The organism is Breznakia pachnodae (assembly GCF_030814225.1).
GTDB classification, from domain to species: Bacteria; Bacillota_I; Bacilli_A; order Erysipelotrichales; family Erysipelotrichaceae; genus Breznakia; species Breznakia pachnodae.
In genome coordinates this window covers 57,672-115,342 of record NZ_JAUSUR010000008.1, presented here as the reverse complement: position 1 = coordinate 115,342, position 57,671 = coordinate 57,672, and the positions used below count along the sequence as shown (strand labels likewise).

53 protein-coding genes and 1 other annotated feature (2 of these 54 cut by a window edge) are annotated in these 57,671 nt (G+C 33.4%); of the genes, 26 read left to right on the top strand and 27 right to left on the bottom strand.

Annotated features, from left to right (window positions below; all coding sequences use genetic code 11):
* The 5 genes from J2S15_RS17900 to aspS form a co-directional block, all read left to right on the top strand.
* On the top strand, positions 1 to 717 hold the 3' portion of the coding sequence (locus J2S15_RS17900) for a single-stranded-DNA-specific exonuclease RecJ (RefSeq protein ID WP_307410992.1). 876 nt of this gene lie to the left of the window's left edge; the window shows 717 of its 1,593 coding nt (coding positions 877-1,593); its start codon lies beyond the left edge, outside the window; its stop codon occupies positions 715 to 717.
* A 15-nt stretch (positions 718 to 732) separates the two neighbouring features.
* Positions 733 to 1,248: an adenine phosphoribosyltransferase gene (locus J2S15_RS17895; protein ID WP_307410990.1), complete on the top strand. Its 516-nt coding sequence runs from the start codon at positions 733 to 735 to the stop codon at positions 1,246 to 1,248.
* Between the two features lie 69 nt (positions 1,249 to 1,317).
* Positions 1,318 to 3,519, top strand: coding sequence for a RelA/SpoT family protein (locus J2S15_RS17890; RefSeq protein WP_307410988.1), 2,202 nt, complete (start codon positions 1,318 to 1,320; stop codon positions 3,517 to 3,519).
* Positions 3,520 to 3,626: 107 nt separating this feature from the next.
* Positions 3,627 to 3,826, top strand: a binding site (T-box leader).
* Between the two features lie 38 nt (positions 3,827 to 3,864).
* Complete coding sequence (gene hisS / locus J2S15_RS17885) at positions 3,865 to 5,184, top strand: histidine--tRNA ligase (RefSeq protein WP_307410986.1); 1,320 nt, start codon at positions 3,865 to 3,867, stop codon at positions 5,182 to 5,184.
* An 8-nt stretch (positions 5,185 to 5,192) separates the two neighbouring features.
* The gene (gene aspS, locus J2S15_RS17880) at positions 5,193 to 6,938 is read left to right on the top strand and encodes an aspartate--tRNA ligase (RefSeq protein ID WP_307410983.1); all 1,746 of its coding nucleotides are present in this window, start codon (positions 5,193 to 5,195) and stop codon (positions 6,936 to 6,938) included.
* A gap of 292 nt (positions 6,939 to 7,230) precedes the next feature.
* On the opposite strand, the gene J2S15_RS17875 is transcribed toward aspS, so the two are convergent.
* Together J2S15_RS17875 and J2S15_RS17870 are read right to left on the bottom strand one after the other, a co-directional pair.
* Entirely contained in the window at positions 7,231 to 7,800 is a 570-nt protein-coding gene (locus J2S15_RS17875) for a xanthine phosphoribosyltransferase (RefSeq protein WP_307410980.1), read from the bottom strand.
* 21 nt (positions 7,801 to 7,821) lie between these two features.
* The gene (locus J2S15_RS17870) at positions 7,822 to 8,544 is read right to left on the bottom strand and encodes a tRNA 2-thiocytidine biosynthesis TtcA family protein (protein ID WP_307410978.1); all 723 of its coding nucleotides are present in this window, start codon (positions 8,542 to 8,544) and stop codon (positions 7,822 to 7,824) included.
* Positions 8,545 to 8,609: 65 nt separating this feature from the next.
* On the opposite strand from J2S15_RS17870, the gene truB reads away from it, so the two are divergent.
* The 14 genes from truB (at position 8,610) to J2S15_RS17800 (ending at position 22,275) form a co-directional block, all read left to right on the top strand.
* The gene (gene truB / locus J2S15_RS17865; RefSeq protein ID WP_307410975.1) at positions 8,610 to 9,440 is read left to right on the top strand and encodes a tRNA pseudouridine(55) synthase TruB; all 831 of its coding nucleotides are present in this window, start codon (positions 8,610 to 8,612) and stop codon (positions 9,438 to 9,440) included.
* Complete coding sequence (locus J2S15_RS17860) at positions 9,440 to 10,342, top strand: bifunctional riboflavin kinase/FAD synthetase (RefSeq protein WP_307410974.1); 903 nt, start codon at positions 9,440 to 9,442, stop codon at positions 10,340 to 10,342. Before truB ends, J2S15_RS17860 begins: the two co-directional genes overlap by 1 nt.
* A gap of 1 nt (position 10,343) precedes the next feature.
* Entirely contained in the window at positions 10,344 to 11,708 is a 1,365-nt protein-coding gene (locus J2S15_RS17855; RefSeq protein ID WP_307410971.1) for a GTP pyrophosphokinase, read from the top strand.
* Positions 11,709 to 11,743: 35 nt separating this feature from the next.
* Positions 11,744 to 12,073 (top strand): Asp23/Gls24 family envelope stress response protein, encoded by a 330-nt coding sequence (locus J2S15_RS17850; protein ID WP_307410970.1) that lies wholly within the window; start codon positions 11,744 to 11,746, stop codon positions 12,071 to 12,073.
* A 97-nt stretch (positions 12,074 to 12,170) separates the two neighbouring features.
* Positions 12,171 to 12,548 carry a transcription antitermination factor NusB gene (gene nusB / locus J2S15_RS17845; RefSeq protein ID WP_307410967.1) on the top strand — a complete coding sequence of 126 codons (378 nt, stop codon included), beginning with the start codon at positions 12,171 to 12,173 and terminating at the stop codon, positions 12,546 to 12,548.
* On the top strand, positions 12,545 to 13,795 hold the full coding sequence (gene xseA / locus J2S15_RS17840; protein WP_307410964.1) for an exodeoxyribonuclease VII large subunit: 1,251 nt from the start codon (positions 12,545 to 12,547) through the stop codon (positions 13,793 to 13,795). Before nusB ends, xseA begins: the two co-directional genes overlap by 4 nt.
* A 4-nt stretch (positions 13,796 to 13,799) precedes the next feature.
* Positions 13,800 to 14,018, top strand: coding sequence for an exodeoxyribonuclease VII small subunit (gene xseB / locus J2S15_RS17835; RefSeq protein WP_307410961.1), 219 nt, complete (start codon positions 13,800 to 13,802; stop codon positions 14,016 to 14,018).
* Complete coding sequence (locus tag J2S15_RS17830) at positions 14,005 to 14,850, top strand: polyprenyl synthetase family protein (RefSeq protein ID WP_307410958.1); 846 nt, start codon at positions 14,005 to 14,007, stop codon at positions 14,848 to 14,850. Before xseB ends, J2S15_RS17830 begins: the two co-directional genes overlap by 14 nt.
* 10 nt (positions 14,851 to 14,860) lie before the next feature.
* Complete coding sequence (gene dxs / locus J2S15_RS17825; RefSeq protein ID WP_307410954.1) at positions 14,861 to 16,720, top strand: 1-deoxy-D-xylulose-5-phosphate synthase; 1,860 nt, start codon at positions 14,861 to 14,863, stop codon at positions 16,718 to 16,720.
* Positions 16,717 to 17,481 (top strand): TlyA family RNA methyltransferase, encoded by a 765-nt coding sequence (locus J2S15_RS17820; RefSeq protein ID WP_307410951.1) that lies wholly within the window; start codon positions 16,717 to 16,719, stop codon positions 17,479 to 17,481. The genes dxs and J2S15_RS17820 overlap by 4 nt, the downstream gene beginning before the upstream one ends.
* 14 nt (positions 17,482 to 17,495) lie before the next feature.
* Positions 17,496 to 19,145: a DNA repair protein RecN gene (gene recN / locus J2S15_RS17815; RefSeq protein ID WP_307410948.1), complete on the top strand. Its 1,650-nt coding sequence runs from the start codon at positions 17,496 to 17,498 to the stop codon at positions 19,143 to 19,145.
* Positions 19,146 to 19,174: 29 nt separating this feature from the next.
* Positions 19,175 to 20,344 (top strand): DNA polymerase IV, encoded by a 1,170-nt coding sequence (gene dinB / locus J2S15_RS17810; protein WP_307410945.1) that lies wholly within the window; start codon positions 19,175 to 19,177, stop codon positions 20,342 to 20,344.
* 61 nt (positions 20,345 to 20,405) lie between these two features.
* A complete protein-coding gene (locus tag J2S15_RS17805) occupies positions 20,406 to 21,302 on the top strand; it encodes a tyrosine recombinase (RefSeq protein ID WP_307410942.1) in 897 nt (298 codons plus the stop codon).
* 235 nt (positions 21,303 to 21,537) lie between these two features.
* Positions 21,538 to 22,275: a DUF2087 domain-containing protein gene (locus tag J2S15_RS17800; RefSeq protein WP_307410939.1), complete on the top strand. Its 738-nt coding sequence runs from the start codon at positions 21,538 to 21,540 to the stop codon at positions 22,273 to 22,275.
* A 168-nt stretch (positions 22,276 to 22,443) separates the two neighbouring features.
* Here J2S15_RS17800 and J2S15_RS17795 read toward each other — a convergent pair whose 3' ends face one another.
* The 12 genes from J2S15_RS17795 to J2S15_RS17740 form a co-directional block, all read right to left on the bottom strand.
* A complete protein-coding gene (locus J2S15_RS17795; RefSeq protein ID WP_307410936.1) occupies positions 22,444 to 22,725 on the bottom strand; it encodes an HU family DNA-binding protein in 282 nt (93 codons plus the stop codon).
* Between the two features lie 78 nt (positions 22,726 to 22,803).
* Positions 22,804 to 23,520, bottom strand: coding sequence for a tRNA threonylcarbamoyladenosine dehydratase (locus J2S15_RS17790; RefSeq protein ID WP_307410934.1), 717 nt, complete (start codon positions 23,518 to 23,520; stop codon positions 22,804 to 22,806).
* 7 nt (positions 23,521 to 23,527) lie between these two features.
* Positions 23,528 to 24,520 (bottom strand): NAD(P)H-dependent glycerol-3-phosphate dehydrogenase, encoded by a 993-nt coding sequence (locus tag J2S15_RS17785; protein WP_307410931.1) that lies wholly within the window; start codon positions 24,518 to 24,520, stop codon positions 23,528 to 23,530.
* A gap of 9 nt (positions 24,521 to 24,529) precedes the next feature.
* Positions 24,530 to 25,840, bottom strand: coding sequence for a ribosome biogenesis GTPase Der (der, locus tag J2S15_RS17780; RefSeq protein WP_307410928.1), 1,311 nt, complete (start codon positions 25,838 to 25,840; stop codon positions 24,530 to 24,532).
* A gap of 7 nt (positions 25,841 to 25,847) precedes the next feature.
* Complete coding sequence (cmk, locus tag J2S15_RS17775; RefSeq protein ID WP_307410925.1) at positions 25,848 to 26,507, bottom strand: (d)CMP kinase; 660 nt, start codon at positions 26,505 to 26,507, stop codon at positions 25,848 to 25,850.
* Complete coding sequence (locus J2S15_RS17770; protein ID WP_307410922.1) at positions 26,507 to 27,400, bottom strand: hypothetical protein; 894 nt, start codon at positions 27,398 to 27,400, stop codon at positions 26,507 to 26,509. The genes cmk and J2S15_RS17770 overlap by 1 nt, the downstream gene beginning before the upstream one ends.
* A gap of 107 nt (positions 27,401 to 27,507) precedes the next feature.
* Positions 27,508 to 28,065, bottom strand: coding sequence for an elongation factor P (gene efp / locus J2S15_RS17765; RefSeq protein WP_307410919.1), 558 nt, complete (start codon positions 28,063 to 28,065; stop codon positions 27,508 to 27,510).
* A gap of 56 nt (positions 28,066 to 28,121) precedes the next feature.
* Entirely contained in the window at positions 28,122 to 29,549 is a 1,428-nt protein-coding gene (gene ffh / locus J2S15_RS17760) for a signal recognition particle protein (protein WP_307410916.1), read from the bottom strand.
* A gap of 77 nt (positions 29,550 to 29,626) precedes the next feature.
* Positions 29,627 to 30,412: a putative RNA methyltransferase gene (locus J2S15_RS17755; RefSeq protein ID WP_307410913.1), complete on the bottom strand. Its 786-nt coding sequence runs from the start codon at positions 30,410 to 30,412 to the stop codon at positions 29,627 to 29,629.
* Positions 30,412 to 31,620 (bottom strand): tRNA uracil 4-sulfurtransferase ThiI, encoded by a 1,209-nt coding sequence (gene thiI, locus J2S15_RS17750; RefSeq protein ID WP_307410909.1) that lies wholly within the window; start codon positions 31,618 to 31,620, stop codon positions 30,412 to 30,414. Before thiI ends, J2S15_RS17755 begins: the two co-directional genes overlap by 1 nt.
* Positions 31,604 to 32,749, bottom strand: a complete 1,146-nt coding sequence (locus tag J2S15_RS17745) for a cysteine desulfurase family protein (RefSeq protein WP_307410906.1) — start codon at positions 32,747 to 32,749, stop codon at positions 31,604 to 31,606. Before J2S15_RS17745 ends, thiI begins: the two co-directional genes overlap by 17 nt.
* Positions 32,730 to 34,484 carry a septation ring formation regulator EzrA gene (locus J2S15_RS17740; protein WP_307410903.1) on the bottom strand — a complete coding sequence of 585 codons (1,755 nt, stop codon included), beginning with the start codon at positions 34,482 to 34,484 and terminating at the stop codon, positions 32,730 to 32,732. The genes J2S15_RS17745 and J2S15_RS17740 overlap by 20 nt, the downstream gene beginning before the upstream one ends.
* A gap of 289 nt (positions 34,485 to 34,773) precedes the next feature.
* On the opposite strand from J2S15_RS17740, the gene rpsD reads away from it, so the two are divergent.
* On the top strand, positions 34,774 to 35,385 hold the full coding sequence (gene rpsD / locus J2S15_RS17735) for a 30S ribosomal protein S4 (protein WP_307410899.1): 612 nt from the start codon (positions 34,774 to 34,776) through the stop codon (positions 35,383 to 35,385).
* Positions 35,386 to 35,420: 35 nt separating this feature from the next.
* Here rpsD and J2S15_RS17730 read toward each other — a convergent pair whose 3' ends face one another.
* The 6 genes from J2S15_RS17730 to J2S15_RS17705 form a co-directional block, all read right to left on the bottom strand.
* Positions 35,421 to 35,741 (bottom strand): single-stranded DNA-binding protein, encoded by a 321-nt coding sequence (locus tag J2S15_RS17730; RefSeq protein WP_307410896.1) that lies wholly within the window; start codon positions 35,739 to 35,741, stop codon positions 35,421 to 35,423.
* A gap of 73 nt (positions 35,742 to 35,814) precedes the next feature.
* Positions 35,815 to 37,092: an EF-P 5-aminopentanol modification-associated protein YfmH gene (gene yfmH, locus J2S15_RS17725; RefSeq protein ID WP_307410891.1), complete on the bottom strand. Its 1,278-nt coding sequence runs from the start codon at positions 37,090 to 37,092 to the stop codon at positions 35,815 to 35,817.
* Between the two features lie 4 nt (positions 37,093 to 37,096).
* Positions 37,097 to 38,329 (bottom strand): EF-P 5-aminopentanol modification-associated protein YfmF, encoded by a 1,233-nt coding sequence (gene yfmF / locus J2S15_RS17720; protein WP_307410889.1) that lies wholly within the window; start codon positions 38,327 to 38,329, stop codon positions 37,097 to 37,099.
* Positions 38,330 to 38,340: 11 nt separating this feature from the next.
* Complete coding sequence (locus tag J2S15_RS17715) at positions 38,341 to 40,644, bottom strand: FtsK/SpoIIIE family DNA translocase (protein ID WP_307410886.1); 2,304 nt, start codon at positions 40,642 to 40,644, stop codon at positions 38,341 to 38,343.
* A gap of 9 nt (positions 40,645 to 40,653) precedes the next feature.
* A complete protein-coding gene (locus J2S15_RS17710; protein WP_307410883.1) occupies positions 40,654 to 42,318 on the bottom strand; it encodes a ribonuclease J in 1,665 nt (554 codons plus the stop codon).
* An 85-nt stretch (positions 42,319 to 42,403) separates the two neighbouring features.
* The gene (locus tag J2S15_RS17705) at positions 42,404 to 43,339 is read right to left on the bottom strand and encodes a D-2-hydroxyacid dehydrogenase (protein ID WP_307410881.1); all 936 of its coding nucleotides are present in this window, start codon (positions 43,337 to 43,339) and stop codon (positions 42,404 to 42,406) included.
* Positions 43,340 to 43,454: 115 nt separating this feature from the next.
* Here J2S15_RS17705 and J2S15_RS17700 point away from each other — a divergent pair, with 115 nt between their 5' ends.
* The 4 genes from J2S15_RS17700 to J2S15_RS17685 are packed head-to-tail and all read left to right on the top strand — an operon-like array spanning position 43,455 to position 49,053.
* Positions 43,455 to 46,391: an acyl-CoA dehydratase activase gene (locus tag J2S15_RS17700; RefSeq protein WP_307410878.1), complete on the top strand. Its 2,937-nt coding sequence runs from the start codon at positions 43,455 to 43,457 to the stop codon at positions 46,389 to 46,391.
* A complete protein-coding gene (locus tag J2S15_RS17695; protein ID WP_307410875.1) occupies positions 46,384 to 47,631 on the top strand; it encodes a 2-hydroxyacyl-CoA dehydratase in 1,248 nt (415 codons plus the stop codon). Before J2S15_RS17700 ends, J2S15_RS17695 begins: the two co-directional genes overlap by 8 nt.
* A gap of 3 nt (positions 47,632 to 47,634) precedes the next feature.
* Positions 47,635 to 48,363, top strand: coding sequence for a putative ABC transporter permease (locus J2S15_RS17690; protein ID WP_307410873.1), 729 nt, complete (start codon positions 47,635 to 47,637; stop codon positions 48,361 to 48,363).
* Positions 48,364 to 48,420: 57 nt separating this feature from the next.
* Positions 48,421 to 49,053, top strand: a complete 633-nt coding sequence (locus J2S15_RS17685) for an alpha/beta fold hydrolase (protein WP_307410871.1) — start codon at positions 48,421 to 48,423, stop codon at positions 49,051 to 49,053.
* A gap of 18 nt (positions 49,054 to 49,071) precedes the next feature.
* On the opposite strand, the gene J2S15_RS17680 is transcribed toward J2S15_RS17685, so the two are convergent.
* The 3 genes from J2S15_RS17680 to cysK all read right to left on the bottom strand — a co-directional run bounded on the left by J2S15_RS17680 (position 49,072) and on the right by cysK (position 51,447).
* Positions 49,072 to 49,785 carry an HAD family hydrolase gene (locus J2S15_RS17680; RefSeq protein ID WP_307410869.1) on the bottom strand — a complete coding sequence of 238 codons (714 nt, stop codon included), beginning with the start codon at positions 49,783 to 49,785 and terminating at the stop codon, positions 49,072 to 49,074.
* Entirely contained in the window at positions 49,785 to 50,432 is a 648-nt protein-coding gene (locus tag J2S15_RS17675) for an HAD family hydrolase (RefSeq protein WP_307410867.1), read from the bottom strand. The genes J2S15_RS17680 and J2S15_RS17675 overlap by 1 nt, the downstream gene beginning before the upstream one ends.
* 88 nt (positions 50,433 to 50,520) lie before the next feature.
* Positions 50,521 to 51,447 (bottom strand): cysteine synthase A, encoded by a 927-nt coding sequence (cysK, locus tag J2S15_RS17670; protein ID WP_307410864.1) that lies wholly within the window; start codon positions 51,445 to 51,447, stop codon positions 50,521 to 50,523.
* Between the two features lie 146 nt (positions 51,448 to 51,593).
* On the opposite strand from cysK, the gene J2S15_RS17665 reads away from it, so the two are divergent.
* Together J2S15_RS17665 and J2S15_RS17660 are read left to right on the top strand one after the other, a co-directional pair.
* Positions 51,594 to 52,022: an RrF2 family transcriptional regulator gene (locus tag J2S15_RS17665; RefSeq protein ID WP_307410861.1), complete on the top strand. Its 429-nt coding sequence runs from the start codon at positions 51,594 to 51,596 to the stop codon at positions 52,020 to 52,022.
* On the top strand, positions 52,000 to 52,452 hold the full coding sequence (locus J2S15_RS17660; protein WP_307410858.1) for an RrF2 family transcriptional regulator: 453 nt from the start codon (positions 52,000 to 52,002) through the stop codon (positions 52,450 to 52,452). Before J2S15_RS17665 ends, J2S15_RS17660 begins: the two co-directional genes overlap by 23 nt.
* Before the next feature lie 41 nt (positions 52,453 to 52,493).
* On the opposite strand, the gene nox is transcribed toward J2S15_RS17660, so the two are convergent.
* The 4 genes from nox to J2S15_RS17640 all read right to left on the bottom strand — a co-directional run.
* On the bottom strand, positions 52,494 to 53,831 hold the full coding sequence (gene nox, locus J2S15_RS17655; RefSeq protein ID WP_307410856.1) for a H2O-forming NADH oxidase: 1,338 nt from the start codon (positions 53,829 to 53,831) through the stop codon (positions 52,494 to 52,496).
* Positions 53,832 to 53,937: 106 nt separating this feature from the next.
* Positions 53,938 to 54,555 carry a DarT ssDNA thymidine ADP-ribosyltransferase family protein gene (locus J2S15_RS17650; RefSeq protein ID WP_307410853.1) on the bottom strand — a complete coding sequence of 206 codons (618 nt, stop codon included), beginning with the start codon at positions 54,553 to 54,555 and terminating at the stop codon, positions 53,938 to 53,940.
* Positions 54,556 to 54,704: 149 nt separating this feature from the next.
* A complete protein-coding gene (locus J2S15_RS17645; protein WP_307410852.1) occupies positions 54,705 to 56,099 on the bottom strand; it encodes a cadherin-like beta sandwich domain-containing protein in 1,395 nt (464 codons plus the stop codon).
* Between the two features lie 12 nt (positions 56,100 to 56,111).
* On the bottom strand, positions 56,112 to 57,671 hold the 3' portion of the coding sequence (locus J2S15_RS17640; RefSeq protein WP_307410850.1) for an N-acetylmuramoyl-L-alanine amidase. 219 nt of this gene lie beyond the right edge of the window; only the last 1,560 of its 1,779 coding nucleotides appear in the window; the start codon falls outside the window, past its right edge; its stop codon occupies positions 56,112 to 56,114.

Here is a 57,671-nt window from a genome sequence, read left to right as displayed (position 1 = left end):
TTAAAGAAAGTTGCTACACAAATTAATCGTTTGAATGAAACAAGAAAAAAAATTAGTAGCACAAACGAAAAGATTGCACTACAACAGGTAGATGACAGTCAATCATTTATTATTGTTCATAGTCCTGAATTTCACGAAGGTTTGAATGGTGTGGTAGCTGCAAAAATCAGTAAAAAATACCAACGACCAGTTATGGTGTTGAGTCAGAGTGAAGATATTCTGAAAGGTAGTATTCGCAGTATTGGAATAGATGTTTCTACGTTCTTCGATGAGTTCAAAGATCAGTTATTGAGCTTTGGTGGGCACAGACAAGCTGCAGGAATATCGCTTCATGAATCTGTATTAGAAGATTTAATTGACTATAGTCAGATGAAATGTGATGAAGAGTTTGAAGAAGAACATCAGTCTTATATTCGATTAGAACCACAAGATATATCATTTAGAGAAATTGAATCATTAAGCAAATTAGAACCATTTGGTGTTGACTTTGAAAAACCAAAATTTTTGATTAATGATAGTGAGTTGCAAGTTTCTACCATGAGTAATGGTTTGCATTTAAAGTTTGTATCACCAACAATGGAGTATTTATATTTCCAACATGGCCATTTATTAAATAAGTTGGCAAATCGTCCTTTATCATTTATTGGTGATTTAGGAATTAATATGTTCAGAAATAAAAAATCTATTAACATGATGGTTGATGATGTGTTAGAATAGCACTAGAGGTGACTTATGGATTATAAAGATTATATAGCAGAAATACAGGATTTTCCTATTGATGGCGTGTTGTTTCGCGACATTACACCAATCATGCAAAATGGAAAAGCATTTCGTGCAGCATGCAATGAAATGGTAGAATTCGCGAAAAAAGTAAATGCAGATGTAATTGTAGGACCAGAATCTAGAGGATTTATCTTTGGTTGTCCAGTTGCATATGAATTAGAGATTGGATTTGTTCCAATTCGTAAACCAGGTAAATTACCTAGAGCAACAGAATCAATCGAATATGATTTAGAATATGGAACAAATGAACTACATATTCATGCGGATGCAATCAAAAAAGGTCAAAGGGTATTGATCATTGATGACTTACTTGCTACTGGTGGTACAGTCAAAGGAACAATTGATTTAGTTGAAAAACTAGGGGGTGAAGTTGTTGGATGTAACTTCCTAATTGAACTGGCGGATTTAAAAGGTAGAGATTTACTTGATAACTATGAAGTAAATTCACTAATTATATATCAATAAAAGTGTGTTAACACTTTTTATTTTACCTGTATGTGATATAATTGTAACAATAAAAAAGGGGGTGAGAGCATGGATGAAAAGTTAATTGAATTTGAAGAAGTTTTAGCTGAAGCCAAACTCTATATCAAAAAAGAAGAGAATATCAAATTAATTACTGATGCCTATGAATTCGCTGAGAAAATGCATAAGCCACAATTTCGCAAAAGTGGTGAGCCATATGTCATTCATGTTCTTCACGTAGCAAAGATATTAGCAGATTTAAGAACTGGTCCTAAAACCATTGCTGCTGGTCTTTTGCATGATGTGATAGAAGACTGTGATGTAACTGAAGAAGACTTCATTGAACGTTTTGGTACAGAAGTATTCACTTTGGTTGAAGCAGTAACAAAAATTGGTCATTTGAAATTTAACGATGAAGAAGAATATCTTGCTAGTAATCATCGTAAGATTTTTATTGCGATGGCAAACGATGTGCGTGTTATATTAATTAAACTTGCTGACCGTTTGCACAATATGAGAACGCTTCAGTTTATGAAGCCGGAAAAGCAAAAGAAAATTGCTGCTGAAACTCTAGATGTATATGCTCCAATTGCACACCGTTTAGGGATTAGTGAAATTAAGAATGAACTGGAAGATTTAAGTTTTCATTATTTAAATCCTGAAAAATATTATGAAATTGCAAAACTTGTGGAAGATCGTAAAAGCGAAAGAGATTCACAGGTAGAAATGATGATTTCTGATTTTTCTAAAATTTTAGATGAACATAAGATTCCATATCGTTTATTTGGTAGAAGCAAGCATTTGTACAGTATCTATAAAAAGATGGTAAATAAGAATAAACGATTTGAGGAAATTCTGGATTTATTGGCAATTCGTATTATTACGAATACAGAGGTTGCCTGTTATGAGATATTAGGATATATCCATGCAAAGTATACGCCAATTCCTGGCAGATTTAAGGATTATATTGCAATGCCAAAGATGAATATGTATCAGTCTTTACATACAACAATTGTTGGAATGGAAGGAACTATCTTTGAAGTGCAGATTCGTACGGAGCATATGGATGAAATTGCTGAACGTGGGGTTGCTGCTCACTGGCGTTATAAAGAAAATAATTATGTGAAAGAACAACAGCAAAAAGAAATTGAAGAACAATTACACTGGTTCAAAGACTTTGCTTTAATGAGTGAAGATGTAGATGAAGATGCAAAATCATTTATGAATTTAATCAGTAAAGATATATTTGAAGCAAATGTATATGTAATGAGTCCAAAAGGAAAAGTAATTGCTTTACCAAGTGGATCAACACCGCTGGATTTTGCATATCGAATTCATACTGAGGTAGGACATCAGACAATTGGAGCTACAGTTAATGGAGTGTTGGTTCCATTAAATACCCAACTAAAAACTGGTGATGTAGTAAATGTTAAAACAAATAAATCTTCAACACCTAGTGAAGACTGGTTGAAGATTGTAAAATCAAATCATGCTAGAAATAAAATTCGTTCTTATTTCCAAAGGGTAAAACAGGAAGAAAAAGAAGCAGATGCAGAAAAAGGGAAATCCATGCTGGAAGCGGAACTTACTCGTCGTGGATTTGACGCAAAAGAGTATATGACTAATAAGCATATTGATACTTTAGCTGGTCAGTTAAAGATGAATACCAATACGGATTTGTATTATGCTATTTACTGTAAGGCAGTATCAATGCCTACGGTTATCGAAAAACTGACAAATCAAAAGATTGGGCAAACTGCATTAAAAGACATTGATATTCGTCCTTCTCAACAAAAGAGTGATGGGCGTGAACGTTCAACAAGTAAGTATGGAGTTACTGTTCCTGGAATTGATAGTATCGTAATCTCTTTGGCACCATGTTGTTCACCAATTCCTGGTGATGACATTGTTGGTTACATTACCAAAGGACAAGGGGTTAAGGTTCATCGAAGGGACTGTCCAAACGTCCAAGATATTAAAGATCGTCTGATTGATGTAGAGTGGGATGATGAAGTATCTACTTCTAAAACTTATGCAGTAAATCTTGTTGTTCATTCGACAGACCGTAATTTCTTGTTGAGTGACATTGTAACTGTCTCTTCACAGTGTAAAGTAAATCTGCAGCATGTAGATTCAAAAGTGAATGATGATGGAATACATGCAACTACCAAATTAACGGTATTGGTTCATAATGCAGAGCACCTGAAAAATCTTATGGCAAACTTGCGTAAAATTATCAGTGTCATCTCAGTAGAAAGAGTAATACTATAATCATAAGAACTATCTGAAATATAGGTAGTTCTTTTCTTTTGTTTGGTTTGATATGCTGTTTTTCTCAGAATGGTTGCTATTTTTAAATGTAAATGATAAACTATAGCATATAGTCAATGATAGAGAGCTTTTTATTGAAATAAGCATAGAGAGGAAACAGCTGGTGAGAGTTTCTGTTAGTTCAATAAAAAGGACGCTTTGGAGATGCTGCTAATCACAGCCGACACCCTTACGTTACAAGGTTTGAGTGCATATCTATAGTAGATATGAACTAAGGTGGTACCGCGTAGTTATATACGTCCTTAGCGATAAGGGCGTTTTTATTTTATATAAGGAGGAAGTAATATGAAACAATTTCAAACACCAAGAGGTACAAATGATATCTTACCAAAGGATATTGAAAAATGGCACCGTATTGAAGATGTCGTCAGACAATTTTGTATGCTATATGATTATAAAGAAATAAGAACACCAATCTTTGAAGATACTGGTGTATTTAAACGCGAAAATGATTCAAGTGATATGGTGAATAAAGAAATGTATACATTTACTATCAATGGAAAAGATTCATTAACATTGCGACCAGAAATGACTGCTGGAGTTGTAAGAAGCTTTGTCCAACACAAAATGTTTGGAGAAGGTGATTTGCCTGCGAAAATGTATTATATTGGACCACAGTTCCGCTATGAAAGACCCCAAAAAGGACGTCAGCGCATCTTCCACCAATTTGGGGTAGAAGTAATTGGAGTGAAGAATCCAATGTTAGATGTTGAAACGATTGCACTTGGTTATTCAATTGTATCTGCATTAGGACTTAGTGAACTGAAAGTATTATTAAACACATTGGGTGATGATGAAAGTCGTAATAATTATAAAGTAGCATTAAAAGAACACTTCTCAAAAGGTATTGATGATATGTGTGGAGATTGTAAGCGTCGTCTTGATCAGAACCCACTTCGTCTTTTGGATTGTAAAGTTGATCACGATACCGAAATTATGAGAACAGCTCCAAAGATGGGGGATTATCTAAATAAAGAATCTAAAGAATATTTTGATGCAGTATGCAATGGATTGGATGCACTAGGTATTCCATATGAAATTGATGATCGTTTGGTTAGAGGACTTGACTACTACACAGACACCGTATTTGAAGTAGTATCAACGAATGATCAAATGGGATCTCAGTCCACAGTATTCGCTGGAGGTCGCTATGATGGTCTTGTTGAGTACTTTGGTGGACCTGAACTATCAGGAATTGGGTTTGCCATGGGAATTGAACGTTTAATTATCGCGCTGGAAGGCGAGGGAATTGATTTAAGCGAGGATGAGAGCTTAGATGCATACATTCTTTGTCTAAGTGAAAAAGCGTCTCTGGAGGCGTTAAAAATAGCAACGATGCTTCGTGCTGCAGGATATACTTGTGAACGTGATTATTTGAATCGTTCATTCAAGGCACAGTTTAAGAGTGTTGAGCGTAAGAATGCAAAATTTGCGATTATTCTAGGTGAGAAAGATTTAGAGAATGGTACTGTAACTATTAAAGAAATTGCAACACAGGAACAAAAAGTAGTAGCCAGTGAAGATATTGTGGATGCAATGGATGAATTAAATGATAATGAAGAACATGAATGCACTTGCGGTGACGAGTGTACATGTGGAAAGTAGGATAGAAGATGAATCGAACACATAATAATGGAGAATTAAGAATTGAACATGTCAATCAAGAAGTGGAACTAATTGGTTGGGTTGCGAAACGCAGAAACTTTGGAGCACTTGTTTTTATTGATTTACGAGACCGCAGTGGAATTACTCAATTAGTATTTGATGAAGAAAAAGCAAAAGAAATTCAAAGTGTAAGAAATGAATACATCTTACATGTAAAAGGATTGGTTGCTGAGCGTAAAGATAAAAATGATAAACTGCCAACCGGAGATATTGAAATTAAAGTATCAAATGTTGAAATTGTAAATAGTGCTGAAACAACACCACTAATTATTGCAGATGAAACAGATGCATTAGAAGATACTAGATTTACATATCGTTACCTGGACTTACGTCGTCCATTAATGCAACAAAAAATGATTACTCGTCATAAAATTACCAAAATCATGCGTAATTATCTAGATGACATGGAATTTGTGGAAGTGGAAACACCAATCCTGACAAAATCAACACCAGAGGGTGCACGTGATTACTTAGTTCCTAGCCGTATTCATACAGGAGAGTTCTACGCACTTCCTCAATCGCCACAATTGTTTAAACAACTATTAATGATTTCAGGATTTGAACGTTACTATCAAGTAGCGCGTTGTTTCCGTGATGAAGATTTAAGAGCAGACCGTCAACCTGATTTTACTCAGTTGGATATTGAAGCATCCTTCTTAAGTGAAGTAGAAATACAAACAATGCTTGAAAATATGATGAAGAAAGTTATGAAGGAAGTATGTAATCTTGATATTCAAATTCCTTTTTTAAGAATTCCATTTGATGAAGCAATGAATCGTTATGGAAGTGATAAACCAGATAATCGTTTTGGTTTAGAGTTACAAGACGTAAAAGATGTATTTAAGAACTCTGAATTTAAGGTGTTTAAAGATGTTGTGGCTAGTAATGGTGCTATTAAAGCAATTGTTGTTCCTGGAAAAGCCGATATGTCTAGAAAAGAAATTGATAAACTGACAGACCTTGCGAAAAAATATGGCGCAAAAGGTTTGGTTGCAATCAAATACTTAAATCAAACATTAGAAGGTGGCGTTGTAAAATTCTTTAGTGATGAAGAAATTGCTAACCTTACAGAAGTATTAAATTTAAAAGATAATGATTTAATATTAATTAGTAGTGATAATTGGACAACCGTATGTGAAGTATTAGGAGCATTACGTCTTCATTTTGCTGATGTTATGGAGCTTACTAGTAAAGATGATTTCTCATTCCTATGGGTAACTGACTTCCCATTACTTGAATACAGTGAAGAAGATGGACGTTTCTACGCACGTCACCATCCATTTACACTGCCAAAAGAAGAAGAGGTAGAACTTTTAGACAGCAGACCACAGGATGTCCATGCTGCTGCATATGACATGGTATTGAATGGTTATGAAGTCGGTGGGGGATCATTGCGTATTTACAGTAATGAACTTCAAAAGAAAATGTTCTCTATTCTTGGATTCTCAGATGAAGAAATAAAAGAACGTTTTGGTTTCTTTGTTGATGCATTTAAGTATGGAACACCACCTCATGGAGGGTTCGCATTCGGACTTGACCGTGTAGCAATGATTTTAACAAAATCAGATTCTATTCGTGATGTAATCGCATTCCCTAAGAATGCCGCAGCACGTTGTATGATGAGTGGAGCACCTAGTAAAGTTGATGAATCGCAGCTGGAAGAATTACATTTAAAAATCGTAGAAGAGGAGTAGCATCCTCTTTTTTTGTAATTATAAAATTTAAGCATAAAATAAAATTAATTACAAGACTGGCTTTTTTTCTTGTCATTAACTATAATAATAGTGTCTAGGAGCTAATATTTTTCCGACACTTAGAGATAAGGGAGTTCGGATGTCATGCCTTGGTGTTGAAGACCTTTGCATTGCTTGGGGATCCTAAGAAGGTCATGCAGAATTCCCACCTGTATTTACAGGGGAAAACTCTCCTCCTAGACGTTAAAAAGAAATTAATGAAAACCTGTCTCATAATTAAGAAACAGGTTTTTTATTTTATAAAATTGATTTGATTTTCATTCATTGATTCAATACTTGCCAATGCTTTAAACTTATATCCTTGATTAATAATATAAGCATGTCCATCCTGGTAGGCTTTTTCAATCAAGATTCCAACAGCACATAAATTAGCTTTAGATTGTTGTACAATTGATTCCACACCTCTAAATGCTTCTCCATTAGCCAGGAAATCATCGATAAACAAAATATTATCCTCATCATTTAAGAATCGTTTATCTACGCTGGCAGTATAACTCTTGTTTTTCGTATAGGAATGAACAGTTGCCTGGTAAGCATTCGTAATCGTTGATGGAACACTCTTCTTTACAAACACTACTGGAACATTGAATTTCAATCCACACAATACAGCAGGAGCGATACCACTAGATTCAATTGTTAGAATCTTAGTGATGTTATCATTTTTGAAATAGTTATAAAATTCTTCTGCAACTTCTTCCATCAGGTTTGCATCAATTTGATGATTTAAGAAAGAATCAACTTTTAATATATTTTCATTTATTACAATTCCTTCGTTTTTTATTTTATTAATTAGTGCATCCATACTGACCTCCATAATTTATAATTAAGATTCTTTGTCCCAAAGATGAATTGCTGAGTTTGATAACATACTTAGCAGGTTCTTTCTGGATTCAGGATATTGCTTATACAGTTGATCTAACAGTTCTTTCATATCCTGGCGTCGGCTGTTCCCATCTTGAGGACAAGTGCTTTTCACAACTGGTATTTCAAGTCTTTTTACTGCAGAGATAATATCTTTTTCATGCACATATACAAGTGGTCTGATAAATGATATCTCATTATCTGCATAGTAAATCTTTGGTTGAAAAGTAGATAACTTACCTCCATATATAGCATTTAACAAGAACGTCTCTACTGCATCATCGCCATGATGAGCAAATGCAATCTTTGTACAATTATGTTCCTTTGCCGCATTTACAATTGCTCCACGTTTTAAATTAGAACAGCGACTGCAGTCAAGACGTCCATCTTGTTTCTCATAATGTTTCAGTATTTCATAAATCGGTACTTCTTCTTCATAATAAGGTATATCAATTTGCTTACAATATTCCTCAATGATTGTTGAATCCATATTAGGAAACCCCATTTTCAAATGAATCGCAATAATTTCAAAATCTTTATGTTTAAATTTTTGGTATTCACTTAGTGCTTTTAATAGCAGCATTGAATCTTTACCACCAGAAACTCCAATTGCTACTTTATCGTTTGCCTCGATCAAATGGTAATCCTGATCAGCTTTTCTTAAGTATTTTAGTATTTTTTGCATAATTTCACCTGCTTACTATTATAGCATATGCAAATATAAAGTGTTATAATACAAAAGGTGATAAAATGGATGGAGTAGTAGTAATTAATAAACCTGCAGGCATGACAAGTCATGATGTAGTATTCAAATTAAGAAAGATTTTAAAAACAAAGAAAATCGGTCATACTGGAACATTGGATCCAAATGCTACTGGTGTTCTTTTAGTGCTAGTGGGGAAGGCAACTAAGATTCTTCCGTTTATCGAGGATATTGATAAAGAGTATATCGCTACACTACAACTAGGTAAACGTACCTTTACAGATGATATCTGGGGTGATGTGTTAGAAGAAAAAGAAGTAACAATAATTGATGATTTCAAAGATGTTTTAAGTTCTTTTCAAGGAGTTATCACACAAACTCCACCGAAAGTATCTAGTATTAAAGTAAACGGTAAAAAATTATATGAATATGCAAGAAAAGGTGAAGAAGTAGAAATACCAACCCGTCAAGTTGAAATATTTGAAACAGAAGTGTTGGATGATAAAGAATATAAATTCCGTGTACACTGTAGTAGTGGAACCTATATTCGTTCCCTATGTGTAGATATCGCAAAGAAAAGTGATAATCTAGGTTGTATGTCATCACTTGTTCGCAGTAAAGTTGGACGCTTTACACTAGAAGATGCACAAGAACTTGAAACTTTATCATTGGACAATGTGATGTTTCATCCAATTGAATCAATGTTATCTCATTTGGAATTTATTGCATATGAACCGATAGAGGATATCTATCATGGTAAAAAAGTAAAAGTAAAAACAAAGGAAGATCGTATATGTATGGTTAATGAAAGCAAATGTATTGCTGTCTATGAACGCTTACAAGGCGATGTATTCAAAAGTATAAGAGGACTATGGTAATGGAAATTATTGAAATATTTGCAAACAAAGAAATAAAGATAAAAGAGCCATCAGTTGCCTGTATTGGTTTTTTTGATGGTATTCATAAAGGACACCAGGAACTGATTGAAAAGACAAAATCAGCCGCAAAAGAGAAAGGAATTCTATCGGCGTGTGTCACATTCCATGATGATCCATGGCATGTGTTATTTCCAGAACGAGAGGTAACGAACATTACACCTCCAGCAAAACGATTAAAGAAAATCGAAGCATTTGGGATTGAACGATGTTATTTGCTTCATTTTGATAAAGCAATGGCAGGACTATCAAAGGATGAATTTATTGAATTACTAAAATCACTGAATATACAAATGGTAGTAACTGGTGATGACTTTAAATTCGCCAAGAAGAATGAAGGCGATATATACTATCTTGAACAATATATTCCTGCAATCATCTGTGATATGATTTTGATTGATGGACAGAAGGTAGCTTCATCAACAATTGAAAAAGCAATCATGGATGGGAATATGGAATTTGTATCAAAATGTTTAGGAAGTAACTATGAAATTGAAGGTACTGTTATCGAAGGTAATCAGGTAGGTCGATTAATAGGATTTCCAACTGCAAACCTAAAAATGGATGGAAGCTATATTATTCCAAAAATTGGTGTTTATGCAGGTACAGTAACTTATAAGGACGTTACATATAAAGCTATGATTAATGTTGGTCATAACCCAACGTTGAACTATCAAAAAAATGTATCAATTGAAGCCTGTATTTTAGATTTTGATCAGGATATATATGATCAGCATATTTCTATGGGATTCGGTGAATACTTACGAGATGAGTTAAAGTTTAACAGCAAAGAAGAATTGATTAAGCAACTAAATATTGATGTAGAGACAGTTAGGAGTAAGTAACATGAAACTAGAATTATTTGATAAAATCGATGCCACCATTGATTTGTTGAATCAGAACAAAGAAGAATATCAAGTTATACGAAAAGAATTAAAATATACATTATTATCAATTTTGGATCGTGATTTGGCATTGGATGTAACTACTAGAATTAAAGAAGGCGATAGTTTAAGAGCGAAAATTATTCGTAATCGTTATTACTTAAAATATGATACGCCAGAAGATATATTAGCAAACTTAAGTGATTTGATTGGATTAAAGATTGACTGTCGTTTTATTGAAGATGAATTTCATATTTATAAAGCATTAAAAGATTTATTTGTTGTAAAGCAAGAAGATGGATTTTATACATGTGAAAATTTTGGTCACATCGCTTTAGATTTAGAACCACATCAACCTCAATCACAAAAGAACGGATTTGCAATCTATCGAATTGATGGATATTATGGGAATGGTGATCATAAAATAAACTTTGAACTGCAGATTAAGTCTCTAGTTAATTCATTCTGGGGTGATATTGAACATCGTTTAGTATATAAAAATACAAATTATATTGCTGCTGGTGGAGTGATGAAAGATTTATTGGCTTCCATTAAAGCAAATCTTACTATTGTGGATCGACAGTTACATATCATTTATGATCAAATGGGGACAGAGAATCAAGTGTCATCAAGTTTCTTGGACCGTATCTCATTTGAGGATCTGATATCAAAAGCAATTAATGATTTATGTGCAAAGAAAATTGAAGATTCTATTGGTTTTACCTTGGATATAAGAGAAACTTCTAACATACTAGGACATTATATATTTAAAAAGAATATTCAAAGTGCAAGTGATAATAATCAGATATTTCAGTTATTACATTTATTCTCGCATTTGCAAGATGCTGAAATTGACTTTGAACAGCCAATTGAGATGGGCGCCTGTATCTTGGGTGATGATCCATTCAATGAAGTAATGGGGAATTATCTATTAGGAAAAATGAATGCAGATTATGAATGGTTTGTATTCTTTAGGATTCTTTTTGCAATTGAACCAGGTAATAATGCTGAGGACTTCCAATTGTTCTTGAGTGTTCTAAAGAGTTATCTTGTTGATTTGGATGCTTATGAGAAACGTTTCTCAGGTATTCCAATTAAAGATGCGGAAGCAATCAGAGAAGACTGTATGGAGATATTTGCTGATGTGTTATGTATGGTAGATGATATTCAGATTGTACATAATTCAAAGATTTCACTGGTTCATGAGAAGTTTTCAGATTTCTTGGACGAGTTAGAACAAAGAGTAATTAACTATAAAGATTTTGAGCATTATCGTGATGGATATCGCGATGAACTACATTCTTTATTAAAAGATATATTTCATTAAAAAGTATGCTATAATAAGTAAGGATGGTGATGAAAATGGCACAAGAATATATTGCAATGCAAACAAAAGAAAAAGGAATTGTCGCATTAAGTACAAATGTATTTTCTTCAATCGCGATGATTTGTATCGATGAAGATAAACGTGTTGAATTAGTTGACACAATGCCTTTTAAAAGTGGTATCACTTCAAAGGTCGTAAACGAACGTCTTCACATCTTAGTGAATGTGAAAGTGAAATATAATTCAAACGTTCAGGAAGTCTGTGCAAACCTGCAGCACAATATCTATAACAATATAAAACATATGTGTGATATTGAAGCGGAAGAGGTTGCAATCAAGGTAAGTGGATTCGACTTTAAAGAATAGGTAACTATTCTTTTTTTTCGCTAAATAGTAGTAAATAGTAATATAAATAATAGTAGTTTTATGGTAAAATACTAAATGTATGGATAAGGAGTTTTATATGAATCGTCATGAGACCAGAGAGCTTGCAATGACAAGTCTCTATCAAAGTTTTTTATTAGAAAAAGATATTAAGCGAGTACTGCTTGAAAATGAGAAAATTGGAAACAAAGTTAGTCCTTTTTTGTATACAATAACAATTGATGCAACATCAAATCTTGATGCATATGTTGAACGTATCAACAGTGTACTGAAGGATGATTGGACATTTGAGCGTTTGGGTTATATCGAACGGGCAATTTTAGTGATTGCACTTTGTGAAATAGAGTTTGAAACAGCGCAAAGACAAGTGATTATTGATGAAGCAGTTGTATTGGCTAAAAAGTACTGTGACGATGATACTTATAAATTTATTAATGGAGTACTGGACAAACTATGAGTGATGTAATTCGCGTCAGTAGCCTTGTCTCATACTTAAAAAAATCTATTGAACAAGATATGCGACTACGTACATTAATGGTAAGTGGGGAAATCAGTAACTTTACCAATCATCGTAGTGGTCATTTGTATTTTAGTTTAAAAGATAACAGTGCAAAGATGAATTGTGTAATGTTTAAAACAAGTGCACAAAAGATGAATCTTGCATTAAAAGAAGGAATGAAAGTAATTGTTACTTGTAGTGTTTCACTTTATGAACCGCAAGGAAACATTCAATTATATGTTACAAAGATTCAAAGTGATGGTGTGGGTGATTTATTTCTGGCGTTTGAACAACTGAAGAAGAAGTTACTTGCGGAAGGTTTGTTTGATGCTGTACACAAGAAGCCAATTCCTAAATATCCAATGGATATTGCAGTCATTAGTGCGAGAACTGGTGCAGCAATTCAGGATGTATTATCGATTATTGAAAGACGTTGGCCACTTGCTAAGGTAAAACTGTATCCTAGTCTTGTACAAGGTGAACAGGCGGCAGCGGATTTGATTCGTAATGTTCAGTTAGCTGATAACAAACATGAACTGATATTGCTGGTTCGTGGTGGTGGAAGTATCGAAGATTTATGGTGCTTCAACAGCGAAGAACTGGCAAGAGTGATTTATAACGCTCAGACATGCATTGTCAGCGGTGTTGGTCATGAAACGGATACAACATTAGTGGATTATGTAAGTGATGCGAGAGCAGCTACGCCAAGCGCTGCAGCTGAACTGGTCACACCAAATATTGTAGATGTGACAAATCGTATTGAAACACAAGCACGGATGTTAGAAACACGAATGAAAACGATTTTAGAAGACAAACGAATGCAAATAGAGTATTTTAAAGAAAAACCTGTGCTAACTAGTAGTGATGCACTGTTAAAAGATGATAAAATGCGTTTGATGATGAATATCAATCGTCTTAGTCACAGTGAAGTGTATTTCCAACAGCAAAGACACCAGTTGAATGAGATTGCTCAGCATATCAAACATATAGCTGGTATCCAGGTGGAACAACACAAAAAGCATTTAGAAAGAAATATGTCACTGCTTGATGCCTATAATCCATTACATATTCTAAAACGTGGATATAGTATTACAAGCAAAGATGATGGAACTATTGTACGCAGCATCCATGATGTTAAAAAGGATGACTTGCTTCATATAAGATTTGATGATGGAATTATTGATGCCAAGGTAAAAGGGGAGTAATCGTATGGAAAATAAAAAAAGTTTTAGAGAGTCGATGGATCGTTTGGATACGATTGTTACTCAATTAGAAAAAAATGATGTTGAGTTGGAAGATGCTATTCAATTATTTGAAGAAGGATTACATTTAGTAAAAAGTTGTGATTCTCAACTTCGCTATTTTGAAGATCAAGTAGGAACATTATTAAAAACGTATAAAGAGGTGGATTCGAATGATGAAGATTGATTTTGAAGATAAATTAAAACATAGTTTAGACCGTCTTCCTGATGGTAAAGTAAAAGAAGCAGCATTATATTCGTTATTAAGTGGTGGAAAGCGATTTCGTGCTCGTTTACTTTTTTCTGCATTAGATGCATATCGCATCTCACAGGAAAAAGGAGTATCTTCTGCGATTGCAGTGGAAATGATTCATACTTATTCTTTGATTCATGATGATCTTCCTGCAATGGATGATGATACACTACGTCGTGGTGTTCCTACTTGTCATATTAAATATGGTGAAGATATTGCGATTCTTGCTGGTGATGCATTACTTACAGAAGCATTTTGGTATGCTAATAATGCATGTGAAAATATTCAATCTACTCATGTGATGGTGGAAGAAGTAATCAAAGCAGCTGGATTAGGTGGAATGATTTATGGTCAGGAACTCGATATGGCAAATAACGATGGTGAAAGTACAATTGAAAAGTTATGGGAAATCAACAAACATAAAACAGGTAAACTAATTACATTACCTTTTATTGCTGCTTGTATTGTTGCAGATCGTCAAGGTGATAAAGATGTCTGGGAAAAGGTTGGTACCAATGTAGGTGTGATTTTCCAAATTCAGGATGATTTGTTGGATATCTATGCTACGAAGGAAGAACTTGGAAAGAACCCAAATAGCGATGCTAAAAACAACAAGGTAACTTATGCTTCACTTTTAGGAAGTGATCGCTGTAATGAAATTATCAGTGAACTGATGGAAGAAACGATTGGATTGTTGGATACATTAATGATAGACAAGTATCCATTAATTGAGGAGTTGGAAAGACTGTTAGAGCGTAAGTATTAGGAGTCTTATTATGAAGATTACAGATATACAAAGTCCAAAGGATATTAAAACATTAAATATTAATGAGCTGGAAGTCATAGCAGAAGATATCCGGACTTTTTTAATTGATTCTATTTCTAAGACTGGTGGTCATTTATCAAGTAACTTAGGAATTGTAGAACTTACCCTTGCTATGCATTATGTTTATAATTCTAGCAATGATAAGTTTATTTATGATGTTGGACATCAATCGTATGTTCATAAAATCCTTACAGGAAGAGCAAAAGATTTCCCTACATTACGTCAATTCGATGGATTGGCAGGGTTTCAGAAACGCTATGAGAGTGAACATGATCCATGGGAAGCAGGACATTCTTCAACTTCATTAAGTGCGGCATTAGGATTTGCTGTTGCCAGAGATTTGAATCATGATGATTTTCAGGTATTACCAGTGATTGGTGATGGAGCTATGGCCAATGGAATGAGTTTTGAAGCTTTGAATCAGATTGGTAGTGAAAAGCGAAAAATGGTAATTGTATTTAATGACAATGAGATGTCAATTTCCAAGAATGTAGGAGCAATGTCTCATGTATTTACACGATTACGTGCCAGTAAAGGATATACTGGATTCAAACGTGATTTATCAAACTATTTATCACATAATAAAGTTGGTAATGCCGTATTGGATTCAATGCGTAATTTAAAAAATAATATTAAAAATACAGTTGTAGATTCATCTTTCTTTGATGAATTTGGACTTGATTATATAGGACCAGTAGATGGTCATGATTTAAAAGAATTAATTCGTGTATTTGATGCAGTTAAAAATCATGATGGACCAATTGTTGTTCATGTAATTACAACAAAAGGAAAAGGTTATGAATATGCAGAAAATGATGATAGCGGGAAATGGCATGGTGTTGGTAAGTTTAATATAAAAACCGGTCAATCATTAAGTTCAGTACCATTCAATCACTTGGATTGGAGCAGTATTCTTTCTGAGGGTTTGATGGAACTGGCAAAGGATGACCCTTCGATTGTGGCACTTACACCAGCAATGTGCAGTGGTTCAAAGCTGTTGAAGTTCTCAGAGACTTATCCTGATCGTTTCTTCGATTGTGGTATTGCTGAAGAACATGCAATGACGTTTGCCGCAGCCCTTGCTGCAACTGAAAAGAAACCATTTATAAGTATTTATTCGTCATTTCTACAACGTGCTTACGATCAGGTAAATCATGATGTAGCAAGAATGGACTTGCCAGTTGTGATTGCAGTTGACCGTGCTGGTATTGTTGGTGAGGATGGAGAAACCCATCATGGTGTATTTGATATATCAACATTCAGAAGTACACCAAATCTGATTATTACTCAACCAAAGGACGCAGATGAAGCTAGAAATCTATTATATTCAGGTTTCAAACAGGATCACCCATGGATGATACGGATTCCTAGAGGTACAGTTGAATATAAACCAAAACCATTTGAAGAAATAGCATTAGGTTCTTGGACAATATGGAAATTTTGTGATCAAGTAGATGCTACGGTGATTGCATATGGTGATGATGTAGATAAGATTATTCAAAAAGCAAAAGTAAACGAAATTAATATAGCTGTTGTAAACGCCAGGTTCTTAAAACCGATGGATACAGAGATGTTACATACATTGTTTAATGATGATAATCCATTAATAGTATATGAAACAGATATGTTGGCTGGTGGATTATCTAGTGGAATTCTTGAATTCAAAAATGATGAAGGATATGCAAAACAGGTAAAAAGAATTGGTATTGGTGATCATTATGTAACCCATGGATCAATTCCACAGTTGCGTAAACATGAACATATTGATATTAATAGTCTATTTGATTTAATTGTAAGGGAAATATCATGAGATTAGATGTTGCTTTAGTAAGTCAAAAGCAAATAAAAACTCGTACGCTTGCTCAGGATTATATCAAAGAAGGGTGTATATTAATTAATGGGAAAGTAATGAAGAAACCCAGTTATGACGTAAAAGATGGTGATGTAATAGAAGTTCTTGAACGTACGCACTCTTTTGCTTCAAGAGGTGGAATTAAGCTGTATGAAGCCATTCAGGCTTTCTCAGTTGATTTACATGATAAAGTGGTACTTGATGTTGGGGCTTCTACTGGTGGATTTAGTGATGTATGTCTGCAGTTAGGTGCAAAACATGTATATGCAGTGGATGTTGGACATGATCAGTTGGCCCAATATTTAAGAGAAGATAAGCGCATTTCTAACATGGAAGGAATCAATGCTAAAAACTTGGAATCTTCAATGTTTGATTTGCCAATTAACTTTATCTGTATGGATGTATCATTTATATCAATCAAGCAAATTCTGGAAAGTGTATGTAGTGTAGCAACCAGACCTTTTGTTTGTGTATTGTTAATCAAACCTCAGTTTGAGGTGGGAAAAGCTCATTTAAACAAACAGGGAATTGTAAAGAATAAAAAAGTACATAAGAAATTATTGAAAGATTATATTGATTTCTTTTCGTCCTTGGATTTACATGTAAACGATTTATGTAAATCATCAGTGACTGGTCGTGGAGGAAATCAGGAATATTTAGTGTATTTAAAAAGTGAAGGTAGTTCTAAAGGAATTGATATTGATAAAATCGTTTCCTGAAGGAGGTTTATAATATGATCCAAAATCTATATGTAAAAAACTTTGTATTAATCGATGAATTGAATTTGGACTTTCATTCATCATTTTCATCGTTTACTGGTGAAACAGGTGCTGGTAAGTCGTTATTCATTGATGCTCTGTCAATTTTGTGTGGAGCAAGGGTGAATTCAAGTTATATTCAAAAAGGGGCTGAAAAAGCGTTTATTGAAGCGACAGTTAATTTACCACAGGATCATCCTGGTATAAAAAAATTAGAAGAAGCTGGTTTCTCATTAGATGATGATTATATTATAATTTCACGAGAATTTAATATAGAAGGAAAAAGTATTGCCAGAATCAATAATCGTACAACTACTGTTTCCTTAATAAAAGAAGTTATGGGTGATGTAATTGATATTCATTCACAACATGATTCACAATACCTTTTAGATAGTAAGAACCATTTAATGTTATTGGATCGTTTTGTAGGTGAAGAAACTTTGGTAAATCAAGTAATTGATTTATATAAAAACTATCGTAACCTTCAAAAAGAATTAGATGTTCTTATGAATGAAGAATTTAGCTTGGATGATTTGGAATTTTATAAGTATCAATTAGAAGAAATTGTATCTTTTGATTTAAAAGAAAACGAAGTGGAAGAACTTGAACTGGTTCAAAAAGAAATGTCTTCGTTTGAAAAGGTATCTTCAAAACTGAATGCTGCTATTTCAATACTGGAATCAAGTGGATATGCAAAAGTATATGAAGCACAAAAAGAACTGGAAGATTTAGATAGTTCTACAGTTACGGGAATTAAAGAAGAGTTTTTAAATGCTTATTATTTGATAGACGAAAATTTAATTGCATTAAAAGAATATGCAAATACCTTAGAATATGATGAAGAGAAGTTTAATTATGTTCAAACTCGTTTATATGATATTCAAAAATTAATGCGCAAGCATGGACATACATACGAAGATGTAATAAAGAAAAAAGAAGAAATGGAAGAAAAAATTGCTGCTATGGAAAATCGTGATGGATATATTGCAGATAAGCAACGCCAGATTGATTATGCATATGAGAACTATACAACTGCAGCTAGCAAACTTAGTGAAAAACGTAAATCAGCTTCCATTAAATTAGAAAAACAAGTGCAGAAAGAATTATACGATTTACATCTGCAGAATGCTCAATTTCATGTGCATTTTGAACTTGAAGATTCTAAAACTGGAATCGATAAAGTTGAATTTTACATCTCTATGAATAAAGGTGAAGATCCTAAACCGTTAACAAAAGTAATATCTGGTGGGGAACTGTCACGTTTGATGCTTGGATTAAAATCAATTTTCTCTAAACTTCAGAATATTCAGACAATCATTTTTGATGAAATTGATACAGGTGTCAGTGGTAATGTTGCATATGCAATTGGCAAGAAGATGCGACAGTTAGCAAATGATACACAAGTGTTCTCAATTACTCATCTTGCTCCAGTAGCAGCCTGGGGAAATTATCATTACTTGGTTGAAAAAGAAGAAAAGAATGGTAGAACAGTAAGTCGGATTCGTCAATTAAGTGAAGAAGAAAGAATCATTGAATTAGCAGCGATATCTAGTAATTCAAGTAGTACACAGGCACTGGATGCTGCCAAAGAGCTATATCAGTCAACCCAAAGTGACAATGCTTAGCATGTCACTTTTTGAAGAAAGGAATACATATGGCAAAAGTTATATTTCACATCGATTTAAATTCATATTATGCAAGTGCTGAAGTAGTAAGAAACAGTTCGCTTGAAGGACTACCAATTGTTGTTGGTGGGCTTTCAAAACGTAGTGTTGTGTGTACTGCATCTTATGAGGCTCGTAAATATGGTGTTCATGCAGCAATGCCATTACATGAGGCGTTCAAAAAATGTCCTGATTTAGTAGTGGTTGAAGGTGATCATGCGTATTATAGTGAACTGTCTAAGAAGTTCTTTGCCTTTATTAAAACCTATTCTCCAATTGTGGAAGTAGCTAGTATTGATGAATGTTTTGTTGATATGAGTGAAGTTATTAAGAATTATAAACGTCCTTTGGACCTAGCTTGGGAGATTCAACAACGCTTATATGATCAATTGAAGCTAAAATGTAGTATTGGTATTGCACCAACAAAGTTTTTAGCAAAGATGGCGTCGGATCGTTATAAACCAATGGGTATTTTTGTCATAAGAAAACAGGAAGTTCAAACAAAACTATGGCCACTCCCAATAAAAGATTTAGTTGGTATTGGTAAAAAGACTGCACCAATCTTAATGAAATATGGTATTGAAACGATTGGTGATCTTACCAAAGAAGAAAATCGTACGATTATACAACAAGTATTAGGTAAACAGGCGATTCCTACAATTGAAAAAGTGAAAGGAAATAGTAGTGATGAAATTCATTTCTCACATACCGTTCAATCTATTTCTCAATCTACTACAATTAATCATGATGTTGAAGATTATGGAGAGATTACTCAAATTTTAAGAAAATTAGCAAAAAGTCTAAGTGATCGAGCAAAATCTAAACAAATGTCTGGTAAACTAATTTCTTTATCGATTCGTTATTTTGACTTTAGAAATGTAGTTCGTTCAATTAATTATGATGCTTATACGAACGATACAGACACGCTATATGAACAAGCAATTTCGTTGTTTGATGAATATGCTGAAGATTTACCTATTCGTCATTTAGGAATTGGATTAGGTAGCTTACAGTCTGATACAGAGCGGATTGACCAACTTTCATTGTTCTCATATGATAAAGAGAAAAGCCAGGTTGATGTATTAGAAGAACTAAATAAAGAAATTTTAGGAACTCCGTTAGTTTATGCATCTTCACTGCTTAATAAAAAAGAAAAATAAGAATATGTATATGAAGAGTCGACAATAGATTGTTTGACTCTTTTTTGATATAATTTGTTATATGAAAATACATGAAGCAATTGAAAATTACATACATTATATTAGTGTAGTTGATCAAAAAGCATTAACTACTATTGAAAACTATAAACAGGACTTAATTCAATATGAAGCATATCTGAAGGATCAGGGAATTGATGAAATGGAAGATATTACTTATGCAATTATTGAGTCTTTTGTGCTTGAACAATCTCAAAACAAGAAAACAAATTCAATCAATCGAATGGTTGTATCCATCCGTAACTTTCATTACTTTATATCTTATAATTTTTCATCAGTTGCAAACCCAGCTATGTTTCTTAAACTTAGTAAAAAGAGCAGTAAACTACCTTTATTCTTGAATGAAAGTGATATTGAAGAGTTTCTTGGTTCATTTGATGATCAGGATGCAATTGGTATGTATCATCATAGTATTATTGAGTTAATGTATGGATGTGGTTTACGTGTTAGCGAAGTATGTAATATCACAATGAATCAATTACACTTATCTCAAGGCTTTGTAAGGTGCATAGGAAAGGGAAGTAAGGAACGTATGGTTCCTATCAATGATCATGCGAAATATTGCTTAGAAACGTATATACAGACGATACGTAACGATTGGAACACTAAGAAATTACCATATTTGTTTATTAATCACTTAGGTAATCGATTAAATCGTCAATATGTTCATAAAATGATTAAAAGCAAACTAAACGAATTAGATTTAAATGATAAAATATCTGCTCATAGCTTCAGACACAGTTTTGCGACTCATTTATTAAATGGAGGCGCAGATTTAAGAAGTGTACAGGAACTACTTGGGCACAGTGATATATCAACTACTCAGGTGTATACACATGTTCAAACATCACGATTAAAGGATGCCTATTTAAAGGCTCATCCTAGAAGAAAAAATAAATAATCAAGTATAAAACAGTGTATAATTAGCAATTGTAAATCGATTTATTCAGTTGTAGTTATCACTGTTTTTATTGTCAAAAGGGAAGTTTGGTTAATTTTATCAACTAACTATATCAATATAATCATCATTTCTAGTATAAATCACATATTTATAAACAATATATCTATATATTATTTGATTTTATAAACATATTATGATATCGTTTATATATAAATGATAGAAATGAGGTGTTTTTATGTTATCATTTGATGAATTATCATTAGATCAGATCAAAGCTGGATATATAGAGTCTAATGATGAATTAATATGTATATTTTGTGAAAGAAAGTACAAAGTTGGACAAATTTATAAAATTGGTGAAAATCTATATGATGCACATACTGCGGTTAAACAACATATGATTGATGAGCATAATCATGTTTTAGGTGAACTTTTAGAATTAGATAAGAAAAGTCTTTCTATGAGTGATGTTCAAAAGCGTATGATTTCATACTTTGCATCTAAAAAGACAGATAAAGAGATTGCTGAAATCACACATACGACATTATCTACAGTACGTCAGCAAAGATACCAATTAAAGGAAAAAGCACGCCAGGCAAAGGTTTTCTTGGCTATATACGAGCTCTCAGAGGACGTGAACGACTTTAAGGCGTACATTGATATACATCAAAGCGCGACAATGGTTGATGATCGTTATCTAACAACGCTTAAAGAAGAACGAGATATATTAGATAAGTTATTTGATTCGTTAGAGCCGTTGAAGCTAAATAGATTACCAGCAAAGCAAAAACAGAAAGTTGTTGTATTAAAACGTATCAGTGAGCAGTTTGATATAGATAAAGAATATACAGAGAAAGAAGTTAATGCAATCATAGAAAGTATCTATGATGAATATGTAACAGTGAGAAGATATATGATAGAGTATGGCTTCTTAAAACGTACAGATGATGGTACAAAGTACTGGAAACCTTAATATATGCTATTTTCCTATATATAAAAATTACATAATATACATTATGCGAAGTAAAGTATATAAAAAGAAGTAATTGAATAGGTATATCCCCACTTATAAATATGCAATAAAAAAGATAACTACCAATGAATGGGCTATCCTTTTTATTATTTATATTTTTAATGTCTACTACTTAACTGCGTCTTTAAGAGCTTTTGCAGCCTTAAATTTTGGAGCTTTAGAAGCTGCGATTTGAATTTTTTCACCAGTAGCTGGGTTAACACCTTGACGTGCTGCTCTTTCTACTACTTCAAATTTTCCAAATCCTGAAATATCAACTTTTCCACCTTTTGCTACAGTATCTGTAATTTCTTCAAAAACTGTTTCAACAGCAGTAGTTGCATCTTTTTTTGTTACTCCGATTTTTTCAGCTAAAACTTCAGCTAAAGCTTTTTTGTTTAATGTTTCCATATCTTATACCTCCGAACATCTAAATATATTATATTACTCACAACCTTAAAAAGCAAGGTAAACAAGCATAAATAAACATTATTTTGTTGTTTTCGTAATATCTAAAATTATTTCTTTTGCAATCACCATTCCCGCTACATTTGGAACAAACGCCACACTCCCAGGAACACTCTTTTTATGGGTGTTCTCATCATTTTCCCCTATCAACGGCTTTAACGGGTTTTCACTTGATGAGAGTACCTTAACGTTGCTTATATTTCTATTCTTTAATTCTTTTCTCATAACTTTGGCTAACGGACAATAGCTTGTTTTACTAATATCACAGACCAATAGTTTTGTTGGATCTAACTTATTACCTGTTCCCATAGAACTAATAATAGGTATTTTATAATTTTTAGCATATTCGATTAATAGTAATTTAGCACTTACTGTATCTACAGCATCTACTATATAATCAAACTTTTTAAAGTCAATTTGATCAATTGTGTCCTGAAGAATAAATAACTTATAGGTATGTATCTTCAGTTCAGGATTAATATCCAGTAATCGCTCTTTCATTACATCCACTTTGTATTTACCAATCGTGGAATGTAAAGCAACAATTTGGCGATTTAAGTTTGTGATACTAACAACATCATTATCAATGATTGTTATCTCACCTACTCCAGTACGCACAAGAGCTTCAATACAATGGCCTCCAACACCACCAACGCCAAATACTGCGACATGTGTCTGTTGAAGCGTATCAATACTCTCTCTTCCCAATAGCATTGCACTCCTTGTATAAGCATCCACTATTGTATTACTCCGGTTTTAATTGACGTAGCATAAGATCTTTGGCACTTGTTGCAGGATCTTTACCTTCATATAAGACCTTATAAATCTCATTTGTGATAGGCATCTCAATCCCCTTCTCTTCAGCAAGTTCATGAACAACCTTAGCAGTACGAACACCTTCTACAGTTTTCTTATTTGTATCCCAGAAAATCTGAGCAGTATTTGCTTTTCCGATTTCATATCCAGCTTGGAAGTTACGAGAATGAGGACTTGTACAAGTAACTATTAAGTCACCAATACCTGTAAGTCCCATAAAAGTCTCTCTTTTCCCACCAAATGCTTCACCAAAACGAATAATTTCTGCGATTCCTCTGGTAATTAGTGCAGCTCTTGTGTTGTCTCCATAGCCTAAACCAGATAAAACACCACTTGCAACAGCAATTGAGTTCTTTAATGCAACTCCCATTTCACTACCAATTTCATCATTTCCTGTATATATTCTAAAATATTCATTAGAAAATGTTTTTTGAATTGTTTTAGCATCTTCAGGATTCAATGAAACTGCAGAAATTGTAGTAAGAATTCTTTGTACAACTTCTTCCGCATGTGAAGGACCAATAAGTGATACAACACTACTTAGTTTATCTTCAGGAATTGAATGACGAATTACCTCAGACATTCTTTCATTTGTTTCTGGGTGAAATCCTTTTGATGTATTTACAATAATCGTTTTCTTATCTAAATATGGAGTAATTTGTTTACAAACTGATTCAATTGCAATTGTAGGCACACTAAGTACTACAACATCACTGCCATTTACAACACTAATATCAGTTGTAGCTTTAATGTTTGGGTTTAAATCAACATCTTTAAAGAACATTGAGTTCTTATGATTGTTTTGAATATCATTAATCTGATCTTCTTCAATCCCCCACATTGTGACATCAACATGATTGTCAGCTAATACCTGAGCAATTCCAGTTCCCCAACTTCCACTACCAATAATAGTAACTTTCATAAAGACCTCCTATCGCTCTCTAGCTCGAGCTATAATATGAATAGTAGTACCACTGAAGTCAAACGCTTCACGCAAACGATTCTCTAAGAATCGACGATATGAGAAGTGTAATAATTCAGGGTCATTTACAAACAAGACAAATGTAGGTGGACCTACACTTACCTGTGATACATAATAAATCTTTAATTTCACACCTTTATGCGAAGGTGGAGGTGTAACCAATTGAGCATCTAAGATAACTTCATTGATTACATTTGTTGGTATTCTTAATAACGTATGATCATGTACTTCATCAATCAAAGGAAGTAACGTTTGAATACGTTGTTTCTTTAATGCTGATACAAATGTAATTGGTGCATATGCAAGGTATTGAAATTCACTGCGAATAAGTTTTTCAACCTTATTCATCGTCATTTCATCTTTCTCTACAACATCCCATTTATTGTATACGATAATAACTCCCTTACCTGCCTCATGAGCAAATCCAGCAACGTGTTTATCTTGTTCACGAATTCCTGATTCACCATCAAGAACCACAAGCACTACATCACTTCTTTCAATTGCACTCATTGCACGTAAGATTGAATATTTCTCTATATTTTCATATATTTTTCCACGTTTTCGAATACCAGCAGTATCGATAACTACATAGTTTTTATCATTTTGTTTAAATGGCGTATCAATCGCATCACGAGTCGTACCTTCAATATTGGATACAATTACTCGATCCTGGTTTAGAATAGCATTTACTAAACTTGATTTTCCTACATTAGGGCGACCAATAACACAGAATTTTGTCATTTCTTCATAATCTTTATGTTTAACATTTTCAAATGAATTAATGATTTCATCAAGAATATCACCAATCCCAATTCCATGTACACCACTGACAGCAATTGGATCTCCAATCCCTAATGAATAAAACTCATAAATATCACCTTGCAGTTGAGTATCATCAATTTTATTAACTGCTAATATAATAGGCTTATTTGTTTTTCTAAGAAGACTTGCTATATACTCATCATCTTTTGTAACCCCATCTCTTCCATTAACAACAAAAATGATAGAATCAGCTTCTTCCATAGCTATTTCTACCTGCATTTGTATTTCTTCTTTAAATGGTTGGTTATCTAACTGTATTCCTCCAGTATCAATGATACGGAACTCTTTGGTTAACCATTCTCCTTTGGCATAGATACGATCTCTAGTGACTCCTGGAGTATCTTCTACAATCGACTTTCTTTCACCAATAATTCGATTAAAAATTGTCGACTTGCCGACGTTTGGACGACCAACAATTGCGGTAATTCCACTAATCATAAATACCTCATTTCTTTATTTTCTTCAATACAATACTTGATACTTTATCTACTACTTGTTGAATTGTCAATTGTGATGTATCAATTTCAATCGCATCATCCGCCTTTTTTAAAGGAGATACTTTACGATTCATATCCTGATAATCACGTTGTTCAATATCTTTGTATATATTATTGTAATCAACCTCAATACCTTGATTAACATATTCCTGGTAACGACGCTTTGCACGAGCTTCTACACTAGCAACCATGTAAATCTTCACTTCAGCATCAACCAATACAACTGTACCAATATCTCTTCCATCTAAGATATACCCTTTAGACTTTGCAAGATCTTGTTGTATTTTTACTAACTTCTCTCTTACAAATGGATATTGAGATATTGTACTTGTACGCATACTGATTTCATTGGTACGAATTTTATCTGCTACATTCTCACCATTCAGTTCAACTTCACCTTTTTCATTAAAAGAAATCTGAATCGTATTCATCATCTCTTCCAATGCTTTTATGTCATTTAAATCAATTTTGTTAACCAAACTTGCATAAGCACAACAACGATACATTGCTCCTGTATCCAAATGAATATAAGAGAGTTGCTTTGCCAGTAACTTCGCAATTGTACTCTTCCCTGCTGCGCTAGGACCATCAATTGCAATGTTTATCATTACAGGATTCCTCCTGAAACTAACCAATAACCTACAACTGCAATAACTGCAAATAACATTACAATTAGTACAGTAATAATCATATTTAGTAAACGGTTATTTTTATCAACACCATCATTTAATGTTGTCAATTCTTCTTCATACTCATTTAACTGTGTACGTAATTTTAATGTTTCATCCAATAACTGCTGGTTCATCAATTCTTGTTCTTCTAAAGATGATGTAATATCAAAATCATCCTCATCTTCATCCGTATAAATAGGAGCAGATGTATCCGTAGTTTTTAAACTTTGAATTGTATCTTCCAAAGGATCCACTACATGAACTGGTTCAGGTACAGGTTCTGGTTTGACTTCAGTATCTTGCTTTGCAGCATCTTCACGTTCTGCAGCCAATAGTTCTTGTACTTGCTTTGCAATACTTTGTGTATTTGCCATAGCATCTTCATCAACAACTTCAGGTTCTGCATCAGGCATAACTGATTGATATTGATCAACAGATGGAGTTACCTCTTTATCTAATTGCTCATCTACCTGTTCCATGTAAGAAGCTCTCTTCTTTCTTTGCTTTGTAGAAAGTTGTTGTAAAATATCCAAACGAGTATCATCGTTTTCACGAACACCCTTTTTAATATTATAATCACGTACTTCTTGAATGAAATTATCCAAGTATTCATTTTTGAACTCACCAGTCTTTTCAACCAGATGTTCACTATCAGATCTTCTACCATGTGAAGGTTGATATTCCTTACTCTCAGTCTCATGTTCCTGCACCTTATTTTGTGCTTTATCAAAACCCTCTAGTGCCTGTTGAACAATCTTTTCATCATCTTGTTCCTGTTGCAAAGAGTTTCTTAATTCTTCATATTTTTTAACTCTGGAATTTTCACCCATAATTAACTACCTCCATCTTATCCAATCATCTAATCTATTATATCAAAATCTATATAAAAATCATACTAAATCAAAAAAAACGCTTCACTTTTTGAAGCGTTTACAGTTTATGCTCTTCCAGAGTATTTTCCATCAGCTGTTGAAACTAAAATAACTTCATCTTGACCAATGAAAAGTGGTACACGAACAGTGAATCCTGTTTCTAATACTGCATTCTTTTGTGCATTTGTTGCAGTGTCACCTTTTACTGCTGGTTCACTCTCAACAATTTGTAAAGCAACTTTATCAGGAAGTACTAATCCTAAGATTTCTCCTTCAAATGTAGTAAGTGTAACATTATCATTTTCTTTAAGGAAGTTCATTTCCCACTCAATGTTTTGTTTTGGTACTTCTACTTGTTCGTAAGTATCATTATCCATGAACATTAATGCTTCACCAGCATCATATAAGTATTGCATTTCTTTCTTATCGATATGAGCAGGTTGGATTTTATCTCCACTACCGAAACTCAATTCAACGTTAGCACCAGTACGTAAGTTTCTTACTTTCGCTTTAATTGTAGTTGCACTACGTGCTGTCTTATTGTGTGAATAATCTAATACCACATAAATATTACCTTCGTGTTGGAATGTAATACCTGGTTTTAATTCGTTTGATTGTAACATAAGAATTCTCCTTTTTTCATTTATTATTGTAATAGAATTGTTGGAAATGTCAATTTCTAACGACGTTTTTTTAATTTAGATACAAACTTCTTGCGTGGTGCCATCCCCTGAGGAAGAGTTGCTCCACCACCTTGCTGCATATTTGCAAGAGCATCCATGTCCATATTGGCCATAGAACCATTTTGTTGCATTTTCCCCATTTGCTTCATCATCTGACGAGTCTTTTCGAATTGAGAAATTAGACGATTCACATCACCAACTTGAGTTCCACTACCTCTTGCAATACGTCTTTTTCTTCCTGAACGAATTACATCTGGATTTTCTCTTTCGTATGGAGTCATACTTTGAATCATTGCTTTCGTATATTTTAATTTATTGTCTGTCTTTAATTCATCCATATTAGAAGCCATTTGATTCATACCTGGAATCAATTTCATAATTTTAGAAATAGAACCCATCTTTGATACTTGTTCAAGTTGAATCAACATATCGTTTAAATCAAATTTACCACTCATCATGCGCTCTGCACTCTTCTCAGCAGCTTCTTTATCCATCTTTTCTTCCGCTTGCTCGATTAGGGTCATTAAATCCCCCATACCAAGAATACGTTCAGCCATACGATCAGGATAGAAAATATCTAAATCTTCGATTTTTTCTCCTAACCCTACAAACATAACTGGAACATTTGTAACAGCTCTTACGGATAGGATTCCCCCACCACGCGCATCACCATCAAGTTTTGTTAAGACTAAACCACTAACATTTAAACGTTCATGGAAGGATTGAGCTACATTAATAATGTCCTGACCAGTCATTGCATCAACAGTCAATAAGATATCATCCGGTTTGATTGCTTTACTGATGTTCTCTAGTTCCTGCATTAATTCATCATCAATATGTAAACGACCAGCAGTATCAAATAAAACGGTATCAAATCCATTGTCATTTGCATATTGATAAGCATTTTTAGCAGTTGTTAAAGCATCAACTTCAACACCTTCACTATATACTTCAACACCAATTTGCTGACCTAGTGTCTGTAATTGCTCAATTGCAGCTGGACGTACAACGTCACATGCAGCTAATAGCACATTACGATCTTTTTTCTTCTTTAATAAGTTCGCAATTTTAGCAGAAGCGGTTGTTTTCCCTGTCCCCTGAAGACCAACCATCATTACAGTTGTGATACCTTCTTCTTTGAAATGAATTGAAGTTTCACTTTCTCCAAGTAACGCAACTAATTCATCACGAACGACTTTAACAACCATCTGTGAAGGATCAAGTGCATCTAATACTTCTGTACCCATTGCTTTTTCTTTAATATTTGCAATAAAATCTTTAACTACTCGATAATTAACATCTGCTTCAAGAAGTGACATTCTTACTTCTTTTAGCATTTCATCCATATTCTTTTCGCTTAACTTACCTTTTCCAGCAATATTTTTAAACGCTTTATTCAAGCGATTTGTTAATGAATCAAACATTTGGTTTCCACCTTTCTCTTTTTATAAAAACTGCATTAGCATTATACCAAAAATCATGCTAAAAGAAAATACTATTATTACTTACTTATTTGATAAATTCTTATTAAAAATGATGCTTTTACCTGCATTGTATCATTTATCTGTAATTTTTCTATCTTTTCACGTGGTGTGCGATGCAGATATGGAGTCATATGAAGTAGATTTTTCACGTCAGTTTCATCCAAGTCCATCGTATAGTTTACGTTACACTCCCTGATCAAGTTGAACTCTTCAATTTTCTTTTCCTCATTCAAATATACGTAATCATACAATAATTCTTTTAACTCTAATAAGTGTTCTTTACCAGGGTCAACTTTAATAATATACCCATTTTCTTTTAGAACTCTTTTAAATTCTTCAATTGCTGCAGGTGCAAAAATATTTAAAATAATATCTATACTTTGTTTTTGAAGTGGTAAATGAAAGATGCTAGATAAGAAGTAACCTACTTTTTCACTTCTTTTACTTGCATAGCGAAGTGCATTCTTACTCATATCAAATGCATAGAAATTACTTTCTAAATTATTCGCAATCTCATTTGTATAGTAACCTTCCCCACAACCTGCATCCACTACTATTGATGGATTAAGTTCCTTTACTACATTAATAATTGTATCACGTAACTGCTTATAATAATCCTTTTCAAGAAAATGCCTGCGTGCATTTACCATTTCTTTACTATCACCAGATGATTGTGAAGCCTTCAGTAATAGATTCGTATAACCTTCCTTTGCAATATCAAAAGTATGCTTATTCTCACAAGCATACTGTTTATCTGATTTCTTTAGTTCTTTTTGACACACTGGACAAATGAGTGGATTCATTAGAATAAATCCTCATGTTCACTCTTCTCTTCATCATAATGAACCGAGATCGATTCCATATTTTCAATTGCTTTATCAATCTCTGTTTGATAATCAAACTTTGCCTCTAAACGCTCTACTTTATCCAAATTTGGTTTTGTAGTTGGCTTCTTTGGTGTAAAAATCGTACAGCAATCTTCAAATGGCTGAATTGAAATATCATAAGTATCAATCTTGTTGGCAATATCAATGATTTCCAGCTTATCCATACAGATTAAAGGTCTCAAAACCGGAATGTCAACCACTTTACCAATTACATTCATACTCTCTAATGTCTGTGATGCTACCTGTCCAAGGCTTTCTCCATTAACAATTGCTAGACAACGTTGCTTTTCAGCCACCTGTTGAGCAATACGATACATCATACGTCTCATTAGTGTAATTGCATAACTTTCATAAGCATTATTGTAGATTGCTAACTGTAAATCCGTAAATGGTACAATATGTAAACGTACATGACCTTGAAACAAAGCAATCTTTGAAGCTAATTGTTTCACTTTATCTAATGCCTGTTGTGAAGTATATGGAGGTGATGCATAGTGAATACATTCAATTGATACCCCACGTTTCATTGTTTCATAACAAGCCACAGGTGAATCAATCCCTCCAGATAACATAACAAGTGCCTTTCCACTACTTCCTACCGGATATCCTCCTGCACCTTTAATTTTCTCAGTCATAATATATGTATAGAATTCACGTACTTCGATTTGAATACGTAACTCTGGATTTCTTACATCTACTTTTAAATCAGTATTTTTTAGAATTTCAGTAGCACACGCTCGATTGATTTCATCACTTGAGTATAGGAATGGTTTATGATGTCTTCTTGTATCCATCTTAAACGTTTTTCCTTTAAATTCTTCTGCAGCCATCAGTGAAATACGTTTCATTTCTTCTAAATCACTTTTAATTTTTATTGCTAATGAAAAAGAAGAAATCCCAAATACATGTTTCAGACGTTCACTTACTTCTACATGATCCTCACCATTTAACAAAATATATAAACGATCATGGCCACGTTCAAACGTAAGATTCTCAAATTTTTGTAATGATTTTTTCACATTACTCATTAATTGCTTAATAAAATCTTTCTTATTCTTTCCTTTGGTAGATAATTCTCCAAAACGAATTAAGATATGATTGTATTCATTATGTGCTGTACTCATAAATAATCTCCTTTATACTAGTTAACAGATACTCTACTTCCTCATCTGTTGTATGATGTGATAAACTGATTCGAATTGCACTAATTGCACGTTTCTCCTCATAATTCATTGCCAATAGTGTATGCGATGGTTGCTTTGTTCTTGAAGAACATGCACTTTGAGAAGAAACGAAGATATTTCTTTCATTCAAAGCATTCATCATAATTTCACTATTCATTGTTGAACAGGAAAAGTTCAATATATATGGTGAACCATTCTTTGGTGAGTTAATAGCAATCTGATTCAAAGTGGATAATTTCTCTTTTAGTCTATTATACAACTTCGATACATGTTCAAGATGTGAATCTTGTGACTCTAGGGCCATACGAAGCGTTTTAGCGGCCACTATACACACTGGTGCATTCATGGTACCACCACGAATCCCCTGCTCCTGCTGACCACCATGGATAAGTGGTAAGAGTTCCACATTCTTTTTCTTAATTAGTACACCACAGCCTTTCACTCCATAAAACTTATGGGTAGTGAAGGTAAATAAATCAATATTTGATAAATCAAATGGATGCTTTCCTACTATCTGTACTCCATCACAGAAAAAACAAATACGAGTATTCTGTTTCAGATACAATGCGATTTCTTCAACGTTCTGGATACTTCCAATTTCATTATTTAATGCCATCAGACAAACCAATATGGTATCATTACGCATATGTTCTTTTACCTGATCAACTGTTATTACTCCATCTTTTGGCACTGGTAAATAAGTAATCTGGAATCCAAATTCTTCTTCTAATTGCTTACAGGCATTTATAATTGAAGAATGTTCCATTTTACTGGTAATAATATGCTTTCCTTTATGCTTATTCTTTAATGCATATCCCTTCAAAGCAAAACTATTTGCTTCACTAGCACCAGAAGTAAATATTACTTCTTCAGGCAAAACCCTCAACAAGCCGGCGATTTTCCTCCGGCTTGTTTCTACTAAATTATGAACCTCTAACCCTAACTTATAGGTTGATTCAGAGTTTGCATAATACTTCTTTACAATATCGAAATAAGTATCAGCAATTGTTTTATCTACTGGTGTAGTTGATGCATAATCAAAATAATAATTATGATTGGAAGGCTTCATCGAAGTCAGCTCCTTTTTTCACCAAGTTTTCATAAGCACCAGGATGTAACTTTTCAATGATTGACATTGCAATCTTTAAAGATTTTGTATATTGGCCATTATTGAAACACAACTCAGCTCTTGTAAGTTCAGAGTCAACTTCCATATACTCGCTACGGTATTTGTTTCCAAACACAATTGCATTTTCTACCATGATTGCCATACCAACTAAGTTATTTACACTATTATATAAAGTATAGATGTAATCAATTCCCTCTTGAATCTTGGCATTTAATAAATCTACATCAAGTGGTGTACTTGAAAGTACTTCTTTGATATCTGTAATATAGCAATTTGCTTTGATAATATCATCATCATACTTTTCACTAACTGATGGTAAGTGATTTTTAGCGATTTTCGCACGAATTTCATTCACAATCAGTTGAAGTTTAATTAATTGTTGTTTTGCTCTCTCTTCATCACTACATGCGTTGTCTAAGCGTTCTGCAAGTTCTTTTGCTTCACTTTCCATACGTGCAGTATCGTTTGCTAATTCTTCATAAGAAAGTAATAACGTAGAATAAGGAACACTATTTTCACTTACAACCTTCTCCAAACGGAAACGTTGTTCATTTAATGAATCAAGACTTTCATCTAATTTTGCTAAACGTTGTGTCCAGTTTTCAAAACCAAAACGTTCGTTCACTCTAGCATATGTTTCTTTAATCTTTTCAATTTGTTGGTTCAAACCTTTCACTCTTACAAATAAAGAGTTTACTTTGTCATGAATTGTAGAGAATGCATATACTTCTTTTTCAATATCTTCTTTCATCTGAACAATTCTAACTTCACAGTCATCAATATCCTGTTCAATGGTACTTAAGTTACAGTCACTTAGTTTTGCTAAAATATCACTTAACAGATCTTTCACAACATCCAAATGTTTTTCAATCTCTAAATGGCTTAAGTAAACACCTTTTTGTTTTGAAGATGTAAATAGATATTCTAGTTCATCAACAGCTCCAACAAGTGTAACTTTTACTTGTTCATAATAACTTGGTAAGTTTTTCAATAAATCTTCAAACACAAGAATTTCATTTTGAATTTCATTTTGTTTTTCGGCTGCCTTATCAAACTCACTGGCAAACATCCATTCTTCAAATACTGAGAACATATCCTCAATACTTTTTAGTGTAGTATCTAAATACTCAACACTCTGATGGTAATTTGGACGGTTTTCCATAAGTGTACGTTTTGCATTACGGAAACGCTCTTTTAATGTATTGATATTTTCACGTTGGGTATTTTCCTGTTCAAGTACAGCTTCCAACTTTTGATCCAATTCTTTAATTGCGTTCTCACTTTTGGTTACCACACTCATAATTGAATCAATTGATGAATTTGCTTTTTTTATCTTCTTACTAAATACATAGTCATCAACTTCAGCCAGAATCACACTATATTCTTTTAATAACTCCTGTGTTTCCTCATAGTCCTTCTGAAAACCAGCAATCTCATCATCAAGTGAATTATTCACCTTTGATAATGCTACTGCCTTGTTTAATTTAAAAGATAAAGGGATTCCCTTTAATTCTGTATATTTTAATTCCAATGCAGCAAGCTCTTTCTTTGCTTTACTAATTCTGGTTGAACGCAAAATAAGCGTAATAATAATTAAAGCAATTACAATAAAACCACCGATTAGAATAACATTCATTGTCATTTCTTTCTTGAATAAATTTAAAAAACTTTCCATACCAACACCTCTTTAGATATTGTATCATATTTTACGCTTATTTAAAGCATTAATTATCAATGAAATTAACGAAAAATGTTTGACTTATCACTATGTTTTTGCTATATTTAATAGGCATCATAAATAGCAGCATGCAAAGTCTTATAATGCGCGTCAGTAACGCTATATGCGGGATAGAAGTAATTCGGCTGCCTTAAATGAACGAACCTATCGTAAGTACTGACACCCTATAATGATAATTTGTACTGTTATTGTTTTGCATCTTGTAAAACAATAAGGAGGAAATAAGATGGCAAGAGTAACGAAACCCATTTTCAAGACGTCTCGTCGTTTAAGTTTCTCAATTTTAGAAAGTGGTAAAGAATTTTCTAAAGGGAAACAACGTCAATACGCTCCTGGACAACATGGGCCAACAAAGAGAATTAAATTAACTAACTACGGTTTACAGTTAAGAGAAAAACAAAGAATTCGTTATATGTACCAAATGACAGAACGTCAATTCTACAATACATATAAAAAAGCAGGTAAAATGAAAGGTGTAACAGGTCACAACTTCTTGTTCTTACTAGAATCAAGACTTGATAACCTAGTTTACCGTATGGGATTCTCTAACACAAGAAGAGGAGCTAGACAACTAGTTAACCACGGACATTTCTTAGTAGATGGTAAAAAAGTGGATATCGCTTCTTACAGTGTGAAACCTGGTCAAGTAATCGAAGTAAAAGAAAAATCTAAAAACTTAGCAGTTATTAACGAATCATTAGATGCAGTATTTAAGGCTCCTGCATTTGTTGACGTAGATAAGAAAAACAAATCTGGTAAATTCATTCGTCTTCCAGAAAGAAATGAATTAAACTCAGAAATTAACGAATTATTAGTAGTAGAATTCTACAACCGTTAATCATTAAAAACATTCGCACAATCGCGAATGTTTTTTTATGCTTCATTTAAGAAAGAAACTTTTTCAGCTATAAATTCATAATTAAGATATGTCTTATTCTCTTCACTGACATATGTACTGGTCTGAATTCGCCCTTTGATTGCAATTAATGAATTTTCTTCACAAATATCAATACAATTCTCGGCAATCCCTCTCCATAAAGTGCATACAATTTCATCGTACTCATACTCACCTATGGTATTTTTAAAATTACGTTTCACAATCATTGTGATATTTGCATATTTAATTTTATTCGCTGTTTCTTTAAGTTCCGGTTTTTCTTTTAAGCATCCTACTATAACAAATTGATTTAACATATTCCTTCTTTCTTGTATCCCTTACTTATTATTTATCAATTTATCATAAAAATCCTAAAAAAGAAGAAGTTTTTTAAGACTCCTTCTTTGGTTCTATCATAATTCTACTATGATTATTAATATCTAATAAATGATATGCGTTTATTAAATCTTCTTTTGTGATTGATTCAATGATTTCTAAACTTTCAAAGAAATCAATTTTACTGAAATACATTCTCATGAATCCTACACTAATTGCTTCAAAACTATTGAGTGAATTAATGTTTGAACCAAAATAACGACGTTTCAACTGATCCAATAATGTATCATCAAACGAGTCCATAGACTTCATTTGATTGTGAATCATATCAAAGAATGCATCTGTTTTATCTGTTTCATTGGTAAATATCAAAGCACCATAATCTGGTCCAATTTCAACACCAAATCCAAACGAATCATTAATGATTTCATTATCCAGCCATGTTTGATAATTTTTAGATAATGAAGTAAATGTCATATCCAACAAAATTGTAAGACACCAGTCCACTTTATTAGCTTCTACACTATCCTTAATTCCATCAAATTTATAAATATCAGCTACCTTATTGGTAGAGATATCCATTTGAATGGCCTGGTTAGTTTTAGCTACTGCTTTCGGTTCATTATAAAGCACTCGATTTGCCTGATGCACCTTATCAAATGTTTTCGCAGCCTGATTCTGTTTGATTTCATTTAATAACATTTCAGGATCCTGTGCAGTAACACCAACTAAAATCATCTTTGAAGGATGATAATTCAAATGATAACATTCATGTAAGATATCATATGTAATTGCATTTACACTATCTGCAGTTCCACCAATATCATTTTTTAAAGGATGATCAACAAAAATAGATTCAAATGATTCACTAAATAAGCGAGAATCACTCATTTGCTTATACATTTCTAATTCCTGAATGATAATTCCCTTCTCTTTTTCAACAGATTCCTTACTAATTGTAAGTTCCTGAACAAAGTCCAATAATAAATGTAATGGTTTTACTGGATCATTGGTTGTAGAGAAATAGTATGCTGTTTCATTATAAGAAGTAAAGGCATTTACATTCGCTCCCATTGATGAAAACTCTTCCATCACATCCAATCCTTCTTTTTCAAACATCTTGTGTTCCAGAAAGTGAGCAACCCCATGAGGATAGGTATGTACAACACCATTTTCATCAACCTGTTTCGAATCACGACCACCAAATGGTGTTGCAAATACAAAGTTAGATTTTTTAAATTGAGGTTTCTTCCAAATCACTACATGAAGACCGTTATCTAACACTTCTTCTACAAAGGATTCATTAAAACGCTTGTTTTCAACTACTCTCATCGTTTTATTCCCCCTTCCCTAACTGATATGTCATTACTAAAGAACACTTGTTAAAAGCTGCTTTAACGTCTTCTAAGGTAACACTTCTGATTTTCTTAATTACATCATCTACATCAAGAGAAGATTTAGTAAGAATATCACGATATTTAAAATTTAATATTCCAAATACATCATCTTGCTGATTAATGAACATATTTGATAACATTTCTTTTACTGTATTTAATATTTCAATATTAAAGTCACCAGTACGAACACGCTCAAATTGTTCCTTGATTAATGAGATTGTCTTTTCAGTATTAACTGGATCAACACCAACATTCACAACCATAGCACCATCATATGCCATTAAGCCGGAGCTAATTGAATAACATAAACTATGTTTTTCTCTTACCTCTCTAAATAACAGTGAAGATGGAGTTTGACCAAAGATACTGTTTGCGACCATTAATTTCCAATAATCATCATTACTGTTTATCTGATTTGTCTTATAAATCATTGAAATATAAGATTGTGAGATATCACGTTTTTCATTTAATGTCTGATCTAATTTATCAGGCGCAAATACATATGAAGATTCTAAGTCATCAGTACCTGTAATATTTGGGAAACTTTGTAGCAGTTTCTCTTTTATTGTTGTTTCATTTACATCGCCAATCACAATAATGTCCATTTGTTCATCTTTTAAACCTAGATAAGACTCAGTAATATCTTTTTGTGATATTTCTTTTACTTTATCTAATTGATTTACAATTTGAATTCCTAATGGAAATCCTTCACCACAAGCAATGGATGCTGCAAGTGATGCATATTGACCAGGTTCATCGATTGTTCTTACAATCTTAGACATAACAATGCGTTTCGATTCATTAATAATAGACTGGTCAATGAATCCATTATCATCCACTTTTGGATGATATACAAAATCTTTCATCAATTCTAAAATTTCTTCAATTAAATCTTCTGTATTATCAATGTAATCGGGTTGAATTATTTTTGCTCTTAATTCAACTACTTGTGTTTTTCCATAAGTAATATAATTACTGCTAAGTGAAGCACCATAAAGCGTATCCAATTTATTAGTTACACTTTGTTTATCTGGATACTTTGCACATACATTGCTTAATAAGTCACTAACAATCATTTTCGTATTCATTGATTCTTCACTTAATAGTGAACGAAAACGCAGACTAATGGTAATATTCTTAAACTTTGTTTCCTCAATAACTTGTATGCTCATAATCTCTCCTTCTATTCCTCATCCATAGATGATTCATTCTTCACGTATACCTCTCTAGGTTTTGAACCGTTTGCAGGTCCAATAATACGTTGTTCTTCCAATATATCAATTAAACGCGCAGCACGTGAATATCCAATCGAAAATTTACGTTGGATAAACGATGTACTCGCTTTTCTAGATTCAATAACAAATGCTTTCACATCTTCATATAGAGGATCTGTAATATCATTTCCTCTTCCACCACCATTATCAACTGCTTCCAAACGGATAAACGTGTCTTCATAGTGTGGTTTTGCCTGCCTAGAACATGCATCAGCAATCGCTGATACTTCTTCATCAGAAACAAAACATCCTTGTACACGGATTGGATTGTTTTCACCTTGTGGAATGTATAGCATATCTCCCAATCCCAATAGTTTTTCTGCTCCCTGTTGATCAAGTATGGTACGTGAATCAATTGCTGAAGAAACAGCAAATGCGATTCTACTAGGGATGTTTGCTTTAATAACCCCAGTAATTACGTCAACACTTGGACGCTGTGTAGCAACTACTAAATGGATTCCTGCAGCACGTGCAAGTTGGGTAATACGTTGAATGCTTGCTTCCACATCTTTTGCGGCAACTAACATTAGGTCAGCTAACTCATCAATAATTACAACAACCCATGGCATCTTTTTAAGCTCAGGTTCACGATTGGCCATTGAATTATAACCAGCAATATTACGCACTCCGGCTTTTGCGAAGATATCATAGCGATCTTCCATCATCTTCACAACTACTTTTAATGCCCTGCTTGCTTCTTCACCATCTGTAATAACTGGACCAATTAAATGTGGTATGTTCATATATTGGGTGAACTCTACCTTCTTTGGATCAATTAATAACAGCTTCACTTCATCAGGTGTTGCTCTCATTAAAATTGAAGTAATAATACTATTTACACAAACACTCTTTCCACTACCAGTAGCACCAGCAATCAAAAGGTGGGGCATTTTATTTAATTCACCATAAATACAGTTTCCCATCAAATCCTTACCCAAAGCAAATAATAATTTCTTGTTTTCACTTCCTGCAGGTATCTGACGCATCAGTTCACGAATGTTTACCATTGTTTTCTCTTGATTAGGAATTTCAATTCCAACAGTACTCTTCCCAGGGATTGGAGCTTCAATACGAATATCCTTAGCTGCTAATCCCATTTTAATATCTTGTTGAAGATTACTAATTTTATTTACTCTTACCCCCATTTCTGGACGAAGTTCAAACTTGGTAACACTTGGACCAATATGCGTAGCAACTAATGTTGCATTTACACCAAACTGATTTAAGATATGAATCAGACGTTTTCCTGACTCATTTGCAGCAGATGAATTTGCACTACTTCTACCAGTTTTCTTAGGTACACTAAGCAGCGATAATTTTGGTAAGCTATAGTTTGAAAAGTCCTTTGTGTAAGGAGCATTCGTTTCACTTACTGTTTTTTTCTTTGGTTTCACATCATCTACTTTAATATCCAAAGGATTATTATCACGTTTTGGAGTACTTGAATTATCCATTACATCATCAACATTCATAAACATTGATGAGTTAGAATTTGTACTTACCGGCTCTTCATGTAGTAAATCTGCATAATCTTCCACATAAGTTTCAGGTTCATCATATTCAAAGAAATCAGCTTCCTGATCATCATTGATTGTTTTTATCTTTCTGCGCTCTGACATCCCTTTGAACCATCGAGGGATTACTAAAAAAGCAGAACCCAGTTTCTTTCTTCCTTCTTGACTCAAATTCAAAAGCAAAGTTACTAATGATAGTAATGCAAGAATGATATAAGTACCAACCTTATCAAATAAGGTTGAGATACCACCATAGATAACCGCACCTATAATTCCTCCACCGGCATCAAATGTACCATTGAAGATAAATGCTGTATTTTTTGTATAGTAATCAATTACTTTCATACCAGTTACATTTGTTTCCATCATTGTTGCCAGAAACGTTAATGCAATTAGAAAAAAAACAATCCCACTAATAACGTATTTTAGTGATAATCCTTTAAATGTTTTCTTAATCATATAATAGATAGCAGCCAAGATTATGAACCCAAAAACGAAAATTGCCAGACTACCTACTACATAACGCATGCAGTGATGTAGAAACTCTCCAACCAGTCCAACACTCAATCCACCAATTAAGGCAATTGTGATAATAATTAGACTGTAGACATAGAGAAGAACCTCGTTCTCAGTCTGAACGCGGTTCTTTTTTGTTTGTTTGGTATTTTTTTTCTTTGCAGTTGTCTTCTTTTTTGCCATATTACACCCCTAAGCTTTGTTTGATATTTCTAAGATTACTGGCAAGACCATTGGTCGTTTTCCCGTTTCTTTTGCCAGATATTTCTGAATTTTGTCTTTTGCCTCCTGGCGACATTCCAGATTTTCATAGCGGCGCTCTTTTACTGCCTTATTTACAGTGTCCTCCATGATTTTCATTACTTCTTTCACAAGATAATCAGCATCTTTGACATAAATCAGACCTCTAGTCTGAACATCAATTCCACTGACAATTTTCTTAGATTTGTTATCTAATGTTACACCAATGATCATAACTCCGTCTGTTGATAACCATTCTCTGTCCTTTAAGACAACTCCAGTTACGTCCCAGTTTGAATCACCATCAATTAATGTATCTTCAAGTTCAATAATTTCTTGTGTATTTACTAATTTATTATTAATAAACTCAGCAACCTGTCCATTATCCAAAAGCACAATTCTGTTATCCGAGAATCCCATCATAGTAGCCAGATTCGCATTTGCGATCAAATGACGGTACTCACCTTTGATTGGTAAGTAATATTTTGGTTTAAACAAGTACAATGCCATTTTTAAATCTTCACTTGATGGATGCATACTTGCAACATCTTTCGCCTTAAACGAATAGATTCTTCCACCTTCCTTGTAGATTTCATTTTCCATATTTACTGCTTCATGTTCCGTACCACTTACAACCGGACTAGCAACGATGATGGTATCATCTTTCTTTAACTCAACATATTTGTCTTCGTTTGTTGCGATTGTAGAAACCTTTAAGAACAAACGTTTTCCACGTCCTGTAACCAGTACAACAACATCTTTCATATCGTTTTTAAAATCTTTCTTTTCGATAAGTGCATTTTTAGGTAATTTATAATATCCTAATTCTTCCAGATACGTTAATGTTTTACGCATCTCATTATCACGAATGAAAATCTTCTTTTTAAATTTAATCGCTAAGTCCAATATCTCTAATATACGATATAGACTTTGTCGATAACAAGCAACGATAAATCTTCCATCATTTGCTTCGAAAATTGGTTCGATTTTACTTGTAACTTTATGCTTTGGTGCAGTATGCCCTTCAATGTCAGCACTTACTGATTCACTCAGTAAACAAAGTACTCCTTCTTTACCAATTTCACTTAATTCATTTAAATCACATACATATTCTCTTTGTAACGTATTGTAGTCAATGATGAACTCTCCACTGTATACAATATATCCTTGTGATGATTTAATTGCAATTCCATAATTGTCTGGAGATGCATGTGTCATTGCAAACGTTCTAATTTCCACACCATCTACTTTGAATTTTGATGTACGATCAATTACATTTAAAATATAATCTTTAATGCCTTCTTTTTCTAATAAATCCTTAATAAACAATGAAGTAAACTTCCCTGTATATACTGGTATATTTACTTGCTTCAGTAAGAATGGCAGTGCACGCATTACATCATCATGTGCATGGGTAATAAAAATTCCACCTATTCTTTCCTTATTCTCTATTAAGTAGCTAAAATCAGGTATTACATATTCAACACCTAATAAAGCATTGTCTGGAAACATAATTCCGGCTTCTATGATGAAGATTCTATTATTTACTTCAATCACCGTCATATTCTTTCCATTTTCATCTAGCCCACCCAGGGCAAATATTCTAACTTTATCCATTATAACCTCTTTCTTTATTTAATGTTTGTTATGAAATTATCTTTCGTTATTATATCATAAAATAAGCGAAAGTAGTATTCGTAAGCTATTGGCGATAACCTATTTTAAAATCAACAATATTACGTAATTCTTCCCCGCTTGAAAAGCGTTCTAAGTTATCTAGAACTAGTTCTTCAAATAATCTGCGAGTTTCTTTATTCGCAAAGGTACCTGAAACATGTGGAGTTAATACAACATTATCAAAATCCCATAGTTTCGATTTTGCATCCAAGGGTTCTTCTTCATATACATCAAGATGTACACCACCAAAATGATTTTTTTCTAACACGCGAATAAGAGCATCCTGATCAATTGCATTGCCTCTACCAACATTGAGTAGATAACTGCCTTTTTTCATAAGCTCTAATTGTTTCAATCCCATTACTGCATTGGTTGATGTATGTTTGGGTAACGCCATAACAACAACATCGGCTCTAGGTAACAGCGTATCTAGTTCATCAATCGTAAACATTTCATCAAACCCTTCAACAAGGTCCCTACTGCGTTTACGTACCCCAATGGTATAACCACCAAGTGCCTTGATTGCAGATGCATAATGCGCACCTAAATCACCCGTACCTAAAATTACAAATGTGCTTCCATATATTAATTGTGTTTTATGAATCGGTTCCCACTTGTGTTCCTCTTGTGTTAATGCATAATGTTTCATATTACGCATCAAAGCCAACGTATATAATACCAGATGTTCACTGATAGTTCTACCAAATGTTCCACTGGCATTTGTTAATACAGCATCTTGTGGTAAATCATCTTCAGTATAATTATCATTACCTGCCGAATATAATTGTACCCACTTCAGATTCTTTCCATATTTCAATAACTCTGGCTTTGTATTACCAATTAGTATATCACAATCTTCAATCTGTGCTTCATTTATGCTTTTATAATATTCGTACGTTCCATATGAACGTATTTGATTTTGCTTTGTTTCATCAAAATTATATAGACTAATTATTTTCAAAATCTCACCTCTAGACTATTATATCACAATATCGAAACAGATAAGTGGATATTCAAATTGAGATGTGTTAAAATAATTGATACGATAAAAATTAAAAGGAATGGTTGAGATAAATATGACATATAAAGTAGGACTAGATATTGGTTCAACTACAATTAAAGCAGTTGTTCTAGATCAGGAAGACAATATTATCTATAAAAGTTACGAACGACACAAATCAAGAGTGCGTGAAATGGCGCTGGAAAAGATTGTTGAACTAGAACCAATGTTAAAGGATCAAAAAATCAAGATTGCTATAACAGGATCAGCAGGACTTGGAATTGCCAACATGGGAGAACTTCCATTTGTTCAAGAAGTGTTTGCTACAACCAAAGCGGTGAAGAAATTCCATAGTGATAGTGATGTAGTAATTGAACTTGGTGGTGAAGATGCAAAAATCATCTTTCTAAAAGGTGCGGTTGAAGAGCGAATGAACTCAACTTGCGCTGGAGGGACTGGTGCTTTTATTGACCAGATGGCTTCACTACTAAACGTTGATTTAGAAACATTAGATGAACTAAGTCAAAACTATACAAAAATATATCCAATCGCTTCACGTTGTGGAGTTTTTGCGAAGACAGATATTCAACCTTTGATTAATCAAGGGGCTCAAAAAGAAAACATTGCGGTAAGTATTTTTCAAGCTGTTGTTGACCAGACAATCACAGGATTGGCTCAAGGTCGTAGAATAGAAGGAAAGATACTATTTTTAGGTGGTCCATTATCATTTAATAAAGGATTGCGTCAACGTTTTATTGAAACATTAAAACTTAAAGACGATCAGGCATTAATACCTGAAATGGGTCCATATTTTGTTGCTCTTGGAGCTGCAGTTTATGCTGATGCTGAGAATGATTCATTTAGCTTCAGACAAGTTCATGATGCACTAAAAAGAAGTGCAAATACTAAAGTAACTACAGCTGGTTTGCCTCCCCTATTTCATAGTGATGATGAATATATGGAATTTAAGAACCGTCATAATCTAGCAAAAGTGAACGAAACACCTTTGGATGGATATAAAGGAAAAGCATATCTAGGTATTGATGCAGGTTCCACAACTACAAAGATTGTTCTTTTAGATGAAGAAAATCAAATATTATATTCTAATTATACAAGTAATAAAGGAAATCCTATCGATGTTGTAAAAGCACAATTGAAGCAAATCTATACAATTAATCCAGACATTAAAATTGCCTCAAGTGGTGTGACTGGATATGGTGAAGAATTGATTCGTCAGGCATTCCATCTGGATCATGGTGAAGTTGAAACAATCTCTCACTATCGTGCAGCAAAACATTTTGAGCCAAACGTTGATTTTATTATTGATATTGGTGGTCAGGATATGAAGTGCTTTAAGATTAAGGAAGAACGTATTGATGAAATCATCTTAAATGAAGCGTGCAGTAGTGGTTGTGGTTCGTTTATTGAAACATTCGCAAAATCACTGGGATATGACATTGTTCAATTCTCTCAAATGGGACTTGTTGGTAAGAATCCAGTTGACCTTGGTTCAAGATGTACCGTATTTATGAACTCAAGTGTAAAGCAAGCACAAAAGAATGGTGCAACGATTGAAGATATTAGTGCTGGACTTGCTATTTCAGTAGTTAAGAATGCATTATATAAAGTTATTCGTATTAATGACCCTGAAGATCTTGGTAAAAATATTGTTGTTCAAGGTGGTACATTCTTAAATGATACTGTATTACGTAGTTTTGAAATTGAATTAGGAAAGAATGTTGTTCGCCCACAAATCTCAGGACTTATGGGAGCTTTTGGAATTGCATTAATTGCCAAAGAAGCACAACCTGAGCAAAGTACAACAATGACAATGAAAGAGTTGGAAGAATTTACGCATGAATCAAGAGTAGTGAACTGTAAACTGTGTACAAACCACTGTGGTCTTACAATTAACACATTTAATGATGGAAAACGTTTGATTGCTGGTAATAAGTGCGAGCGTCCAATTAAAGGTGAAGCAAACTTCGACATTCCAAATGTTTATAGTTTTAAATATTCAAAATTAGAAGAATACAACGATATCAAAGGTAGTGGTGAGCGTGGAACGCTTGGATTGCCAATGGTTTTAAATATGTATGATAACTTGCCTTTCTGGCATACATTCTTTACAGAGTTAGGGTTTGATGTTGTCTTATCAGATAAATCAAACAAAGCTCTTTATAACTTAGGACAACATACGATTCCTTCAGATACAGCATGTTACCCTGCTAAGATTGTGCATGGTCATATCTTAAATCTAGTTGATAAAAAGGTAGATCGTATTTTCTACCCTGCAATGACATATAACTTTGATGAAGGAATCAGTGAAAACTGTTTCAACTGTCCTGTTGTTGCCTACTATCCAGAAGTAGTAGAAGCAAACATTGATATGGATACAGAATTCTTATACCCTTATGTTAGTTTGAATAATCGCAAAGATTTCGTGAAAAAGATTTATAAATACTTTAAGGAAAAGAATCTTGGAATTAAGCGTAAAGAAATTGAACTTGCTTCCAACAAAGCATACGACAAATACAAGCAGCATCAGCATGAGGTTGATGAGTATGCTATTAAGGCTCTAGAGTATGCAGAGAGTGAAAATATTATGGCTATCTGTCTAGCAGGTCGCCCATATCATATTGACCCAGAAATTAATCACGGGATTGATCGTCTGATAACATCACTTGGATGTGCGGTTATTAGTGAAGATAGCGTAGCTCGTAATTCTGAGTTTAAGAAACTGAAAGTATTAAACCAATGGACATATCATGCAAGATTATATCAAGCTGCAAAATATATTGGTACATTAGAAAACTGTGAACTTGTACAACTTGTTTCGTTTGGATGTGGACTGGATTCTATTACAACGGATGAGATTCGTGATATCTTAAAAGAAAATGATAAATTATATACACAAATTAAGATTGATGAAATTGATAACTTGGGAGCAGTTAAAATACGTATTCGTTCCCTATTGGCTGCGATGAGAAATAGAGGTGAAGTAAGTGAGTAATACTGTAGAACGTGTTGAATTTACAACTGAAATGAAAAAAACTCATACTATCCTTATTCCAAATATGCTGAATATGCATTTTGAAATCTTAGAACAAATGTTGATTTCAGAAGGATATAAAGTAGAATTATTGAAAACAATGCATCATAATATTGTGAATGAAGGTGTAAAAAACGTACATAATGACACTTGTTACCCTGCTCTTCTAGTTGTTGGTCAAATGATTGATGCCTTAAAGAGTGGTAAGTATGACTTAGACAAAGTTGCACTGATTATCACCCAAACTGGTGGAGGTTGTCGTGCAAGTAATTATATTCATTTGCTTAGAAAAGCACTAAAGAATAATGGAATGGCTCACGTCCCTGTTATCTCAGTTAACTTCTATGGATTAGAAAAGAATAGTGGATTTCAATTCACTTATAAATTTATTATCAAAGCAATTTACGCTATTATCTATGGTGATATGCTAATGTGGATATCAAATCAATGTAAACCATATGAAATTAATCCTGGTGATACCGAGAAGGTTGACCATAAATGGACAAAGAAAATCGCAGATAGTTTACACTCCCCTTCTTTCTTAAGGGTGAAGAAAACATACAAAGCAATATTAGATGATTATGCAGCAATTCCTAGACGAAAGGAAGAAAAAGTTCGGGTAGGTATTGTCGGTGAAATTTATATGAAATATTCCCCACTTGGTAATAATCAATTGGAAGAATTCTTATTAAAAGAAGGTGCTGAACCAGTATTGTCAGGTCTAATGGATTTCATTGCTTACTGTTGTGAGAATATGATCCTAGATTATGATTTATACAATATTAATAAGATGAATCGTAACTTTGCCAGAGTTGCGATGAAATACTTAGTTCATAGTCAAAATAAAATGATTAAAGCAATAAAAAAACATGGTGAATTTAGAGCGATGGCAAACTTTAATAAAGTTAAAGTTATGGCCAATGATTATATTTCCAAAGGTGTTAAAATGGGAGAAGGTTGGCTTTTGACCTGTGAAATGATAGAATTAATTCATTCAGGGGTAAACAATGTTATCTGTACACAACCATTTGGTTGCTTACCAAATCACATCGTTGCGAAAGGAATGATGAGAAAGATAAAAGACAATTACCCTCAATCAAACATAGTTGCGATTGATTATGACCCAGGAGCTAGTACAACAAATCAAGAAAATCGTATTAAACTGATGTTATCAAACGCAAAGATGAACTTGGAGAAATAACCTATGTCACCTTATACAATATTCCTATATTTCATAACGTATGCCTTTATGGGTTGGTGTTGTGAAACAACTTATGTTAGTTTAGCAAAAAGAAAATTTGTAAATCGAGGGTTCATGTATGGACCACTGTGCCCTATCTATGGATTTGGTGCATTACTCGTTTTGTATGTATTAGAACCTTTCACAGGTTATCCAATCATAATCTTTGCATTAGGAATGATTGTAACATCAATTTTAGAGTATTTTACCAGTTGGCTAATGGAAGCAATATTCCACATTCGCTGGTGGGATTATTCAACTTATAAATACAACATCAAAGGAAGAGTTTGTTTAAAGAATTCTCTAATGTTTGGTGTGTTGGGACTTGTTGTTGTATATGGTATTCACCCAGTAGTAAATGGCGTTATTGAGACAATTCCTGAATATATCCAAATCACCCTTGGTGCAATCTTCTTGTTTGTATTTGTTTGTGATTTTGCATTCTCAACACTTGGAGCTATCAATGTGGATAGAGCTCTTGTTGAAATTGAAAAATTATCAGATGAAATTCAACAGAATGGTGAAATAACAAGACAAAAAATTACGAAGAAACTTCAATCAATGATTATAAAAGTGGAAAAACGTTATAATCACTTTAAAAAAGCATATCCTGGATTGGAACACAACAACTTCCAATTTGATCGTGATATTATTGATGAAGTAATTCAAAAAATGAAAGAATTTATTAAATAAGATTTCCCTATTTAGTGGAAGTCTTTTATTATATATACAGAAAGTGATGTGAATATTATGAAATTATTATTTTTGTCTGGTATCGGATGTATTGAAGAGATTTGGAATCCAGTTAAATCATATATCAAAGATTATGATTGTACGTTTATAACTTACCCAAGAACTGTCACTAAGCAAGCAAATTCAATCAATGATCTTGCAGACTGGTTATTTAATATAGTAAAAGACCAAAGCTATGATGTAATTATTGGTCATAGCGCTGGAGGTCTCATTGCCCTGCAACTTCTTAATGATTATTCATACACAACAAGTAAACTTGTTCTGGTAGAGTCAAATTTAAAGCCTGCTAAGGCCTTTTATCGTAATCTAGTACTGAATGATACAACAAGTGAATATAAATATATTATAAAAATGTTACGTAGTGAAATGCCTTATTATACTGAGGCATTCCAATCATCAATTCAAAATGATTTTGATTATACTTATTTATTAGATAAACTGCATATTCCTGTATATGTATTATATGGAGACCGTGGGAATCCTAATTATAAAAATCGATTCTCGGACTTATGTTTAGATGATAATATATTAAATCAATTGAATATAAGATTTGTTGCAAATTCGTGTCATATGCCAATGATAGAATCGCCAGAAGAATTTTCTAAAATACTAATAGAATCGATAAAATAAAAATCCTTTTCAGGATTTTTATTTTACATTTTCAAATGTTTTCACTAACTCAAGGAATGCCTTAGAGTCATCACACCAATTTGCAGTGATTGGTGCATCATTTCTATTAATTAAATGATCATTAATTAAGTATAGTGGAACATTAAGGGCCTGTATTGCTCCATCTTCCTGGGCATCATTACCAACCATAATACAGTTATCACGGTCTACATTATACTTTTCTATCACTTCTTCAAAGTATTGTGGATTCGGTTTACAGTAATGAAAGTCTTCAAATGTAGTTACATAATCAAATGCATCAGAATCCACTCCGCTCCATCTTAAACGCGAGTGACTTGCGATACTTGGAAATAATGGATTTGTTGAACAAATCATTCGATACCCTTTCCGTTTTAAGATATCAATCGCTTCCACAATAGCTGGATTTACATTTACTGTATCTTCAATCTTTTGAAAATCATGTTGGTAAAAGCTTTCAAAATCACTTTCAATTTCTTCCTTTGGAATACCTGATACCTGTTCAAAAGTTGACCAAAAGATATCTGCATTCGTCAGTGAACCATCATTTTTCATCATTGCTGAAGTTCCTGCATAAATTGCCTTTACTAGTTGTTTTGAATCATACTTGGTATCCTTAAAGCAATTATCAATCAAACCAAAATAACGTTGTGTAAATTCTTCTAAATCCATCGATAGTAGTGTGCCATCTAAATCAAATAAAATCGTATTCATTACCGTTCCCCCTTATGAATTAATTTGTAAATATTCGGATTGGTAAAATCCTGAATTGTCATGATCGTATCATTGTTGTTCATATCATTTCTTACACCAACAATTGCAGTTACACCTGCTTCCCTCGCAAAACGAATTCCACTTTGTGAATCTTCAAATACAATGCAGTTTTCAATTGGTGTATCTAAAATATCGGCTGCTTTTTTAAACATTGTAATCTTATTTTCATGTGTTCCATCATCGTATACAATATTCTCTCTATTAAACCAACGTCCTAGTTCAAAGAAATCATAAAAAAAGTCAATGTTTTCTTTAATTGATGCACTGGCTATTGTCATCGGAATATTATTCTCTTTTAAGTAATCCAGAAACTCAGGTAGTCCTTCAACCAACGCTAATTCATGCTCTTCTACCATATCACGATATACATGTTCTTTATATTGTGATAGACATTTATTTTGTTGAGAATCTACATCCTTTATTAAGTATTCAATAATTTTTTCATTCACAACACCATGCATATGTTGTTGTAATTCTTCATCACTAAGTGGTGTTCCTCTTAGTTCTTTTGTAATTGACTTCCATGCTTCATCATGAAGATAACCATCGAAAATCATTGTTCCATTAAAATCAAAGATGATTGCCATAGTAAACCTCTCTATTAACTAACAATAATTTTAACACAAAAAGCTTTTACTATCAAAATAAAAAGACGTCCTATTGACGTCTAATGTATTAATCAAATTTATATAAATCAGTTGATAAGTAACGTTCTCCACCATCTGCAAGGATAACAACAATACGTTTCCCCTTGTTCTCAGGTCGTTTCGCCACTTCTAAGGCTGCATACATCGCAGCACCACTACTTATACCAACTGCAATCCCTTCGTCTGTAGAGACGTGTTGACTCGTTGCTATTGCATCTTCATCTTGTACCTGAATTATTTCATCTACAACTTTAGAACTATATACTCCTGGAATAAATCCAGCACTAATTCCTTGAATCTTATGTGGTCCTGGTTTACCACCAGATAACACTGGTGATTTTGCAGCTTCCACAGCAATTAATTTAATATAAGGATTCTTTTCCTTTAAGTACTCGCCAACTCCTGAAATTGTTCCACCAGTACCTACAGCAGATACAAAAATATCAATCTTTCCATCTGTATCATTGTAGATTTCTTCTGCGGTTGTTTGGTAGTGTGATTTTGGATTTGCAGGGTTTTCAAATTGCTGAAGCATAAAGTAATCAGGATGTTCCTGAACCATTTTCACTGCAGTAGCAATCGCCTCTTTCATTCCTCCAGCTGCGCTCGTTAGTATTAGGTTGGCTCCATATCCTTGAATCAGTTTTCTTCTTTCAATACTCATTGATTCAGGCATAACAATTGTTAACTTAATTCCTAAAGCTGCTGCAACCATTGCAAGTCCAATTCCTGTATTTCCACTTGTTGGTTCAACTAAAGTTGAATCCTTTGTAATAGTCCCTTTATCTAATGCATCTTTTACCATTCCATATGCAATACGATCTTTCACACTTCCCCCAGGATTAAATGATTCCAGTTTTGCTAACACTTCCGCATCACTAGTATTTAATTTATTGATTTTTACCAAAGGTGTGTTTCCAATCAATTCAGTAATATTATTATAAATCTTTGACATGTTTATGTTCCTCCACTCGATTTAATATCCTACTAATTTACTAGGATTATATCTTATATTTACGACATTGTCAATTAATTCGATTATTCCTATTATTTTTGTAGGAATTTATGTATTTATCCAATCTTTTGTGGTAAAATCATTGTATGAGAATTTCAAAAAAAGGAGTATATGCGATTGAGGCACTTGTTTATCTGTCTTATCGTGATGAAAAATTATCAATAACGGAAATTGCCAAAGCCAGAAATTGTTCTGCCAAGTTTTTGGAACATATTTTTAGTGCGTTAAAAAAGGCAGATATCCTAATCAGTACAAGGGGGAAAAATGGTGGTTATTCACTAAAAAAGGATGCTGAGGATATTACTTGTAAAGATATTGTTATTGCAGTTGAAGATAACCTGGAACCAGTTGCCTGTATTTCTGGCAGTTGCCCTCAGGAAAGTTATTGTATGACACGCCAATTATGGATTAACTTGCAAAATGAATTATATAAATCGTTGAGCAAAGTTAGTTTACATAGTTTGGTGGAAGCATATAAGGAGGCACTAGTACATGAAATTGACTACCAAATCTAGATATGGAGTAAGAATGTTGTTAGGTTTAGCAATTTTTGCTGATGATGGAGTAATTTCAGTTCGCTCTGCAAGTCGTCACCTGCAATTATCTACAAAGTATATTGAAAGTATTTGCTTAGCATTGAAAAAGAATCATTTCATTGAAAGTGTCCGTGGAATTAATGGTGGTTACCGCTTAGCAATGAAACCTGAAGATATTTCTATCTACAATGTAATCACTTCTATGGAAACTTATGATTCATTGGCACCACGCCATGTATATCCCGATTTATTAGCCAGAGTAACCTTTCGTGAACTATGGTATAAAGTCGATTCAGATATTAAAGATTACCTTTCAAATATATCAATTGCTGATCTTATCGAAATGAATGGTGGTCTTGAAGAAATAAAAAAACATAACTGGTATAAAAGTTATTTTGACATTGTATAAAGTTAACAAAAGGCTCAATCATCAATGATTGAGCCTATTTTTTATTTTGCTTGTAGAGCTGCCATTGTAATATAATTATATGGCTGATTGAAATGTGGTAAGAAGAAAATATCCAATAATTTCAACTTATCAATTGTAAGTTTTTCTTGGATTGCAAGAGAGAACATATGAATTCCCATTGAAATATCATAATTACTTGCTAATTGTGCACCAAGGATTCTTCTAGTATCTAAATCATAAACAATACGAATTTTTACTTTTTCATTGTCTTCTTCAATAAATGCTGGTTTCTGTAAATCTTCAAAATCAGTTGCAGCAGCATTAAATCCATGTTTTAAAGCCTTTGTAAGCGATAAACCAGTTGAAACCATATTCATGTTCCAGATACGAATTCCATTTGAACCCTGTACTCCTGCAGACTCTAATGGCGTTCCACACGCATTATGAGCAGCAACTATACCAGATCGAACTGCATTTGTAGCTAATGCAATATAATTTACATCTTGAATAGCATTATCATATACAGTAGCACAGTCACCAATTGCGTATACATCACTATCACTTGTCATTTGTGATTTATTAACTTCGTATGCACCATTCGCAAATAGTTTTAAATGATCTTTCCCTAATAAATTATTAGGTTTAAATCCAATCGCCATTACTACCATTTCAGTTTCATAACTTCCCTTATCTGTAACAACACGTTCTACTTTTCCATTACCTTCAATTTTTGTTACGGTTTCACCATAGCGTAATTCAATATCATGAGATCTAAGGTTTTCATCCATTAAGTCAGTAAATTCTGGATCATAGTATCCTGATAAACTAGTGTTTGCAACATCAATCAAACGAACTTCTTTTCCTTTACGTTTGAATGCTTCAGCAAGTTCTACACCAATATATCCAGCACCAACAATTGTTACATGCTTAATGTCTTCATGTACTTTTAGTTTGTCGATAACTTCCTGAGCATTTTGAAATAACTTCACAAACTGTACATTATCTAAATCCATTCCATCAATCGAAGGTTTAATTGGTAATGATCCAGTCGCTAAAATTAATCGATCATATTCTTTTGTAACTGTAGTACCCTCTTTTGTAGTTGCACTAACTAACTTTTTATCGAAGTCAATATTACCTACAGGCGTTTCCATATATACTTCAGCACCCTTATTTTCCATTGCTTCTTTGCTAGAATAGAATAGTCCATCAGAACCGCTTATCTGATCCCCAATCCATAATGCCATTCCACATCCTAAAAAACTAATATTTGAATTTCCATCAAATACTGTTACTTCACAATCTTTATAGTTGTCTAAGATTGTGTTGATCGCAGCTGTTCCTGCATGGTTTGCACCAATAATTACTATTTTTTTCATTGTATATAGTTCTCCTCTTACATCTTATCAGAATAATAGTAACCTATTTGTGAAAGCATTTACAATTGATATGCTCAGACTTACGTATAAAAATGGAAAACGACTACTATTCAGGCAGTCGTTTGTAGTTGTTTATTTTCCAAAATTCATAATCATGTCTTGTGTTAAAGTAAGTGTCGCAGATTTTTACTGTTGTTTTTATACTAGAAGGTATTGTTCCTTTATAGATAAAATAGTTCTCACGATCTTGAAAGTGTACCTCCTTAATATATTCAACAGGGATTTTATCATAACATAGTACTTTAGTTTGTACAGTGGTAGGATATTTGTCCTCCAAATGCATCTTTTCTCTACTTTGTTGATCTTCCACTTCGTTAAAAAGACTTTGAAATCCATCCTCACCATAAATAAGATCACTCCCCTTCATTGGTGAATAAGCACAGTTTGCATCATCTAAAATTGATGCATCAATTAATAAAATCACCCAAGGAAGATTATGTTGTCGAAAACGAATGGCATTAAATTGTACATAATCAGGAAATTCAATTGATAACGCTATTGCATCATGATACTTTCTACTTTTAAAATTAAAATAACTCTCAATGTTTTGTTCTGTTAATACTGTCCTTGGTAATAACCCATAGCGAAAAATACTGTAAAGATTCTCTGCTTGAGTAAAATGAACCAAATACTTAATATTGCGATCCTTTAAAATTTGCTTCATGAAACCTCCACTAATCATATTCATATAACCTACTTTTTATTATACTCCTTTATGGCAATCTTTGAAACCGCTTTCTTTAGAAATGAGCAAAGAAATTTGCCAAAGAAAAATGAGTTACCAAATTTCTTGATATCTCATTTTTTGAAATGTTATTCTTTATTTATTTTAGGTCTGCTTGATGTAATCGACTTCTTCTTCATTAATAGTAATGCTACTAATAATCCAGCAGTCGCTACTCCCAATCCTATTGTTGAATACAATAAGATATTCTTCATATCTGCATCACTCTTTAGTGATTCATACTCTTCCTGAGTGATTGGTGCTGCTCCACTAAATGGTTGTAGGGTTTGTGATTCTGACTCATACTGATATAACTTCATTACATCATTTTCATCCATTAGATACACTAACTTATAGTTCTTGAACTTTGTATTCTCAAATGTCCATCCTTCTAACTCGGTTTCTCCTACTGTTACCTTTCCAAATTTATACCCTTCCATCTTCTGCATCTCTTCTGGTATTGTGATGATTGCATAGTTCTTTCCAAACAATGCTGTCGGAATATAAATTGAGGTTACTTCTTTTGTCTTCTCATCATAGATGTAATAGTTTCTTTCACCTTTTTCATCTACCATATACAACAAGATTAATCCTGTACTTATTTTCTTTTGAGCTGTTACTTCATTTCCATCTATTGTTAGTTTGTATTCTTCGAATCCTTCTAACTTTGGTGCTGATTTCAATGTCAGTATTCCTAACTTATTACTTCCTAAATTCAAATATACTTCAGGTGTTTTCTCTACATAAGCATTGATTGTATATACTTTGCTTTGCTCCTTTGAAGTTACCGTTACTTCAATCTTATTTTCGCCTTCTTTTAATTCTTTCTTTCCAGTTCCACTTACGCTTGCTGCTGCATCTGCTGCTGTCGCTTCCACTGTAAGTTCTTTTATATCATTTGTTAGTTCTACTGTATAGTTTGTTGTTCCTGCTGCAAACGCTGGTGACAACTCTCCTGATGATACACTCAAAGATGCAAGATCTACATTTACTGTTTCTTCTTCCTCTTTGGTTGGATCTTCTGCTGTTTGGTTGTTGTCAGTAGCTCCACCACTGTTTCCTCCTGATGAGCCTCCTGAAGAACCTCCACTGCTTCCTCCTGATGATCCTCCACTGTTGTTTGCTACTACGGATACAGATACACTTTGACTTCCTGTTACTGGCTCAAACGTGCTTGAATCACTTACATCGGTTGCAGTTACTGTTACTGTTGTTGTTCCTGCTCCTGATGGTGTTACTGTTACACTTTGTGTATTATCTTCTACCCAAACTGATGTAGTTGATAATGTTCCATTACTTACAGCTAAATCAAATCTACCAGTTACACTTCCTCCCACACTTACGGTGAAAGAAGAGCCTACGTTTACTGATCCCGTAGATGCATATACGCTAAATCCAGCTGCTTGTATTGTCGTTGGTATAATCAGTGTCAATGACACTACTACTGCAATTGCTGCTACTGCTATTCTTTTAATATTTTTCATCATTATCTCCCACTAAAATCCACTGATTGTACCCATGATATAGGCTTTAATCTTTAAGTAATCAACAGAAGATACCTTACTGTCATTACTAACATCTGCTGCTTTCTTTTGGCTAGCAGTTAAAACTTTTGTCTCCATAATTTGAGCCTTAACAAACAGGTAATCTGCCGAAGTGACTTTTCCATCACCATTGACATCACCTTTTACTACAAAAATAACTTTAGCTGTTTTTCCACCAACTGTAATTTTTGCAACTTGACCAGTAGTGGCTAAATTTGTTAAAGCAACTGCTGTTGAATCCTTTGTGACTGTCATTGATATTCCTGAATTTGTTGTTTTCCATTTATCCAAAGTACTTTGTAATGTTGTTCCATCTTTAAATCCATAGACATAACCACCATCAAATGTGTAACCGTTAGCCTTTAATACAGCTTGAAGTTCTTCGGAAATTTGTGTATCTCCAGTTTCTTCATTAGTTGCTTGATTTTCTGCTACTATTTTATCATATTCTGTTTTTACAAGTGCCATATACGAAGTCCAACCAAGAGAACCCTTGGTTCCTGCTATCATATTGCTAGGACAGTTCTTTCCTGACCAATCTTTATGTTGACGTACTGCAGTTGCAGGAAGATTATTCTCATACAACAATCTTGCTGTAAGATATGCAGCATTTTTCTCAGCTGTCGCATAGTTACCATCAGAATTTTCACAAATCTCAATAGCAATAGTTGCACTATTTCCAATATTCGTTCCATCCCCTGCATGATAAGCAACTTCATTCATAGGCACACTTTGATATATTTCTTTATTATCCACGGTATAGTGCCATGATATCCATGTACGACTATCATTAATTTGTCCGTTTGCATGTGCTGCAGCATTCGCACCATACCCTGAGTTTCCAGTGTTATGAATTGTTATATACTGAGGTTTCATCGCAATACCTGTACGCTTATCTTCACGTACGGGCATGATTTTTTGATAAATTGGTATTCCTCTTATATTACTAACTGATAAAGAAGCCTTCGTTCCATTAAATCTACCATAGTTAGTAGATAAAAATGTATCATTTGGTTTGTATTGAGGTGATATCCAAACTTTAGTACCATCTGCTTTTACAACCTCAATCAACTCCAAGGAAACCCTAGTAACTGTATAAGTACCAGGGGCTAATGTATCACTTCTTTGAAAAGCTGAAGCAACAAAAGGATGATTGTATGTTTCGGCAGTTCTTGTTAATGTAAATTTCTCGGAAATAGTAAGATATTCTCTACAATAATAAGCATCTGTTACCAACAAATAATCCCCCAATGCTGGTACATAATAATATTTATTTACACCACCACCATTTTTCCATGTAACTTTAAGTGAAGTAGCTAAAAACACTTTTTTATCACTCGCTCTAACAATATAAAAACTACCATTACGTTGATATCCACCATAAAATTCTCTTAACAAAGGATTTCCAACATACCAGTCTTCAAACCCTTCTCCATGGTCATGAGTATCAACAACATAATCGTTCTCATCTAATCCAGTCTCCAAATCATCATTGTCAGCGTTATCATTTGA

Bases quoted from the DNA above. Each gene is read 5' to 3' on its own strand.
- J2S15_RS17660 (WP_307410858.1), top strand. From the start codon at position 52,000: ATGAAATTGACTACCAAATCTAGATATGGAGTAAGAATGTTGTTAGGT.
- J2S15_RS17870 (WP_307410978.1), bottom strand. From the start codon at position 8,544: ATGCAAAAAATACTAAAATACTTAAGAAAAGCTGATCAGGATTACCAT.
- yfmH (WP_307410891.1), bottom strand. From the start codon at position 37,092: ATGAGAGTAGTTGAAAACAAGCGTTTTAATGAATCCTTTGTAGAAGAA.
- J2S15_RS17680 (WP_307410869.1), bottom strand. From the start codon at position 49,785: ATGAATACGATTTTATTTGATTTAGATGGCACACTACTATCGATGGAT.
- efp (WP_307410919.1), bottom strand. From the start codon at position 28,065: ATGTTACAATCAAACGAATTAAAACCAGGTATTACATTCCAACACGAA.
- J2S15_RS17850 (WP_307410970.1), top strand. From the start codon at position 11,744: ATGGCACAAGAATATATTGCAATGCAAACAAAAGAAAAAGGAATTGTC.
- J2S15_RS17715 (WP_307410886.1), bottom strand. From the start codon at position 40,644: ATGGCAAAAAAGAAGACAACTGCAAAGAAAAAAAATACCAAACAAACA.
- J2S15_RS17690 (WP_307410873.1), top strand. From the start codon at position 47,635: ATGTCACCTTATACAATATTCCTATATTTCATAACGTATGCCTTTATG.
- nusB (WP_307410967.1), top strand. From the start codon at position 12,171: ATGAATCGTCATGAGACCAGAGAGCTTGCAATGACAAGTCTCTATCAA.
- J2S15_RS17785 (WP_307410931.1), bottom strand. From the start codon at position 24,520: ATGAAAGTTACTATTATTGGTAGTGGAAGTTGGGGAACTGGAATTGCT.
- J2S15_RS17820 (WP_307410951.1), top strand. From the start codon at position 16,717: ATGAGATTAGATGTTGCTTTAGTAAGTCAAAAGCAAATAAAAACTCGT.
- J2S15_RS17895 (WP_307410990.1), top strand. From the start codon at position 733: ATGGATTATAAAGATTATATAGCAGAAATACAGGATTTTCCTATTGAT.
- J2S15_RS17860 (WP_307410974.1), top strand. From the start codon at position 9,440: ATGGAAATTATTGAAATATTTGCAAACAAAGAAATAAAGATAAAAGAG.
- cmk (WP_307410925.1), bottom strand. From the start codon at position 26,507: ATGATAAACATTGCAATTGATGGTCCTAGCGCAGCAGGGAAGAGTACA.
- dxs (WP_307410954.1), top strand. From the start codon at position 14,861: ATGAAGATTACAGATATACAAAGTCCAAAGGATATTAAAACATTAAAT.
- J2S15_RS17730 (WP_307410896.1), bottom strand. From the start codon at position 35,741: ATGTTAAATCAATTTGTTATAGTAGGATGCTTAAAAGAAAAACCGGAA.
- rpsD (WP_307410899.1), top strand. From the start codon at position 34,774: ATGGCAAGAGTAACGAAACCCATTTTCAAGACGTCTCGTCGTTTAAGT.
- J2S15_RS17675 (WP_307410867.1), bottom strand. From the start codon at position 50,432: ATGGCAATCATCTTTGATTTTAATGGAACAATGATTTTCGATGGTTAT.
- J2S15_RS17805 (WP_307410942.1), top strand. From the start codon at position 20,406: ATGAAAATACATGAAGCAATTGAAAATTACATACATTATATTAGTGTA.
- J2S15_RS17685 (WP_307410871.1), top strand. From the start codon at position 48,421: ATGAAATTATTATTTTTGTCTGGTATCGGATGTATTGAAGAGATTTGG.
- xseA (WP_307410964.1), top strand. From the start codon at position 12,545: ATGAGTGATGTAATTCGCGTCAGTAGCCTTGTCTCATACTTAAAAAAA.
- J2S15_RS17745 (WP_307410906.1), bottom strand. From the start codon at position 32,749: ATGAAGCCTTCCAATCATAATTATTATTTTGATTATGCATCAACTACA.
- J2S15_RS17755 (WP_307410913.1), bottom strand. From the start codon at position 30,412: ATGAATCCACTCATTTGTCCAGTGTGTCAAAAAGAACTAAAGAAATCA.
- thiI (WP_307410909.1), bottom strand. From the start codon at position 31,620: ATGAGTACAGCACATAATGAATACAATCATATCTTAATTCGTTTTGGA.
- J2S15_RS17645 (WP_307410852.1), bottom strand. From the start codon at position 56,099: ATGAAAAATATTAAAAGAATAGCAGTAGCAGCAATTGCAGTAGTAGTG.
- der (WP_307410928.1), bottom strand. From the start codon at position 25,840: ATGATTAGTGGAATTACCGCAATTGTTGGTCGTCCAAACGTCGGCAAG.
- yfmF (WP_307410889.1), bottom strand. From the start codon at position 38,329: ATGAGCATACAAGTTATTGAGGAAACAAAGTTTAAGAATATTACCATT.
- dinB (WP_307410945.1), top strand. From the start codon at position 19,175: ATGGCAAAAGTTATATTTCACATCGATTTAAATTCATATTATGCAAGT.
- J2S15_RS17740 (WP_307410903.1), bottom strand. From the start codon at position 34,484: ATGGAAAGTTTTTTAAATTTATTCAAGAAAGAAATGACAATGAATGTT.
- recN (WP_307410948.1), top strand. From the start codon at position 17,496: ATGATCCAAAATCTATATGTAAAAAACTTTGTATTAATCGATGAATTG.
- hisS (WP_307410986.1), top strand. From the start codon at position 3,865: ATGAAACAATTTCAAACACCAAGAGGTACAAATGATATCTTACCAAAG.
- truB (WP_307410975.1), top strand. From the start codon at position 8,610: ATGGATGGAGTAGTAGTAATTAATAAACCTGCAGGCATGACAAGTCAT.
- J2S15_RS17700 (WP_307410878.1), top strand. From the start codon at position 43,455: ATGACATATAAAGTAGGACTAGATATTGGTTCAACTACAATTAAAGCA.
- J2S15_RS17855 (WP_307410971.1), top strand. From the start codon at position 10,344: ATGAAACTAGAATTATTTGATAAAATCGATGCCACCATTGATTTGTTG.
- cysK (WP_307410864.1), bottom strand. From the start codon at position 51,447: ATGTCAAAGATTTATAATAATATTACTGAATTGATTGGAAACACACCT.
- J2S15_RS17795 (WP_307410936.1), bottom strand. From the start codon at position 22,725: ATGGAAACATTAAACAAAAAAGCTTTAGCTGAAGTTTTAGCTGAAAAA.
- J2S15_RS17710 (WP_307410883.1), bottom strand. From the start codon at position 42,318: ATGGATAAAGTTAGAATATTTGCCCTGGGTGGGCTAGATGAAAATGGA.
- J2S15_RS17665 (WP_307410861.1), top strand. From the start codon at position 51,594: ATGAGAATTTCAAAAAAAGGAGTATATGCGATTGAGGCACTTGTTTAT.
- ffh (WP_307410916.1), bottom strand. From the start codon at position 29,549: ATGTTTGATTCATTAACAAATCGCTTGAATAAAGCGTTTAAAAATATT.
- xseB (WP_307410961.1), top strand. From the start codon at position 13,800: ATGGAAAATAAAAAAAGTTTTAGAGAGTCGATGGATCGTTTGGATACG.
- aspS (WP_307410983.1), top strand. From the start codon at position 5,193: ATGAATCGAACACATAATAATGGAGAATTAAGAATTGAACATGTCAAT.
- J2S15_RS17800 (WP_307410939.1), top strand. From the start codon at position 21,538: ATGTTATCATTTGATGAATTATCATTAGATCAGATCAAAGCTGGATAT.
- J2S15_RS17875 (WP_307410980.1), bottom strand. From the start codon at position 7,800: ATGGATGCACTAATTAATAAAATAAAAAACGAAGGAATTGTAATAAAT.
- J2S15_RS17830 (WP_307410958.1), top strand. From the start codon at position 14,005: ATGATGAAGATTGATTTTGAAGATAAATTAAAACATAGTTTAGACCGT.
- J2S15_RS17890 (WP_307410988.1), top strand. From the start codon at position 1,318: ATGGATGAAAAGTTAATTGAATTTGAAGAAGTTTTAGCTGAAGCCAAA.
- J2S15_RS17770 (WP_307410922.1), bottom strand. From the start codon at position 27,400: ATGGGTGAAAATTCCAGAGTTAAAAAATATGAAGAATTAAGAAACTCT.
- J2S15_RS17650 (WP_307410853.1), bottom strand. From the start codon at position 54,555: ATGAAGCAAATTTTAAAGGATCGCAATATTAAGTATTTGGTTCATTTT.
- nox (WP_307410856.1), bottom strand. From the start codon at position 53,831: ATGAAAAAAATAGTAATTATTGGTGCAAACCATGCAGGAACAGCTGCG.